Origin of the sequence: Streptomyces sp. NPDC021019 (genome assembly GCF_044333295.1) — a bacterium.
Taxonomy (GTDB): Bacteria; Actinomycetota; Actinomycetes; order Streptomycetales; family Streptomycetaceae; genus Streptomyces.
In genome coordinates this window covers 231,828-289,498 of the sequence record NZ_JBIRQR010000005.1, presented here as the reverse complement: position 1 = coordinate 289,498, position 57,671 = coordinate 231,828, and the positions used below count along the sequence as shown (strand labels likewise).

35 protein-coding genes and 1 pseudogene (1 of these 36 only partly in view) are annotated in these 57,671 nt (G+C 72.6%); 16 read left to right on the top strand and 20 right to left on the bottom strand.

The window, feature by feature from the left end; translation table 11 throughout:
• The 6 genes from ACH4RG_RS26310 to ACH4RG_RS26285 form a co-directional block, all read left to right on the top strand.
• Window positions 1-202: the 3' end of a FecCD family ABC transporter permease gene (locus ACH4RG_RS26310; RefSeq protein WP_397924671.1), read on the top strand. Its footprint begins 860 nt before the window's first position; 202 of the gene's 1,062 nt are visible here — the last part of the coding sequence; its start codon lies off the left edge, out of view; the stop codon is at window positions 200-202.
• 37 nt (window positions 203-239) lie between these two features.
• Window positions 240-1,109, top strand: coding sequence for an ABC transporter ATP-binding protein (locus tag ACH4RG_RS26305; RefSeq protein WP_397931757.1), 870 nt, complete (start codon window positions 240-242; stop codon window positions 1,107-1,109).
• 136 nt (window positions 1,110-1,245) lie between these two features.
• Window positions 1,246-2,298, top strand: a complete 1,053-nt coding sequence (locus ACH4RG_RS26300; RefSeq protein WP_397924675.1) for an iron-siderophore ABC transporter substrate-binding protein — start codon at window positions 1,246-1,248, stop codon at window positions 2,296-2,298.
• Window positions 2,299-2,344: 46 nt separating this feature from the next.
• Window positions 2,345-4,132, top strand: coding sequence for an ABC transporter ATP-binding protein (locus ACH4RG_RS26295; protein ID WP_398540352.1), 1,788 nt, complete (start codon window positions 2,345-2,347; stop codon window positions 4,130-4,132).
• A gap of 59 nt (window positions 4,133-4,191) precedes the next feature.
• Window positions 4,192-15,117, top strand: coding sequence for an amino acid adenylation domain-containing protein (locus tag ACH4RG_RS26290; RefSeq protein ID WP_398540351.1), 10,926 nt, complete (start codon window positions 4,192-4,194; stop codon window positions 15,115-15,117).
• A 5-nt stretch (window positions 15,118-15,122) separates the two neighbouring features.
• Window positions 15,123-16,823, top strand: coding sequence for an ABC transporter ATP-binding protein (locus ACH4RG_RS26285; protein WP_398540350.1), 1,701 nt, complete (start codon window positions 15,123-15,125; stop codon window positions 16,821-16,823).
• A gap of 48 nt (window positions 16,824-16,871) precedes the next feature.
• Here the strand turns inward: ACH4RG_RS26285 and ACH4RG_RS26280 are convergent, their stop codons facing one another.
• The 4 genes and pseudogenes from ACH4RG_RS26280 to ACH4RG_RS26265 all read right to left on the bottom strand — a co-directional run bounded on the left by ACH4RG_RS26280 (window position 16,872) and on the right by ACH4RG_RS26265 (window position 19,274).
• A complete protein-coding gene (locus ACH4RG_RS26280; RefSeq protein WP_397931764.1) occupies window positions 16,872-17,981 on the bottom strand; it encodes an alpha/beta hydrolase-fold protein in 1,110 nt (369 codons plus the stop codon).
• A 59-nt stretch (window positions 17,982-18,040) separates the two neighbouring features.
• A complete protein-coding gene (locus tag ACH4RG_RS26275; RefSeq protein ID WP_397931767.1) occupies window positions 18,041-18,622 on the bottom strand; it encodes a DinB family protein in 582 nt (193 codons plus the stop codon).
• A 61-nt stretch (window positions 18,623-18,683) separates the two neighbouring features.
• Window positions 18,684-18,809: pseudogene (locus tag ACH4RG_RS26270) on the bottom strand (IS5/IS1182 family transposase); the annotation flags it as partial.
• A 42-nt stretch (window positions 18,810-18,851) separates the two neighbouring features.
• Window positions 18,852-19,274 (bottom strand): MarR family winged helix-turn-helix transcriptional regulator, encoded by a 423-nt coding sequence (locus tag ACH4RG_RS26265; protein WP_397924687.1) that lies wholly within the window; start codon window positions 19,272-19,274, stop codon window positions 18,852-18,854.
• Between the two features lie 226 nt (window positions 19,275-19,500).
• Here ACH4RG_RS26265 and eno point away from each other — a divergent pair, with 226 nt between their 5' ends.
• Window positions 19,501-20,805, top strand: a complete 1,305-nt coding sequence (gene eno, locus ACH4RG_RS26260; protein WP_398540349.1) for a phosphopyruvate hydratase — start codon at window positions 19,501-19,503, stop codon at window positions 20,803-20,805.
• Window positions 20,806-21,062: 257 nt separating this feature from the next.
• Here eno and ACH4RG_RS26255 read toward each other — a convergent pair whose 3' ends face one another.
• Complete coding sequence (locus ACH4RG_RS26255) at window positions 21,063-22,019, bottom strand: DUF3048 domain-containing protein (protein ID WP_397931773.1); 957 nt, start codon at window positions 22,017-22,019, stop codon at window positions 21,063-21,065.
• A gap of 464 nt (window positions 22,020-22,483) precedes the next feature.
• Between ACH4RG_RS26255 and ACH4RG_RS26250 the strand changes: the two genes are divergently transcribed.
• Both ACH4RG_RS26250 and pgm read left to right on the top strand, forming a co-directional pair.
• Window positions 22,484-23,551, top strand: coding sequence for a chitinase (locus ACH4RG_RS26250; protein WP_397924692.1), 1,068 nt, complete (start codon window positions 22,484-22,486; stop codon window positions 23,549-23,551).
• Window positions 23,552-23,767: 216 nt separating this feature from the next.
• A complete protein-coding gene (gene pgm / locus ACH4RG_RS26245) occupies window positions 23,768-25,411 on the top strand; it encodes a phosphoglucomutase (alpha-D-glucose-1,6-bisphosphate-dependent) (protein ID WP_397924694.1) in 1,644 nt (547 codons plus the stop codon).
• Between the two features lie 56 nt (window positions 25,412-25,467).
• Here the strand turns inward: pgm and rho are convergent, their stop codons facing one another.
• From rho to ACH4RG_RS26215, 6 genes are all read right to left on the bottom strand, one after another.
• Window positions 25,468-26,607, bottom strand: a complete 1,140-nt coding sequence (gene rho, locus ACH4RG_RS26240; protein WP_398540348.1) for a transcription termination factor Rho — start codon at window positions 26,605-26,607, stop codon at window positions 25,468-25,470.
• Between the two features lie 385 nt (window positions 26,608-26,992).
• On the bottom strand, window positions 26,993-27,223 hold the full coding sequence (locus ACH4RG_RS26235; protein WP_397924698.1) for a phosphopantetheine-binding protein: 231 nt from the start codon (window positions 27,221-27,223) through the stop codon (window positions 26,993-26,995).
• A gap of 5 nt (window positions 27,224-27,228) precedes the next feature.
• Window positions 27,229-27,861, bottom strand: coding sequence for an isochorismatase family protein (locus ACH4RG_RS26230; protein ID WP_397924700.1), 633 nt, complete (start codon window positions 27,859-27,861; stop codon window positions 27,229-27,231).
• 28 nt (window positions 27,862-27,889) lie between these two features.
• A complete protein-coding gene (locus ACH4RG_RS26225) occupies window positions 27,890-29,527 on the bottom strand; it encodes a (2,3-dihydroxybenzoyl)adenylate synthase (protein ID WP_398540347.1) in 1,638 nt (545 codons plus the stop codon).
• Window positions 29,524-30,729, bottom strand: a complete 1,206-nt coding sequence (gene dhbC / locus ACH4RG_RS26220) for an isochorismate synthase DhbC (RefSeq protein ID WP_398540346.1) — start codon at window positions 30,727-30,729, stop codon at window positions 29,524-29,526. Before dhbC ends, ACH4RG_RS26225 begins: the two co-directional genes overlap by 4 nt.
• A gap of 90 nt (window positions 30,730-30,819) precedes the next feature.
• Window positions 30,820-31,650 carry a 2,3-dihydro-2,3-dihydroxybenzoate dehydrogenase gene (locus ACH4RG_RS26215; protein WP_398163292.1) on the bottom strand — a complete coding sequence of 277 codons (831 nt, stop codon included), beginning with the start codon at window positions 31,648-31,650 and terminating at the stop codon, window positions 30,820-30,822.
• Window positions 31,651-31,748: 98 nt separating this feature from the next.
• Here ACH4RG_RS26215 and fhuB point away from each other — a divergent pair, with 98 nt between their 5' ends.
• Window positions 31,749-34,109 (top strand): Fe(3+)-hydroxamate ABC transporter permease FhuB, encoded by a 2,361-nt coding sequence (gene fhuB / locus ACH4RG_RS26210; protein ID WP_398540345.1) that lies wholly within the window; start codon window positions 31,749-31,751, stop codon window positions 34,107-34,109.
• A 14-nt stretch (window positions 34,110-34,123) separates the two neighbouring features.
• On the top strand, window positions 34,124-35,407 hold the full coding sequence (gene fes, locus ACH4RG_RS26205) for an enterochelin esterase (protein WP_398540344.1): 1,284 nt from the start codon (window positions 34,124-34,126) through the stop codon (window positions 35,405-35,407).
• A 91-nt stretch (window positions 35,408-35,498) separates the two neighbouring features.
• On the opposite strand, the gene ACH4RG_RS26200 is transcribed toward fes, so the two are convergent.
• Genes ACH4RG_RS26200 through ACH4RG_RS26190 form a run of 3 tightly spaced genes read right to left on the bottom strand, consistent with a single transcriptional unit; the run spans window position 35,499 to window position 44,598 of the window.
• Window positions 35,499-36,965 (bottom strand): DHA2 family efflux MFS transporter permease subunit, encoded by a 1,467-nt coding sequence (locus ACH4RG_RS26200; RefSeq protein WP_397924712.1) that lies wholly within the window; start codon window positions 36,963-36,965, stop codon window positions 35,499-35,501.
• Window positions 36,962-37,165 carry an MbtH family protein gene (locus tag ACH4RG_RS26195; RefSeq protein ID WP_398540343.1) on the bottom strand — a complete coding sequence of 68 codons (204 nt, stop codon included), beginning with the start codon at window positions 37,163-37,165 and terminating at the stop codon, window positions 36,962-36,964. Before ACH4RG_RS26195 ends, ACH4RG_RS26200 begins: the two co-directional genes overlap by 4 nt.
• Before the next feature lie 5 nt (window positions 37,166-37,170).
• Window positions 37,171-44,598 (bottom strand): amino acid adenylation domain-containing protein, encoded by a 7,428-nt coding sequence (locus ACH4RG_RS26190; RefSeq protein ID WP_398540342.1) that lies wholly within the window; start codon window positions 44,596-44,598, stop codon window positions 37,171-37,173.
• Between the two features lie 135 nt (window positions 44,599-44,733).
• On the opposite strand from ACH4RG_RS26190, the gene ACH4RG_RS26185 reads away from it, so the two are divergent.
• Window positions 44,734-45,969, top strand: coding sequence for an amidohydrolase (locus ACH4RG_RS26185; protein ID WP_398540341.1), 1,236 nt, complete (start codon window positions 44,734-44,736; stop codon window positions 45,967-45,969).
• A gap of 83 nt (window positions 45,970-46,052) precedes the next feature.
• Here ACH4RG_RS26185 and ACH4RG_RS26180 read toward each other — a convergent pair whose 3' ends face one another.
• Window positions 46,053-47,060: an ABC transporter substrate-binding protein gene (locus ACH4RG_RS26180; protein ID WP_397924720.1), complete on the bottom strand. Its 1,008-nt coding sequence runs from the start codon at window positions 47,058-47,060 to the stop codon at window positions 46,053-46,055.
• 149 nt (window positions 47,061-47,209) lie between these two features.
• On the opposite strand from ACH4RG_RS26180, the gene ACH4RG_RS26175 reads away from it, so the two are divergent.
• On the top strand, window positions 47,210-48,001 hold the full coding sequence (locus tag ACH4RG_RS26175; RefSeq protein ID WP_397924722.1) for an ABC transporter ATP-binding protein: 792 nt from the start codon (window positions 47,210-47,212) through the stop codon (window positions 47,999-48,001).
• Window positions 48,002-48,007: 6 nt separating this feature from the next.
• On the opposite strand, the gene ACH4RG_RS26170 is transcribed toward ACH4RG_RS26175, so the two are convergent.
• Together ACH4RG_RS26170 and ACH4RG_RS26165 are read right to left on the bottom strand one after the other, a co-directional pair.
• Window positions 48,008-49,303, bottom strand: coding sequence for an MFS transporter (locus ACH4RG_RS26170; RefSeq protein WP_398540340.1), 1,296 nt, complete (start codon window positions 49,301-49,303; stop codon window positions 48,008-48,010).
• The gene (locus ACH4RG_RS26165) at window positions 49,300-49,788 is read right to left on the bottom strand and encodes a MarR family winged helix-turn-helix transcriptional regulator (protein ID WP_397924726.1); all 489 of its coding nucleotides are present in this window, start codon (window positions 49,786-49,788) and stop codon (window positions 49,300-49,302) included. The genes ACH4RG_RS26170 and ACH4RG_RS26165 overlap by 4 nt, the downstream gene beginning before the upstream one ends.
• Window positions 49,789-49,877: 89 nt before the next feature.
• Here ACH4RG_RS26165 and ACH4RG_RS26160 point away from each other — a divergent pair, with 89 nt between their 5' ends.
• A complete protein-coding gene (locus ACH4RG_RS26160) occupies window positions 49,878-50,537 on the top strand; it encodes an MSMEG_1061 family FMN-dependent PPOX-type flavoprotein (RefSeq protein ID WP_398163018.1) in 660 nt (219 codons plus the stop codon).
• A gap of 129 nt (window positions 50,538-50,666) precedes the next feature.
• Here the strand turns inward: ACH4RG_RS26160 and meaB are convergent, their stop codons facing one another.
• The 3 genes from meaB to ACH4RG_RS26145 are packed head-to-tail and all read right to left on the bottom strand — an operon-like array spanning window position 50,667 to window position 55,804.
• Window positions 50,667-51,704, bottom strand: coding sequence for a methylmalonyl Co-A mutase-associated GTPase MeaB (gene meaB, locus ACH4RG_RS26155; protein WP_397924730.1), 1,038 nt, complete (start codon window positions 51,702-51,704; stop codon window positions 50,667-50,669).
• Window positions 51,705-51,716: 12 nt separating this feature from the next.
• On the bottom strand, window positions 51,717-53,942 hold the full coding sequence (scpA, locus tag ACH4RG_RS26150) for a methylmalonyl-CoA mutase (RefSeq protein ID WP_397924732.1): 2,226 nt from the start codon (window positions 53,940-53,942) through the stop codon (window positions 51,717-51,719).
• Entirely contained in the window at window positions 53,942-55,804 is a 1,863-nt protein-coding gene (locus tag ACH4RG_RS26145; protein ID WP_397924734.1) for a methylmalonyl-CoA mutase family protein, read from the bottom strand. The genes scpA and ACH4RG_RS26145 overlap by 1 nt, the downstream gene beginning before the upstream one ends.
• Window positions 55,805-56,068: 264 nt before the next feature.
• Between ACH4RG_RS26145 and ACH4RG_RS26140 the strand changes: the two genes are divergently transcribed.
• Together ACH4RG_RS26140 and ACH4RG_RS26135 are read left to right on the top strand one after the other, a co-directional pair.
• On the top strand, window positions 56,069-56,596 hold the full coding sequence (locus ACH4RG_RS26140) for a DUF6325 family protein (RefSeq protein WP_398540339.1): 528 nt from the start codon (window positions 56,069-56,071) through the stop codon (window positions 56,594-56,596).
• A gap of 121 nt (window positions 56,597-56,717) precedes the next feature.
• On the top strand, window positions 56,718-57,515 hold the full coding sequence (locus ACH4RG_RS26135) for a tyrosine-protein phosphatase (RefSeq protein ID WP_398540338.1): 798 nt from the start codon (window positions 56,718-56,720) through the stop codon (window positions 57,513-57,515).
• Window positions 57,516-57,671 lie beyond the last annotated feature (156 nt).

Here is a 57,671-nt window from a genome sequence, read left to right as displayed (position 1 = left end):
GGCACCACAGGTGGCGATGCGTCTGGCGCGGTGGCCCGCGCCGCCGTTGATCGCCTCCGGGCTGGTGGGCGCGCTGTTGCTGATCGGCTCGGACCTGGTCGCCCGCGCGGCGCTGCCGATCGGTCTGCCGGTCGGAGTGGTCACCGCGGTGATCGGGGGACCGTTCCTCGTCTACCTGTTGGTACGGGCGAACCTCCGGTAGATGGTAGAAGTAAGGCTGACCTCAACAAGGGGGGCTTGTGGCCGCTCAGTTCACCGCCCGGACCGAAGCGGGCGTCGAGGACGTCCCACGGCTGGCAGCCAGGGGCATCACCGTCGGATACGGCGACCGCACGGTCATCGACAGGCTCGACGTAACCGTTCCCCCGGGGGTGATCACCACGATCATCGGCCCCAACGGGTGCGGAAAGTCCACCCTGCTGCGGACCCTGAGCCGACTGCTCAAACCGGCCGGCGGTTCCGTCGTGCTGGACGGCGAGGACATCGGCAGGCTCCGTACCAGGGACGTGGCGAAGAAGCTCGGGCTGCTGCCGCAGGCGCCGGTGGCGCCGGAAGGGCTGACCGTCGCCGACCTCGTCGCCCGCGGACGCCACCCGCACCAGAGCTGGCTGCGGCAGTGGTCGTCGGACGACGCCGACGTCGTGCGGCGGGCGCTGGCCATGACCGGGGTGGCGGACCTGGCCGACCGGCCCGTCGACTCGCTCTCCGGCGGCCAGCGCCAGCGCGTGTGGATATCGATGACGCTGGCCCAGGGCACCGACCTGCTGCTGCTGGACGAGCCGACCACCTACCTGGACCTGGCCCACGCGATCGACGTACTCGACCTGGTCGACGATCTGCACGAGTCGGGCCGCACCGTGGTCATGGTCCTGCACGACCTGAATCTGGCCACGCGCTACAGCGACAACCTCGTCGTCATGCGGGCGGGAGCCGTCCTGGCGCAGGGACACCCCCGGGACGTGATCACCGCCGAGCTGCTCCACGAGGCGTTCGGGCTGCGGGCCGAGGTGATCGACGACCCGGTGGGGGACCGGCCGCTCATCGTGCCGATCGGCCGCACACACGTCCGAAGCGAACCGTGGAACGGGCCCGCACCGCAAGGCAACTGACCACTTGACGGACCCAACTCGGCATGGCCGGTGCAAAGTTATCCAGTTAGGCTAGGCTGACCTCACTTGCTCGGGGTACAGTCTGGCTGCCCTCGTACCGGGGCGCAGTGGACAGTGCGACAGCAAGGGATTTCGGATGTCTCTCCATCGAACGACGCTTGTGAAGCCGTGGCAGCGGCTGGCCGCGGCCGTTTCCGCCACGACCCTCGGCGTCGGTCTCCTCGCGGGATGCGGTACCGATTCGGCGGACGAGAAGAAGAACGACGACGCCCCTGCCGCCGCCGGGGGCGCGTTCCCCGTCACGGTGGAGCACGCGTTCGGATCCACCGAGGTCAGCAAGGCTCCCCAGCGGGTCGTCACCGTCGGCTACACCGACGACCAGGCCGTCCTGGCGTTCGGCGTCAAGCCGGTCGGCATGGTCGACCAGTACCCGAACCCGGCCGGGCAGACGCCCGACATCAACACGCAGTGGCCCTGGGTGAAGGACCAGTGGGGCGACACCCGCCCCGAGGTCGTCATGAAGAACGGTGACGCGGGCCCCAACTTCGAGAAGATCGCCTCCCTGCGGCCGGACCTGATCATCGCGGTCTACTCCGAGGTCGACAAGGCAGCCTACGAGAAGCTCTCCAGGATCGCCCCGACCGTGGGCCGCACCAAGGGTGAGAAGGAGCTCTTCAGCGCCCCGTGGCAGGACAACGCGGTGCACATCGCCAAGGCGCTCGGCAAGGAGAAGGAGGGCGCCGAACTGGTCAAGGGCATCCAGACCAAGCTGGACGCGGCCAAGAAGGCGCACCCCGAGTTCGGCGGACAGAAGGCCGTCGCCCTGTCCTGGTACAAGGACTCGATCTCCGCGTTCACCTCCACGGACGTGCGGGGCCGGCTCATCACGGGCACCGGATTCGGCTACCAGACCGAGATCGACAAGATCGCGGACGGCAAATTCTCCACCGAACTCTCGCCCGAGCGCATCGACCTCATCGACGTCGACCGGATCTTCGTCATCAACGACAAGGCCGACACGGACGCGCTGAAGAAGTTCGAGCTGTTCAACAACCTCCCGGCCGTCAAGAACGGCAAGGTCTCCTACCTGCTGGACAGCGAGGGACCGGCGATCGGTGCGGCGATGTCCCAGGGCACCCTGCTCTCCCTGCCGTACGCGATCGACGAACTCGTCGCCTCGGTCAAGTAACCATGACGATCCGACGCCCCCTCCCTCGGCGAGAACCGGTCTCCGGGTGACTACCACCAACCCCCCCCTCGCCGGGACGACCCTGCGCACGGCCACCGGACGCCAGGCCACCCGCTGGGTGGCCGAGCACTGCCGGCGGGCACCGTGGCTGACCGCCTCCACCGTGCTCACCACGGTCGCCGGGGCCGCGTTGCAGGTGCTCCCGGTGCTGCTCCTCGGCCGGGTCGTCGACGGGGTGGTCGGCGGCGGCTCACGCTCGATACTGCTCACCGTCGGCGTGCTGATGGCGGGTGCGGCGCTCCTCGGCGCGGCGGCCTCCGCGGCCTCCACGTACCTGATCGGGAGGCTCGGCGCCGAACTGCTCGCACGGCTCCGTGAGGAAGCCGTGCGAGCGGTTCTGGGGATGCCGAGCGCGCGCGTCGAGCAGGTGGGGCGGGGGGACGTGCTGTCCCGCGTCGGCGACGACGTGGCCGTGCTCTCCAAGGGCATCCGTACGGCCATCCCCACCGTGTTCTCGGCCGGAGTCCTGGTGGCCATCGCGACGATCGGCATGTTCGGTCTCGACTGGCGGCTCGGCCTGGCGGGAGCCGGCGCCCTGCCCGCCTACGCCCTGGCGCTCCGCTGGTACCTGCCCCGCTCGGCGCCGCTCTACCGCGAGCAGCGGGTGGCCCAGGCCGATCGCGCCCAGGCCCTGATCAGTGGACTGAACGGCATCGACACGGTTCGCGCCTACCGTATGGAGGACTCCGTACGGGAGAAGGTCACCAGCGAGTCGTGGCGGGTGCGGAACCTGGGCGTCGAGGTGTTCCGCTTCTTCGGACGGTTCGTCGGCCGGGAGAACCGGGCCGAGTTCATCGGCCTCGTCCTGATCCTGGTCGTCGGGTACGCCCTGCTGGAGGCGGACGCCGCCACCCTGGGCGAGGTGTCGGCCGCCCCGCTGATGTTCCACCGCCTGTTCACCCCGCTCGGCGCCATCATGTTCACCTTCGACGAGGCGCAGAAGTCCGGCGCGAGCCTCACCCGGCTGGTCGGCGTGTTCTCGGAGCCCTCCGAGAAACGGCTGGTGGGCGACGGCTCGGTTGCCGCGGCCGACAACGCGCCCCACCCCGTCACCGTGCGGGACCTGACGTTCACCTATCCCGGGGCCGAGGACCCGGTCCTGCGGGGCGTGTCCCTGACCATCCCGGCCGGGGGCTCCCTCGCCCTGGTCGGGGCGACGGGTGCCGGCAAATCGACCCTGGCCGCGCTGGTCGCCGGCATCGGGAGGCCCCAGGCCGGGTCGGTGCGCATCGGGACGCACGACCTCGCGGGGACGGACGAGGCAGGCGCGCGCGCCCTGGTGAGCATCCTGACCCAGGAGACCCATGTGTTCTCCGGCCCGCTCGCCGACGACCTGCGGCTCGCCGCACCCGACGCGAGCGACGACGAGCTGAGGGGCGCGCTGCGCACGGTCGGCGCCGGGGGATGGCTCGACCTGCTCCCCGACGGTCTGGCCACCCCGGTCGGCGAGGGCGGCGAACGCCTGGACGTCACCAAGGTCGCCCAGATCGCCCTGGCCCGGCTGGTGCTCAGCCGGTCACCCGTGGTCGTGCTCGACGAGTCGACCGCGGAGGCGGGCAGTGAGGGCGCGGCCGAGCTGGAACGCGCCGTGCTGGCCGCCTGTTCCGGCCGGACCACGCTGTTCGTGGCCCACCGGCTGACCCAGGCGATGGCGGCGGACCGGATCGCCGTGCTGGACGCGGGGCGCGTGGTGGAGGAGGGAACGCACAGCGAACTGGTCGAGCTGGGCGGCCAGTACGCCCGGTTGTGGCGTGCTTGGCGAGAGGGCAGTTGAGCGCATTCCGGCCGGGGGCCGGGTCAATTCGCATACGTCGGAAGGGTGCTGAGACTTCGATGTCCGAACCGAACGGTTCCCGCCTGGAGCTTTCCCCCACTCGGCTGGCCGCCGTACGCCGACGGCTCGGTGACTACAGCGACCGGACCATCGTCGAAGCGTGCACCGTCGCCCTCGCGTACTGGGCGACCGGCATCGGCCCTGACGGCATGGAACTGACACCCGCCACGCCCTTTCCCGACGTCCTCGGACGGATCCAGGGCGGAACCGGCGGAGCCGATGGAACCGGCGGAACCGATGGAACCGGTGGTCGACCCGTCGACGTCGAGCGCCTCGCCGTCACCGTGCCGACCGGGGTCGACCCGGCCGACGCCCAGCAGGCACTCGACGACCTGGCCGACTTCCCCGACCGGCCTCTCGGCACCATGGGCCCGTCCGGTCCCCGTGCCCGGGCCGAGGAACTGGCCCGGTGGAACGACACCCGGGCGGACCGGGACCGCCCGACCCTCATGGAGTTGTTCCGCGAGCAGGCGCGCCTGAGGCCGGACGCCGTCGCGATCGTCGACGAGCACCGATCGCTGACGTACCGCGAAACGGCGCGGCTGTCCGCCCAGTTGGCGCACCACCTGATCGAACGGGGGCTTGGCGCGGAACAGGTCGTCGGAATCTCGCTCGGCCGCTCCGCGGAGATGGTCGTCGGCCTCCTCGCCGTGCTCCGGGCGGGAGGCGCGTTCGTCCCCCTCGACCCCCAGTGGCCCGCCACCCGCAGGAACGTCGTCGTCGAGGACGCCTCGGTCGTGCTGCAGCTCAACTCCACGGGCAAGACCGACGCGGGGGAACCGGACGCCGTCTCCGTCGACCTCGGCGACTGGAAGTACGGGGCCCACCCCGGGGACGCGCCCGACGTGAGCGTCCCCGGCGCCTCACTGGCCTATGTGATCTTCACGTCCGGATCCACCGGACGGCCCAAGGGCGCCATGATCCGCCACGAGGCGATCAGCGAACGCCTGTTGTGGCAGTCCGCCGAGATCCTTCACTTCGGCCATGACGACGCGTCGCTCTTCAAGGCCCCGCTCTCCTTCGACATCTCCGTCAACGAGATCTTCCTGCCGCTGGTCACCGGCGGCCGTCTCGTGATCCTGCGGCCCGGCGGCGAACGCGACCCGCACCACCTGCTCGCCGTCATCGCCGAGCAGCGCGTCACCTTCACCTACCTGGTCTCGTCCATGCTGGACGTCCTCCTGGAGATCGCGGGCGACTCCGGCCGCCTCGACTGCCTGCGGCACGTCTGGTGCGGCGGCGAGGTCCTCACCCCGGAGCTGTACGAGCGGTTCCGCGACCGCCTCGACATTCCCCTCTACCACGGCTACGGCCCCGCCGAGACGACCATCGGCGTCTCCCACGTCATCTACCGGGGAGCCGCGGAACGACTGTCGACCTCCATCGGCAGGGCCAACCCCAACACCCAGCTGTACGTGCTCGACGACGAGCTGCGGCCCGTGCCGGTCGGCGTCGGCGGCGAGCTGTACGTCGGAGGACTCCTCCTGGGGCGCGGATACGTGGGCGCGCCGGGCCTCACCGCCTCCCGCTTCGTGGCCAACCCCTTCGCCTCGGACGGTTCCCGGCTCTACCGGACGGGCGACCTGGCGCGGTACGCCCCCGACGGTTCGCTGGACTTCCTGGGCCGCGCCGACAACCAGGTCAAGATCCGCGGCATGCGGCTGGAGATCGAGGACGTCGAGGCATCCCTCGCCGAGCACCCCGGCGTACGGCACACCTGTGTCGTCGCGAGGAAGAACACGGTCGGCGGCACCTACCTGATCGGATACGTCATCCCGTCCGGCGGCCACCAGGGCCTGAGCGCGGACGACGTCAAGGAATGGGCCACGGCCAACATGGTCGAGTACATGGTGCCCGCCCACCTCGTCGTCCTGACGGAGTTCCCGCTCACCGCGAACGGCAAGCTCGACCGGAAGGCGCTGCCGGAACCCGCCGTGGGCGCCGGAGCCCCCGTGGCGCCCGCCACCGAGAACGAGCGCCTGGTCTGCGAGGCGGTCGCACGGGTGCTGCGGCTGGACAGCGTCGGCGCGGACGAGGACTTCTTCCAGCTCGGCGGAGACAGCATCCTGGCGATCTCCCTCCTCAGCGCCCTGCGCGAGGTCGGCCTCCACGTCAGCGCGCGACAGATCTTCACCAACACCGTCGTCGGGGCGCTGGCGGCAGTGGCGAGCGCCGAGTCCGTCGCCGCCGTCGACCACGCTGACGTCCCGACCGGCACCGTCGCCGGTTCGCCCATCGTGCGGTGGCTGGGCGAGACCACGGACGCGATCGACGGCTTCGTGCAGTCGGTCGTCCTCAACGCCCCGGAGGAGCTGACCGCCGACGCCCTCGACGACATCCTCGCCGCCGTGCTCGCCCGGCACGACATGCTCCGCGCCCGGCTCGTACGTGGCGAGCGCTGGAGCTTCGACATCCCGCCGGCCGGCAAGACCGCACCCTGCTGGGAGGAGAGCGACGCCCCGCCGGCGGAGTGCGTCGCCCTCGCCACCGACGCGCTAGACCCGGACAACGGCGTCATGCTCCGCGCCGTCTGGCGCCGCGAGGCACGCCAACTCGTGCTGGTCGCCCACCACGTGGTGATCGACGGAGTGTCCTGGCGCATTCTGATGGACGACCTGGCCACGGCCTGGCGTCAGCACTCCACCGGCGCACCCGTCGACCTGCCCCCGGTCGGCACGTCCTTCCGGCGCTGGACCCAGCTGCTGGGCCGCACGTCGTTCGACACCGACCGCGAGCACTACGCCACGCAGCTGCCCACCGCCGACGCGCCCATCGGCAGGCGGGCGCTCACCGAGGCCGACACCGTGGCACGGGAGCGGAGCCGAGCCGTCTCCGTCGGACCCGGGACCACGGCCGCACTGCTGGGCGAGATCCCCGCGAAGTTCCACGCCGGCGTCAACGACGTCCTGCTGACCGCCCTCGCCGTCGCCCTCGCCCGCCTGCGCCATGACCGGGGGCAGGACCAGACGTTCGCCCACATCGAGCTGGAAGGACACGGCCGCGAGGGGCGCTTCGTCGCGCCCACGGCCGGCTTCGAGCCCGAACTGTCGCGCACCGTAGGCTGGTTCACCACCCTTTACCCGGTCGTCGTGGATCCCGGAGCGGCGCCCGATCCCACCGCGCCCGCCTACCTCGCCGCGGCCCTCAAGGCGGTCAAGGAGGACCTCGCCCGCGTACCGAGCAACGGCGTCTCCTACGGCGCCCTGCGCCATCTCGCCGGCGCCGTCCCGGCCGGCCCCGCGCCGCAGGTGCTCTTCAACTACCTGGGCCGCTTCGACGCCGGTACCTCCGGCGACTGGCAACTCAGCAGCACCACAGAACAGTTGGGCGAGAAGCGCGACCCGTCGATGCGGCTGCCGCGCGCCCTGGAGTTCAACGCGATCGCCGAACCCGACGCGAGCGGCGCGTACGAACTGGTCACCACCATCTCCTGGCCCGAAGGCGTCTTCACCGAGGAGGACATCACCGCCCTCGGCGACCACTTCCGCTCCGCCCTCACCTCACTCGCCGCGCTGGAAGTCGGTGGTCACACGCCCAGCGACTTCCCGCTGGTGCCGCTGACCCAGGCCGACGTCGACGCACTGGACGGCCCGGCGCTCCACGACGTCCTGCCGCTGACCCCGCTGCAGGAGGGCCTCTACTTCCACACCGTCTACGACGACGACACCCCGGGCGCGTACGTCGAGCAGCAGGTGCTGACCCTGGACGGCGACGTGGACGCCGACCGCCTCGCCGCGGCCGCCACCCGGCTGCTCGCCCTCTATCCCAACCTGGCCGCCCGCTTCACGGCCCTCGCCGACGGCAGGGTCGTCTCCGTCGTCGAGCGTGGCAGGACCGCGCCCTTCGTCACCCTGGTCCGCCCCGACCTCACCGACGAGGAGATCCGCGACCTCGCCGAGCAGGACCGCAGGGCCGGGTTCGACCTCGCCGCCGGGCCGCTGATGCGGTACACGCTCATCCGCGCCGGCGCCCGGCGCCCCGTCCTGGTGCAGACCGTGCACCACATCATCGCCGACGGCTGGTCGGTGCCGCCGATGCTGCGCACCCTGCTGGCCGAGTACCACGCGCCGGGATCGGTGTACCCGACCGGCGGCTACCGCGACTACGTGGACTGGCTCTCCGGACGTGACCAGGGCGAGAGCGACCGGGTGTGGCGCGAGGAGCTCGCCGGACTGCCGGGCCCCTGCCTGGTCGCCGAGGGGCACTCCCCCTCCCAGCGGTTCGCCGACGTCTCGGCCGAACCCGCCGACGACATCGACGCGGCCGCACGCTCGGCCGGAGTGCCCCTGAGCGTGGCCGTGCACAGCGCCTGGGCGGTGACCCTCGGAACCGTCCTGCACAGCAGGGACGTCGTCTTCGGCTCCACCGTCTCCGGACGCGACGCCGAGCTCCCCGGCATCCGGGACATGGTCGGCCTCTTCATCAACACCATTCCCGTGCGTGCCCGTTGGGCCCCGAACGACACGGCGTACGACCTGCTCGACGCGGTGAAGCGGCATCAGGGCGTCGTCCTGGCACACCAGCACGTCTCCCTCGCCCGGATCGGCCGGCTGAACGGCGCGGGCTCGCTCTTCGACACCCTGGTCGTCTTCGACATCGCGACCGACGTGGCCGACCTGCGCCGACCGGACGACACCCTCACCATCGCCGCCGTCGTCAACGAGGGAGCGCCGCACTACCCGTTGACACTCGTCGTCGAACGCGCACCGGACGGCCGCTCGCGCTTCAACCTGATCTACGACGGCGATCTCCTGCGCCCCGATGGCGCCGGGGCGATCCTGGCCGCCTTCACCCGGAACCTCACCGAACTGCTCGGCCGCCCGGACGACCCGGTCGACCTGCTGGTCACCACGCCCGGCAGTGCCCCGGCCCGCGCGGCGGCGACGACCCTGGTCGAGATGTTCGACGCCGCCGCCCTCGGAGACCCGGCGGCCACCGCCGTCACCCAGTGCGCGCTGGACGGTGCCACCCGCTCCCTCACCTACGGCGAACTCGCCTTCGGCAAAAACGAGTTGGCCGCCGCACTGCGCGCGGCCGGGGTCGGGCCGGGGCACCGGGTCGCCGTCGCCGTTCCGCGATCGCTGGAACAGGTCATCGCCCTGGTCGCCGTCGTCACCGCCGGAGGGGCCTACGTACCTCTGGACCTGGCCTATCCGGACGAGCGGCTGGAGTACATCCTCGCCGACGCCGCCCCGCAGGTCGTCCTCGTGGACCGGGAGCAGCAGGGCCGCTTCACCCGGTTGCTGGACCGGGCGGGCGTGCGGGCCCGGGTGCTCGTCCAGGGCGACGAGCACCCCCTGGACACCGACCTCCCGGCCGTCGCTCCCCAGGACCCCGCCTATGTCATCTACACCTCCGGCTCGACCGGGCGGCCCAAGGGCGTCGTCGTCCCGCACCGCGCGGTGACGACACTCCTCGCCAACACCTGCCCGGACATGGGCTTCGGACCCCACGACGTGTGGGTCCAGTTCCACTCCTTCTCCTTCGACTTCGCCGTCTGGGAGCTGTGGGGCGCACTCGCCCACGGCGGCGAACTGCTGGTCCCGGAGTACGCGCTGACCCGCTCGCCGGTCGACTTCCACCGGCTGGTCCGGCAACGCGGTGTGACCGTGCTCAACCAGACGCCGTCCGCCTTCTACCGGTTCATCGAGGCCGACCTGCACGCGGAGGAGCCGGTCACGACGGTGCGCCGCATCGTCTTCGGCGGCGAGGCGCTCGACCTCGCGCGGCTGCGCGGCTGGGTCGAGCGGCACGGTACGGGTTCGCCCGAGCTGGTCAACATGTACGGCATCACCGAGACCACCGTCCATGTCACCCACCGGGTGCTGACGGACGAGGACTTCACCCCGGGCGCCGACGTCAGCCCCATCGGCGCGCCGATCCCCGGACTGACCACCCACCTGCTCGACGACCGGCTTCGGCCGGTGCCGCCGGGCCGGGTCGGCGCCATCTACGTCGCGGGCGACCAGGTGTCCCTCGGCTATCTGGGGCGCCCCGGGCTCACCGCCGCGCGGTTCGTGGCCAACCCGTTCGCCTCCGACGGCTCCCGCATGTACCACACGGGTGACCTGGCCCGCCGGACGCTCGACGGCGAGCTGGAGTTCGCCGGACGCGCCGACGAGCAGGTGCAGGTGAAGGGGTTCCGGATCGAGCCGGGCGAAGTGGAGGGCGCGATCCGGGAGCTCGACGGCGTCGTCGACGTGGCCGTCACCGTGGCGGACGACGGCGACCACCTGGTCGCCCATGTCGTCGGCGAGCCGCCCGCGGACCTCACCGGCCTGCTCGCCGCCAAGCTGCCCGCGCACATGGTGCCGGGCCTGGTGCTGCCGGTGGACGCGTTGCCGCTGACCGTCAACGGCAAGCTGGACCGCAAGGCGCTGACCGAACGGGCCGCACAGCAGCCCGCCCCGCCGCGGGAGGCCCCGCGGACCACCGGCGACCGTGCGCTCAGCGCCCTGACCGGCATCTTCGCCGAGGCGCTCCCCGGTGCGACCGTGGACGCCGACACCGACTTCTTCGGCGCCGGGGGCGACAGCATCGTCGCCATCACCGTGATCAACCGGGCCCGGGCGCTCGGCCTGTCGATCGCCCCCCGGGACGTCTTCCTCTTCAGGACGCCCCGCGCCCTCGCCGGCCACCTGGCCGAGCGCACCCCGCGGGCCGTGCCGTCGCCGACTTCCCGCCGCGAGGACGGACCGCTGCCGCTCACGCCGATCATCCTGCGCCGGCGGGAGCTGGCCGCGCCGCTCTCCGGCTTCGCCCAGGCCCGGTCGGTGGCCGTCCCCGAAGACATCCGCCTCGACGACATCCGGCGCGCCGCGAACGCCCTCGTCGCCGCACACCCGGCCCTGCGCCTGCGGCTGCGCGTCGAGCACGGCGTGTGGGCCCTGCGCACCGAACCCGCCCGCGAGATCGGCGTCGGCACCCCGGACGCCCTCGACGCCACGACCGCGGCGAACGAGGCCGCCGGCCGGCTCGACCCGGAGACCGGGGACGTCGTCGCGTTCTCCTGGCTCGCGGCGAGCCGCACCCTGGTCGTCACCGTCCACCACATCGCCGTGGACACGGTGTCCTGGCTGATCCTCCTCGACGACCTGGCCACCGCCCTGACCGGGGCGGACCTGCCGGAGCCGACCACCTCCTACGCCGCCTACGCCGAAGCGCTCGCCGTGCGGGCCGCCGAGCAGACCGACGACGTCGGCCACTGGATCACCGCCCTCCGGGCCCCGGCCCTGCTGCCCACGGTCCAGGGCCTTCGCGCAAGGACGGCCGTCCTCCCGTCCGGAGCGAGCGACCGGGTGACCCGCGGTGCACCCGGCGCGCTCGGTATCGAGCTCACCGAGCTGCTGGTCGGAGCCCTGCGCGCCGCGCTGACCCGGATCCAGACCGTGCCCACCGACCTCGCCGTCGAGCTGGAGCGACACGGCCGGGTCCCGGCCGCGGAACACCACGACTACTCCCGTACGGTCGGCTGGTTCACCTCCATCGCCCCCGTACGCCTCACCGCCCACACCGATCCCGTCGCCTCCGCCCGCGAGATCGCCGAACGCCGCCCCGACGAGGACGGGCACGTCGCCTACGGCCGTCTCAGGTACCTCAACCCGCAGACGGCCACGCTCCTCACCGCGCAGCCGCAGGTCCTCTTCAACTACCTCGGCCGGGGCAACGAGTCGGACGCCCTGCGGATCACCGCGGGCGACCTGAACAGCCCGTACGCCGTCGAGGTCAACGCCTGGACGGACGAGGTCACCGGCTGCCTCCACGCGGCCTTCATCCTCGCCGATGGCATACCGGACGCGATCACCGAGCACTGGCTCGCCGCCCTGGAACAGATCGCGAACGCGTCCGAGAGCGCCGAGCGCACCGCACCGGTCACCCCGCTCCAGCGGGGCCTGTACTTCCAGGCCCAGATGGCGGGCGCGGCGGGGCACTACGTCGCCCAGAGCTACTTCACCTTCGACCGGCGCCTGGACACCGACGCGCTGGCCGAGGCGATGGCCTACGTGATCGGGCGCCACCCCGTCGTCGGCGCCGGTTTCACCACCGACGACGACGGAAGTCCGGTCCAGGTCCTCAAGGCGGGCCGACGGGTCGCCGTCCGCGCCGTCGCGCTGACGACGGAGGCCGAGGTCGAGGCCCTGCGCACCCGGGACCGCGCGCAGGGCTTCGACCCGGGGGAGCCACCGCTCGTCCGGATGACCGTCGTGCGGATGCCCGACGACCGCGACGGCCTGCTGCTCAGCTACCACCTCCTGCTCTGGGACGGCTGGTCCCGCGAGATCCTGCTGCGCGACCTGTTCGACGCGTACGAGGCCGTGGTGGCGGGCCGGCCGTGGGACGCGACGCCGGCCGTGCCGGGCTTCGAGGAGTACGCCCGGACGCTCGCCGCGAAGGACCCGGCCGTCTCGGAGCGCTTCTGGACCGAGCACCTGGCAGGACTGCCGGGACCGACGCTGCTCGCCGGACCGGACCCGCAGCTCGTCGAGGAGCTGCCGCAGCCGCTCGTGCACACCCTGACCGACGAGTTGTCGGAGCTGCTGCGCGAAACGGCGCGGACCCGGGGCGTCACACTGAACTCGGTGCTGACCGGCGCCTTCGGCCTCTTCCTCGGAGCCCGTACGGGCCGCGGCGACGCCGTCTTCGGCGTGACCGTCTCGGGCCGCGAGGGCGAGGGACACGGCGACATCGTCGGCGTCCTGCTCAACACCGTCCCTCTGTGGACCCGGGCCCGGCCCGGCGATTCGGTCGACGCGTATCTCTCGTCCGTGCAGGCGGCGCGCGTGGCGGCGATGGACCACGAGCACCTGGGGCTCGGCGAGATCCAGCGGGCCGGCGGGCACGACACCCTGTTCGACAACCTGTTCGTGCTCCAGAACTTCCTGGACCTGGACGCCTTCGCGGAGATGAACACCCGCCACGGCATCACCTCGGTCCGGGCGGACGACTCCACGCACTACCCGTACACCTGGGTCGTCACGCCCGGCGACCGGCTCACGGTCAAGCTGGAGCACCGCCACGGAGACACCGACAGCGCCCGCCGTCTCCTGGAGGACTACCTGCGCGTCCTGGAGGACATCGCGCGGGCCACCGGACCGGTGGGCGCGCTGCGCGGCCCGGGCCCGGCCCCCGAACCCGCCGGGCGCACCGAGGTCGGCACGGACACCGTCGTCGACCGCTTCGACCTGGCGGCCGGGCGCGATCCGGAGCGCATCGCGCTCGTGGCCGACGGCACCACGATGACCTTCGCCGAACTCCGGGAGCGCAGCCGGGCCGTGGCCGGCGTCCTCGCCCGGCGCGGCATCGGACCCGAGACGACCGTGGGCCTGGCGATCCCGCGCTCCCTCGACTGGATCGCGGCACTGTTCGCGGTGCTGCGCGTCGGGGCCGCGTACGTGCCGCTGGAGCTGGACCACCCGGACGAGCGGATCGCGGCCATCGTCGAGGATGCCCGCCCCGAGGTGATCCTCACCGTGAGCGCGGTCGCGCCCCGGCTGGACGGCGAACTGATCGAACTGGACCGCCCGTTGCCGGAGGCCGAGCCGTACACGACGTTCGCGCCGGACGATCCGGACCGCCTGCGCCACCCCGCGTACACGATCTACACCTCCGGCTCGACCGGGAAGCCCAAGGGCGTCGTGACCGAATACGCCGGCCTCACCAACATGCTGATCAACCATCAGCGCCGGATCTTCGAGCCCGTGCTCGCCGAACACGATCACCGGGTCTTCCGCATCGCACACACGGTGTCCTTCGCGTTCGACATGTCGTGGGAGGAGCTGCTGTGGCTCGCCGACGGCCACGAAGTCCACATCTGTGACGAGGAGTTGCGTCGTGACGCCCCCCGACTGGTCGCGTACTGCGTCGAGCACGGCATCGACGTCGTCAACGTGACCCCCACCTATGCCCAGCAGTTGGTCGCCGAGGGGCTGCTGGAGGACCCGGAGAGGCGGCCCGCCCTGGTGCTGCTGGGCGGTGAGGCCGTCACCCCGACGCTGTGGCGACGGCTCGCGGAGACCGAGGGCACGGTCGGCTACAACCTGTACGGGCCCACCGAATACACCATCAACACCCTCGGCGTCGGCACCTTCGAATGCCAGGACCCGGTGGTCGGCGTGGCCATCGACAACACCGACGTCTACGTCCTGGACCCGTGGCTGCGCCCGCTGCCCGCCGGAGTGCCCGGCGAGCTGTACGTGGCGGGCATCGGCATCGCCCGCGGCTACCTGGGGCAGAGCGCCCAGACCGCACACCGCTTCGTCGCCTGCCCCTTCGGCCGCCCGGGGGAGCGCATGTACCGCACCGGGGACCTGGTGGTCCGCCGGTCCGACGGGAACATCTCCTACCTGGGCCGCACCGACCAGCAGGTCAAGATCCGCGGCCACCGGGTCGAACTCGGCGAGGTCGAGGCCGTGTTCGCGGCCCACCCGGCGGTACGCTTCGTCGCGGCCCTCGCCCAGCCCGACCCGCAGGTGGACGGCGCCCACCGGCTGGCCGCCTATCTGGTCCTCGCCGACTCCGCGGACCTGGCGCAGGTCGCCGACGAGGTGGGTGCCCGGCTGCCCGACTTCCTGCGCCCCACGCACTTCGCCGAGGTCGACCGCATCCCGCTCACGGTGAACGGGAAGGCCGACACCAAGGCGCTGCCGGAGGCCAGGCCCCTGGGCGCGCTGACCACGGCGGGGGAGCGCGGCCCGGAGACCGGGACGGAGAGCACCGTCTGCGAGTTCTTCGCCGAGGCGCTCGACCTCGACGACGACGAGGTCAGCGCGGTCAGCGACTTCGTCTCCCTCGGCGGGCACTCCATGCTGGCGGTGCGGCTGATCGGGCTCCTCCGCCGCGAGTACGGTCCTGTCATCACCATCCGCGACCTGTTCACCCTGCGAACCCCGGAAGGGATCGCCCGCCACCTCGATGAGAACTCCTGAACCTGATGAAGACTTCTGACACCGAACGCCCCCGCCCGGGCAGCGCCATCCTCCGGACGGCGCTGCGCCGCAACATCGGCGCCATGGTCGCGGGCACCGTCCTCATGGGCCTGTACCAGGCCGCCGAGACCGCGTTCCCCATCGCTCTCGGACTGATCGTCGAGCACACGATGCAGGACCGCAGCCTCGGGTCGCTCGGCGTCTCGGTCGGCTCGCTGGCCGTGATCATCACGACGGTTTCCCTGTCGTGGCGGTTCGGCATGCGCGTGTTGCAGAAGGCCAACACCACCGAGGCACACCGCTGGCGGGTACGGGTGGCCGCCTGCGGACTCCAGCCGGTGGCCAGGGACGTGGACCTCAAGTCCGGCGAGATCCTGACCATCGCCACGGAGGACGCCGACCAGACCGCCGACATCATCGAGGTGGTGCCCCTGCTGATCAGCTCCCTGGTCGCCGTCGCGGTCGCCGCGGTCGCCCTGAGCCTGGCGGACCTCCGGCTGGGGCTGCTGGTGATCGTGGGGACCGTCACGATCCTGTCGGTCCTCGCCGTGATGTCCAGGCGGATCGGCGCCAGTACGCGGGAACAGCAGGCCCGGGTGGCCCGGGCGGGCGCCAAGGTCGCCGACCTCATCATCGGGCTGCGCCCGCTCCACGGCTTCGGCGGCAACCACGCCGCCTTCGGCTCCTACCGCAGGGTCAGCACCGACGCGAAACGCCAGGCGATCACCGTCGCCCGGGTGAACGGCGTCTACGCCGGCACCGCGCTCGCCCTCAACGCGGTCCTCGCCGCGGCCGTCTCGCTGACGGCGGGCTGGCTGGCCTTCGAGGGCCGGATCACCATCGGAGAACTCGTCATGGCCGTGGGCCTCGCGCAGTTCATCATGGAACCGCTGAAGATGTTCTCCGAGATGCCCAAGTACGTCATGATCGCCCGTGCCTCGGCCGAGCGCATGGCCCTGGTGCTGACCGCGCCACCCGTGACGGCACCGGGTCCCGAACGCCCGCAACCCGGCGGAGACCTTGAGGTCGACGGCCTGCGCCACGGCACCCTCCGGGGGGTCGATTTCACCGTCTCGGCAGGAGAGTTCGTGGCGATCGCGGCATACCAGCCGCGCGCGGCGGCCGACCTGGCCGCCGTCCTCTCGGTGAACGTCGCCCCCCAAGCGTACGGGGGAGTGGTGCGGGTCGGCGGCCGGGAGATCGCGGACCTGTCGATCGAGGCGGTCCGCGAGCACCTGCTGGTGAATCCCTACGACGCAGAGATCTTCGCCGGCACGCTCCGGACGAACATCGACCCGTCGGGCACAGGTCGGACGATCGAGGCGGCCGTCGAAGCCTCCATGCTCACCGATGTCGTCGCCCTCCACCGCGAGGGGCTCGACTACGCGATCCGCGACCGGGGCGCGAACCTCTCCGGAGGTCAGCGGCAACGGCTCTCGCTGGCCCGCGCGTTGGCCGCCGACACCGACGCACTGGTCCTGCACGATCCGACGACGGCCGTCGACGCGGTGACGGAGCAGCTCATCGCGCGCAACGTGGCGAAGCTGCGCAGGGGCCGGACCACGCTCGTGCTCACCAGCAGTCCGGCGCTCCTGGACGCCGCGGACCGGGTGCTCGTCCTGGACGAGGGCGTCATCACCGCCGAGGACACCCACCGCGGTCTCCTCGCCGGCGACGAGGCCTACTGCCGGGCCGTCGCCAGGTGAACCACCGGGCGGTTCCCGGGGTGCGCCCGCGCACGCTCCGGGAACCTCTCAGCCGAGAGCCCAGGCCACGTCCCTGAGCAGGGCGTGCCGCCAGCCCGACCGGTCGTGCCCGGACGCCGAACGCGACACCCGGACCGTGGCGCCGGCCCGCTCGGTCAGCTTCTCGGTCAGCTCGCAGTGCGGCAGCATCGGGTGCTCGTGCTCGCCCACGTCGAAAGCGCACCGCAGCCCCGACAGGTCGGCACCCCGGCGCAGTCGCTCGGCGACGGCTCCGCCGAGGGCCCCTCCCAGCGGATCCGGCAACCCCTCCGTGCCGGGCGCCCACCAGAAGGACCCCGACTGGCAGGCGACCCGCGAGACCAGCTCCGGGAACTCCAGCGCCGCGTACAGCGCGCTCAGCCCGCCCAGGCTCTGCCCGGCGACCACCAGCCGCTCCGGGTCGGCCGGAACGCCCGACTCGGCGACCAGCGGCAGCAGTTCGTCCCGGACGGCCTCCCACAGCTCGGGGCGGCAGGCGAACTCGGCCTCGCGGTCCTTGGCCGGCAGGAACACGAGGGTCACCGGAGGCATGTCACCCGCGGCGACGGCCGCGTCGAAGGCGGTCACGGCCGGGTGCAGGTACAGCCAGTCGTCCCCGTCGAGCAGCATCACCACCGGACCGCCTCCGCCCGCCGGGTGGACGCGCACGGTCCGCCGTCCGCCGAGCCGGTCGCTGCTCCAGCGGATCCGGGCGCGGGGGAGAGGGAGCACGTCGTCCGCGCCGAGAGCGGGCCAGTGCGGCTGGGCAGGGGCGTCCGGAGTCGCGGCGACGGAACGGTCCGCCCCGGCGCCGACCGGGTTGAACGGGTCGGCGTGGGCCGCGCCCCCGGCGATGAAGCGGTAGGTCACCCGTAGCCGTGCGGGCATCCGCACTTCGGCGTACCAGCAATCCGTACCGCCCCAGCGGCGCAACGGCACGGGCGGCGACCAGCTCTCGAAGTCGAGCACGGACCCGTCGCCGCGCACCTCCTCGGAACCACGCCACAGGAAGAGTGTCCGCCACCCGCCGTCGGCGGGGATCGACGCGGGCGTGCGGGCCGCCGCCCAGAACGCGTCGCTGCCCGGGCTGCCCGGGAGACCGAAGGCGGCGAACGGATTCTCGTCGGTCACCGGACGCATGTGCGTCTCCTTGTGAGAACGGAAGAGGCGAGGCTGGGCTCCTCCTGGATGAGGTGAGCCTAACCCGGCGTCCCCGAAGGGGCGTTGGCGATGCGGTCCCCGAAGGCCGACGGTCGGCCGGAGGAGGCCGCGCGCACCATCCGGAGCTGCCCGATCTCCGCGACGTTCTTCATCAGCTCGGCGTTCACCCATGCGGCCAGGTGCGCCATGGTGTAGTCCGGCCCCTGTCCCCAGGGAGACGGCGCGACGGCGTCGAGAGCCGCGTCGTCCAGTCCGTCCAGCACCCCCAGCCAGGCCTCCCGGAGCCCACGCAGCCAGCCGATCGCCCTCTCGGCGTCGCCCGGCCACACGACGTCCTCGCGGTCCCGGGGCTCGCGGCCCAGGGAGTGGTCGATCGTCGTGCTCCACCACCAGCCGATGTGCCAGCTGAGCCAGCCGATCGTCGGCACCGGAACGGGGTCCGGCTCCGTCTCCTCCCAGTCCGCCGTCCACCGGCCGTCGGCCCGCAGGCGCACTGTCCAGCACAACGGCGTCGGCTCCCAGAGGAAGTCCTCGGTGTCGAGCCGCTCCAGGTGGTACTCGAACAGCGACCAGGTCAGATCGAACTGGCGCCGCAGAAGGTCACATCGCGAAGCGTTCACCGGGCGACCCTGACACACCCGTACGCCCCCGGCACGCGCTTTTCCCGCCGTACCGGCCGACGGGACGACCGCCACCGGGCCCGTCCCCGCCCCGCTCACACACGACCTTCACCAGGTGCTCGAACGGCCGCATCCGCAACCCTGTGAACGTCTCCCCCCACGACGGCTCAGCCCTCACGCCGCACACAGGCGAGGGGAATGCCCGCTTCGCAGCCTTCCGCAACACGCTTCAGTACGCGGCGAGCCGTTCCATCAGGGCGGCGCCGCGCGCGAGCGTCTCCTGCTCGTCCTCGTCGAGTTCGAGGTCGATGGCCCGGGCGAGCCAGTCGGCACGGCGGTCGCGCTCAGCCTCCAGCGCCGCCCGCCCCACGTCGGAGAGGTCGACGAGGGATTTGCGTCCGTCCGTGGGGTGCGCCCGGCGGACGACGAGGCCCTGGTCCATGAGGAGTCCGACGGCGCGGGCCATCGACTGGGGGCGCACGCGCTGGTCCGCCGCGAGGTCGCTGGTGGTCATGGCCCCGTCCCGGTCGAGGACGCCCAGAACGGCGACCTGACCGTGCGGGATCCGGTCCTCCTGCTTCACGCGCCGCGCGAGTCTGCCCATGGCGACGCGCAGATCGGCGGCGACGGTGGCGGGTTCCGGGGTCGGCATAGGGCACTTTAACCCGTGATCGGCAGTGGGTCCCCACGGGCGGCCCGGGGAGCGGAACCGGTCAGCGCAACGGAACGGCTGGACCAAGCAGTCCATCTGAGCAGCACAGCTGAACAGCTCATCTGAACAGTGCATCTGAACAGTCTTGCTGTAGAGTTGCGTCGTCGCGGCTCGCGCCGGCGTTGTCGCAAGAGTGCCGCGGCGTGTGACTTCGGAAGGACCTCGCATGGCCCCCAAGGCAGTTGAGCCCACCGTCATCCAGTCCGTCACCGCTCGCAGGATCATCGACAGTCGGGGCAACCCCACCGTCGAGGCCGACGTCCGCCTCGCCGACGGGTCCCTCGGCCGCGCCGCCGTCCCGTCCGGCGCGTCCACCGGCGCGCGGGAGGCCCTGGAGCTGCGCGACGGGGACGCCGGGCAGTGGCACGGCAAGGGCGTCGACCGTGCGGTCGCCCACGTCAACGACGAGATCGCCGCCGCGGTCGTGGGCCGCGACGCGGACGACCAGGCAGGCCTGGACGCCGCGCTCGTCGCGCTCGACGGAACCCCTGACAAGTCCCGGCTCGGAGCGAACGCGATCCTCGGGGTCTCCCTCGCCGCCGCGAAGGCCGCCGCGGCGGCCCACCGCCAGCCGCTCTACCGTTACCTCGGCGGCGCCGACGCCCGTCTTCTCCCGCTGCCGATGATGAACATCATCAACGGCGGCGCGCACGCCGACAACCCGCTGGACTTCCAGGAGTTCATGATCGCGCCGGTGGGCGCGCAGACCTTCGCGGAAGCCGTCCGCACGGGCTCCGAGATCTTCCACACCCTGCGACGCGACCTGCTCGCCGCCGGACACGCCACCGGCGTCGGCGACGAAGGCGGCTTCGCGCCCGCGCTGCGCACGGCGGAGGAGGCGCTCGACTTCGTGATGAGCGCCGTCGAGCGCACCGGGTACCGTCCCGGTGCGGACATCGGCCTGATCATGGACCCGGCCTCGTCGGAGTTCTTCCGCGACGGTGCGTACGTGTACGCGGGCGAGGGCGTGCGCCGCACCCCTTCCGAACAGGTCGACTACCTGGTCAAGCTGATCGACGCGTACCCGGTCGTCTCCATCGAGGACCCGATGGCCGAGGACGACATGGACGGCTGGCGCGAGCTGACCACCCGCGTCGGAGACCGCTGCCAGCTCACCGGTGACGACGTGTTCTGCACCGACGAGGCGCAGGTGCGCGAGGGAATCCGGACCGGCGTCGGCAACTCGGTCCTGGTGAAGGTCAACCAGATCGGCACCCTGACCGAAGCCCTCGCCACGGTCGCCACCGCGCACCGTGCGGGCTGGAGCGCCGTGATGTCCCACCGCTCCGGCGAGACGGAGGACACCACGATCGCGGACCTGGCGGTCGCGACCGGCTGTGGCCAGATCAAGACCGGCTCGCTGTCCCGCTCCGACCGCACGGCCAAGTACAACCAACTCATCAGGATCGAAGAGGAGTTGGGGCAGTCGGCCCAGTACGCGGGCGGGGCGCTGCTGTCCCGCTCCCGATAGCAGGGCGGGGAGCCCCCCGGTCCTGAAAGCGCGACAGGCAGTCGACGGGCGTCGGGACGGAGGTCCGCCCCTTGGTCGCGTGAACCAGCCACGTCGAAAGGCCTGACGGTTCGCCCGGAGCCCGCCGGTCTCCCCACTGCGAAGGAACCTCTCTAGGCCTCAGCCCTCAAGGCCTGGCAGGAGGAGACCGGGCGCCCCGGGCCGGGGCCGACCCCGCCGCCAGGGGCGCCTCAGCGGGTGCTTCGGCATGCCGCCGCTCAGGCGCCCCCGCGCGGTGCGTACAGGATCCACAGTGGCCCTTCGGCGAGATCGACGCGCTGTCCGTCGGGGGTGGTGTACACGGTGTCCGCGTCGGCCGCGCTCCGCGCCCATCGGGCTTCGTACGCCCGGCCGTCCCGCAGGACGACCGCGTCTCCCGAGCCCACGGTCTCGGTGAACGGGCTGGTGTTCCCGGACCGGTCGCGGAAGTCCGACGGGCGCACCGTCACGTCCTGGACGACGACCGTCCCGGCTCCGAGCCGGTCGTCCGCGGTGGTGCGGGCGGGGGAGCCGTCCAGGGAGACGAGCCACCGCTCGCGTTCGGCGGACCAGGTGAACGTCACGGACGCGGACGGATAGCGAACCGTGCGGCTGTCCACCCGCTCCCCGCCGGGAGGCGGCGCGCCGGGCTCCAGCCCCAGTTCCCCGACGGCGTTGACCTCGGAGGCCTCGAACGGGATCCGCTGCGGCCGCAGATAGAGATTGTGCGGCGCGGGCCGGTCCGGATCCCGGAAGTACGCCCCCGGCGCCTTCGAGGGCGGCACGGGGTCCAGCGGCGCTCGGTCGACGAACGGCAGCAGCCTGCTCTGGGCCCCCGAGAAGGCCAGCGCCGGCCGGTCGAACTGCCGCAGCAGCTCGAGATCGGTCTCCCGCGCGCTGCGCACCGGGCCGATGACCGGCGGCAGAGCGGAGGAGTACACGGCGAGGATCCGGCTCAGGCCGGCCTCCACCTGCTCGACGTAGACGATGTCGGCCCGCTCCAGACCGGTGTGGGGGCGTGCGGGCGCCACATTGTCGATCTTCACGGCGAGTACGGCGGCCCGGCCCGGCCCGGAGGAGGAGCTGCTGCGCGGCGAGGGTGAGGAACCCTCCCCGCCCGAGCACGCGGCCGTGACGGCCAGCACGAGCGTGGTGAACAGTACTGCGGCCGAGGGCCTGATTCCCCCTGCGGACATGGCGACCGCCCTTCCGGGGCGTCGGCCGGCGGTGTCGGCGCAACGCCGTCGTGTCGCGGCCCCTCATCCATCATCACGCATCCGGGGTCGGGATGGTTGCGGGACCGCCGGCCCCGAGCGGAACCGGCCCCGAACGGCCCGAACGGCCCGAACGGCCCGAACGGCGTCACGGCGCGTCAGCGCCCCTCGCGCGGGCCGGGCCGACCCGGGCGGGCATCCCCCGTGCCGCGCCCCTGATGCAGGCACACCGGGCACCGGTCCTTGCCGTCCCGGGCGTGCCACCCGAAGGGCGCGGGCGAGAACGGCCGGTCCTTCCGCGGCTCCCGGGCGGCGCGGGCCCGGCGGGCGCTCTTGACCGAAGGTCTGGACCATTCTACGGTTTGGCAGGGTCACGACATGGGGCGGGGCGGGGCGAACCTTTCGTCCCGTCGGCGGCGGACCCGGGCTGGAAGGACGTACGGATCATGGGGCGTACATCACGACTGCTGGGCCTCGGCCTGGCCGCGGCACTCGTCGTACCGATGCTGGTCGGAGCCGCGCCGCCGAAGTCCGCGGCGACGAACGTCGCGGCCGCCGAGACCTGCGCGGTCAAGTCGAGGCCCACGGGCAAGGTGCTCCAGGGGTACTGGGAGAACTGGGACGGGGCGGCCAACGGAGTGCACCCGCCGCTCGGCTGGATCCCGATCACCGACTCCCGCATCACCCAGCACGGCTACAACGTCATCAACGCGGCCTTCCCCGTCATCCGCTCCGACGGCACCGTCCTCTGGGAGGACGGTATGGACAACACCGTCAAGGTCGCCACCCCCGCCGAGATGTGTCAGGCCAAGGCCTCCGGCCTCACCACCCTCATGTCGATCGGCGGAGCCGCGGCGGGGATCGATCTCAGCTCCAGCAAGGTGGCCGACCGGTTCGTCCAGACGATCGTCCCGATCCTGAAGAAGTACAACTTCGACGGCATCGACATCGACATCGAGACCGGCCTCGTCGGCAGCGGCAACATCAACCAGCTGTCCGCGTCGCAGTCCAACCTCATCCGCATCATCGACGGCGTCCTCGCCGCGATGCCGCCGAACTTCGGTCTCACCATGGCCCCCGAGACGGCGTACGTCACCGGCGGCAGCGTCGTCTACGGCTCGATCTGGGGCTCGTACCTGCCCATCATCAAGAAGTACGCCGACAACGGCCGCCTGTGGTGGCTGAACATGCAGTACTACAACGGCAGCATGTACGGCTGCTCCGGCGATTCCTACTCCGCCGGCACCGTCGCGGGCTTCACCGCCCAGACCGACTGCCTGAACAAGGGGCTGGTCATCCAGGGCACCACCATCAAGGTGCCCTACGACAAGCAGGTCCCCGGCCTCCCCGCCCAGCCCGGCGCCGGCGGCGGCCACATGTCCACCGGGCTGGTCTCGCAGGCATGGAACCACTACAACGGCTCCCTGAAGGGGCTGATGACCTGGTCCCTGAACTGGGACGGCTCCAGGGGCTGGACCTTCGGCGACAACGTGAGGTCCCTCCAGGGCCGTTGATCCCCCACGTGTACGCTTCCGCGCCCCCGGTCCGCTCCGGACCGGGGGCGCGGCGCCGCTCCGGCCGGGTGGCGACACGAGGAAGGCGTGAACCGGTCGCGCACCGGAGCGGTCGGGAGAGCAGAATCGGGTACGGACCGGGGTGATCGTTTCCCCGGTGCGCCGGGCCCGTCTCCCCACGGGCCGGCCGACGACGAAGACGTACGAGGAGCCCCGATGGTGCACGAACGGGCCGGTCACCCGGCGCAGTCCGCAGACCTGGTCGACGTGGCACGGCTGGTGACGGCCTATTACGCCCTCCATCCCGATTCCGCCGAGCCCGCCCAGCGGGTGGCCTTCGGTACCTCCGGCCACCGCGGCTCCGCGTTCGCCGCCGCGTTCAACGAGGACCACATCGCCGCGACCACGCAGGCGATCTGCGACTACCGTGCCCGCCAGGGCACCGACGGCCCCCTGTTCCTCGGCGCGGACACCCACGCGCTGTCCGAACCCGCCCGGGTCACCGCCCTGGAGGTGCTCGCCGCCAACGGGGCCACCGTCCTCATCGACAGCGAGGACGGCTACACCCCCACCCCCGCCGTCTCGCACGCCATCCTCACGTACAACCAGGGCCGCACCGAGCACCTGGCCGACGGAATCGTGGTCACCCCTTCGCACAACCCGCCCGCCGACGGCGGCTTCAAGTACAACCCGCCGAACGGGGGACCGGCCGCCTCCGACGCCACCTCCTGGATCCAGGACCGGGCCAACGCCCTGATCGAGGCGGGACTCGGAGTGGTCCGCCGGATGCCCTACGCCCAGGCCCTGGCCGCCGACACCACCCACCGGTACGACTTCCTGACCGCGTACGTCGACGACCTGCCCTCCGCCCTCGACCTCGACGCCGTACGGGACGCGGGCATCCGCATCGGCGCCGACCCCCTCGGCGGCGCGTCCGTCGCCTACTGGGGGCGCATCGCGGAACGCCACCGGATCGACCTCACCGTCGTCAACCCGCTCGCCGACCCCACCTGGCGGTTCATGACGCTGGACTGGGACGGCAGGATCCGCATGGACTGCTCGTCCCCGCACGCCATGGCCTCGCTGATCGCCCAGCGCGACGCGTACGCCATCGCCACCGGGAACGACGCCGACGCCGACCGGCACGGCATCGTCACCCCCGACGGCGGCCTGATGAACCCCAACCACTATCTGGCTGTCGCCATCGACTACCTCTACACCCACCGCGACGGCTGGGCGGCCGGGACGGGCATCGGCAAGACGCTGGTCTCCTCGTCCATGATCGACCGGGTCGCCCACGACCTCGGCCGCACCCTGGTGGAGGTCCCGGTGGGCTTCAAGTGGTTCGTCGACGGCCTCTACGACGGCAGTCTCGGCTTCGGCGGCGAGGAGTCCGCCGGGGCCTCCTTCCTGCGCCGCGACGGCCGGGTCTGGACCACGGACAAGGACGGCATCCTGCTGGCCCTCCTCGCCTCCGAGATCACCGCAGTCACAGGTTCCACCCCCTCCGAGCACTACGCGCGGCTCACCGGCCGCTTCGGCGACCCGGCGTACGCACGCGTCGACGCACCCGCCACCCGCGAGGAGAAGGCCGTCCTGGCCCGGCTCTCCCCGCAGCAGGTCAAGGCCGACACCCTGGCCGGAGAGCCCGTCACCGCCGTCCTCACCGAGGCCCCCGGCAACGGGGCGGCGATCGGCGGCCTCAAGGTCTGCACCGACAGCGCCTGGTTCGCCGCCCGCCCCTCGGGCACCGAGGACGTCTACAAGGTGTACGCGGAGAGCTTCCAGGGACCCGGCCACCTCGCCCGGGTCCAGGAGGAGGCCAGGGCCCTGGTTTCCGAAGCACTCGGCGACGCCTGAGTCCTGTCGTCGGCATCCGGCATCCGGCATCCGGCACGCCGACCGGTGCCCGGCGCTCAGGCGCCCGGCACCGTCGGCCGCACCTGCCGCAGGAAGGCCGCGTTGTCCGGGGTGCGCCGGACCCTGTCGAGCAGCACCTGAAGGGCGCCCTGGCCGTCCCGCGTGCTCAGGGCGCGACGCAGGGCCCTCACGGCGGCCAACTCGCCCTGGCAATAGAGCAGTTCCTCGCGGCGGGTGCCGGAGCGGGTGACGTCGACGGCCGGGAAGATCCGCGCTTCGGCGGCGGAGCGGTCCAGGTGCAGCTCCATGTTGCCGGTGCCCTTCAGCTCCTCGAAGAAGAAGTCGTCGGCCCGCGAACCCGTCTCCACGAGGGCCGTCGCCAGGATGGTCAGCGAACCGCCCTCCTCGGCACAACGGGCCGCGCCGAACAGCTTCTTGGGGCCGGCCAGGGCCGCTGCGTCGACGCCACCACTGAGGGTCCGGCCGCCCGCGCGGGCCGCGTTGTTGTGGGCCCGGCACAGCCGGGTGAGGGAGTCCAGCAGGATCACCACGTCCCGGCCCTGCTCGACGAGGCGCCGACCGCGTTCGACGGCGAGTTCGGCCAGGGCGATGTGCTCCCGCGCGGGCCGGTCGAAGGTCGACGCGTACACCTCGCCGCGTACGGAGCGGCGCATGTCGGTGACCTCCTCGGGCCGCTCGTCGAGCAGCACCACCATGAGGTGGGCCTCGGGATGGTTGGTGGCGACGGAGGCGGCCACCTGCTGCAACAGCACCGTCTTGCCCGTCCGGGGCGGTGCGACGATGAGGCCGCGCTGGCCCTTGCCGACGGGGGAGACGAGATCGACGACGCGCGGGGCGGGCCCGCCGCGCGGGGTTTCCAGGCGCAGCCGCTCGCGGGGGTGGACCGGCGTCAAATCGCGGAAGCGGGCACGGCCCCGCAGGTCCTCCGGGGCGAGTCCGTTCACACGGTCTGCCGAGGACAGGACACGGGGCCGGTCGCAGCCGCCCTCGACGGCGTCGCCATTGCGCAGCCCGAGGCGGCGGATGAGGGCGGACGACACCTGGATGTCGCCGGGGGAGGGGTGGCCGCCGTGTACACGGAGCATGCCGTGGCCGTCGTCGACGGTGTCGAGGAGGCCGGCGCCCCGGACGGGGCGCTGCTCCCCGGTCACGGGGCGTTCGAGTGCGGTGGTCATGGGAGTGGGTCCTTTCGCGGACAGGCGAATGAGGGGACCGGCACACGGAGGGGCGGTGGACATCACGCCACGCACCGGGGGCGGGGAAGCCCTGGGCCGGGGAGACAGCGAAAACGCTGGGAAGAAGCTGGATCGCCGGTCGGAAAGGCCGGGCGCGTCAGCGATGGAGAGGAATCAGCACCGGTGCCCGCCGAAAAGGGGCATACACGCGTGCTCATCGCACTCTACCACTGTGCGCCGGGAGCGCGATGGAACATCCGTCGGTACATCCGTCGGATCGTCCGTCGGGCGCGTGTCGTGCGAGCGCCCGACACGCGTCGAGGGTGGTGAGAACTCCGGTGTTCGGGTTCCCACCACCCTCGGTGGCGGCGGCAGGGCAGCAGCGTCAGCCGGTCACACCCAGCAGCGGGGCCCAGGACTCCAGCGCGGGCTGCTCGGCGAGGTCGGCGAAGTCCACCTCGATGCCGTGGTCGCGGCGCCAGGCGGCGGCCAGTGACATGAGGCGGACGGAGTCGAGGCCGTAGTCGACGAGGTTCTCGTCGAGGGGGATCTCCTCCGGGTCCTCGCCCAGGACATCGGCGACATCGGCACGGAGCTGTTCGAGAGTGAGCGCCATGGCGGTCACTTCCCTTCGAAGACGGTCCGGGCGGTCGTGACGACGGCACATCTGCCCGCGGCCCAGCGCAACGCCATCGCGTGTTCCTCGGCCGAGAAGTCCGCCACCGCGTCGGCCACCACGAACGCCTGAATGTCCTGCATCCAGGCGTCGCACGCGGTCATGAGCACGCCGATGTGGGCGTAGACGCCGGTGATGACGATCTGGTCGCGGCCCTGCTCGCGCAGGCGCTCCAGCAGGTCCGTGCGGACGAAACCGCTGTACTTCCACTTGGTGAGCACGGTGTCGCCCGCGTCGGGTGCGACCTCGTCCGCGATGGCAGCCAGGTACTCGTCGGCCGGGAGTCCGGGGCCCCAGAAGTCCTGCTGGAGACCGCGCTCCTCCGCGCTCTGGCCGCCGGGCTGCGCGGTGTAGAGGACCGGCACGCCGAGCCGCGTCGCGTTCTTCTTCAACTCGGCCACGTGGGAGAGGAGGTCGGGCACCGGTTCGGCCCGGCGGTCGTAGGCCGACAGGAAGTGGTTCTGCAGGTCGTGGACGAGGAGCACCGCACGCGCGGGATCGACGGTCCAGTCGACCCGGTTGGCGGGCAGTTCGCCGACGGCCGGCATGGGGTAGGGGGCGATGGCGGGCAGAGCCATGGTGGAGAGGGTTCCGTTCGGGAGTCGTTCAGCGGGACGGGGAGGGAGAAGTGGTGCGGGCCGCGGCCTTGCGCAGGTCCTTCTTGGAGACCTTGCCCACGCCGGTCTGCGGGAAGGCGTCGACGAACTCGACCCGGTCCGGCACCTTGTAGGCGGCCAGGCCCCGTTCGCGTACGAACCGCTTGACGGCCACCGCCTTGAGCGGGCCCGCGCCCGAGCGCAGGATCACGTAGGCGCAGACGCGTTCGCCCAGATACGGGTCGGGCTCGGCCACCACGTTGGCGTCGTGCACGGCCGGGTGGGCGAGGATGTGGTTCTCGACCTCCTCGGCGGCGATCTTCTCGCCGCCCCGGTTGATCTGGTCCTTGGCCCGCCCCTCGACGACGATGTGCCCGGTGTCGGCGACCCGCACGATGTCGCCGGTGCGGTAGAAACCGTCCTCCGTGAAGGAACGGGCGTTGTGCTCGGGGGCGTTCCAGTAGCCGCGGATGGTGTAGGGCCCCCGGGTCAGCAGATGACCCGTCCCGCCCGGGGGCACCTCCTGATCGTCGTCGTCGACGACGAGGATCTCGTCGTCGGGCGAGATGGGCCGCCCCTGCGTGGTGACGATGGTCTCGACGGGGTCGTCCAGCCGGGTGTAGTTGACCAGCCCCTCGGCCATGCCGAAGACCTGCTGGAGCGTGCAGCCGAGAGCGGGACGGACCCGGCGGGCCGCCTCCTCGCTGAACTTGGCACCCCCGACGAGCAGGACGTCCAGGCTGCCGAGGTCGTGCGCGGTGCCCGGCGCGGCCTCCGTCCACAGCAGGGCCAGCGGTGGCACGAGCCCGGTGATGGTGACGCCCTCACGCTCGATCAGCGGGAACGCCACCTCGGGCGAGGGCCCCGGGCACAGCACCACACGGCCGCCGGCGTACAGCGTGCCGAGCGAACCGGGCGATGACAGGGGGAAGTTGTGGGCCGCCGGCAGCACGCACAGGTACACGCTCCGTTCGTCGACGGCGCAGACCTCGTTGGATCCCCGAAGCGAGTAGATGTAGTCGTCGTGGGTGCGCGGGATCAGCTTCGGTACGCCGGTGCTGCCGCCGGAGAGCTGAAGGAAGGCCAGGTCGCCCGGGTGCGGTCCGCCGTAGCCGACCGGCTCCTCGGCGACCTCGGCCAGCGCCTCGAACTCGCCGGGGTCCCCCTGGGCGACGAAGACATGACGCAGGGTGTCCACGTTGGCGCGGGCCTTCGACGCCAGCTCACGGTAGTCGTAGCCGCCGTGCTCGGCCGCGATGACGTACGCCACCGCCTCGGTGAACTCGCAGAAGTAGGTGATCTCGCTCTCGCGGTGCGCGGGCAGCGCGAAGACGGGCAGCGCGCCGATCCGGAACAGCGCGAAGATCACCTCGAAGAACTCGGCGATGTTGGGGAGTTGCACCACCACCCTGTCGCCCTTGGCGATGTCGCGGGCGAGGAACCCCGCCGCCAGCCGGTCGGCGCGCCGGTCGAGATCGGCGTACGTCCACCGGCTTCCCGCCGCGGGATCGACGATGGCGACCCGGTCCGGGTGGTCCTCGGCGCGCTGCCTCAGCATCTCCCCGAAGGTCTCCCCGCGCCACCAGCCGGCCGCCCGGTACTTCTCCGCGAACCCGGCGGGCCAGGTGGGCACCACGTCCGTACTCACAGCTCGGCTCCCACGGCGCTCAGGAAGGTGCGGAACTTGGCCGCCGTCTCGGCGGCCTCCGCCTCGGGCTCGGAGGCGGCGACGATTCCGGCTCCGGCGTACAGCCGCAGCGTCCGTTCCTCGGCGTCGGCGCAGCGGATCGTGACGACCCACTCGCCGTCGCCCTCGGCGTCACCCCAGCCGACCACGCCGGTGAAGAACCCGCGGTCGAACGGTTCGGTCTGCGCGATGACCTGACGGGCCGTCGACGTCGGTGTGCCGCAGACGGCGGGTGTCGGGTGCAGCGCGCAGGCCAGCTCCAGTGCCGAGGCGCCGGGGGAGGCGAGGGTGCCGGTGACCGTGGTGGACAGATGCCACATGGTGGCGGTGCGGACGAGGGTCGGCCGGGCCGGGACGGTCAGCTCCGTGCAGTGCGGGGCGAGCGCCTGGTGGACGGCGTCGACGACGACGGCGTGCTCGTGGAGGTCCTTGACGGATTCCAGCAGGGTGGCCGCCCGGCGCACGTCCTCGGCGAGGTCGGCGCTGCGGGGGGTCGACCCGGCGAGCGGATTGGCGACGACCTGCTTGCCGTGGCGGGAGACGAGCAGTTCGGGGCTGGCGCCGATGAGGGTGCGCCCGGGGCCGGTCGGCAGGGCGAAGGTGTAGCCGGAGGGGTCGCGGCGGGCGAGGCGCTGGAGCATCGCGGGCAGGTCGAGCGGGGCCTCGGAGGTGAGTTCGAGGGTGCGGGCCAGCACGACCTTGCTGAACTCACCGCGCCACATGCGCTCCACGGCCGCTGCGACGCCCTTGCCGTAGATCTCCGGTTCGGGCACCGGGCGTATCCGCCAGTCGCCCGCGGCGGGCGCGCCCGCGGGCAGGGCGATGAGCGGGTCGGAGGTGAGCGGCGGCGCGCACCGCACCGACTCCGGGACGCTCAGGGCGGCCGGGGCGGCGTGGTCGAAGGGGATGGCGCCCATGACCACCGGCGATTCCTGACCGGCGGCGACCGCCGCGGCGAGCGTGGCGCCCACCCGCGCCGTCAACGGTCTCCCGTCATGGGGGACGTGGCGTCCAGGGCCCCGTGCGAGCAGGGTGCGTCCGGGGGTGGCGAGAAAGCGGTCGCCCGGTGCGTAGGCGTCCAGCAGCGAAGTGGCCGCTCCTACGGCCGGATGGGCCGGATCGGCCGGGGCGGTGGGCGTGGCGACCTGGGATGCCGTCGACACGGGGACTCCATTCTCGATGGTCCCGTCAGCGGGGCCGGATGCGGGCGCTGGACGGGAGGTGAGGGAAAGGGCGAGGGGCGGTCGGGCCGGTCAGCGCAGGGTCGCGCCGCCGTCGACGTACAGCTCCTGCATGGTGATGTGGCGGGCACGGTCCGAGGCGAGGAAGGCCACGGTCTCCGCGATGTCCCCGGGGTCGGCGATCCGGCCGAGCGGGATGCCGGTGCGGTAGGTCGATGGGTCCCCGTCGATGACGCGCTGTTCGGCCCCCGGACCGGCCCACAGCGCGCGTTGCATCGGCGTATCGGTGGAGCCGGGTGCGACGACGTTGCAGCGAACGCCGCTGCGGGCGAGTTCGAGCCCCAGGCATTTGGTGAACATGGCGGCGGCCGCCTTGGAAGCGGCGTAGGCGGCCATGCCGGTGCGGGGGACGCCGGCTGCGTTGGAGCCGACGGTGACGACCGCGCCGGATCCGCGGGCTGCCATGAGCGGGGCGACGGCCTGGGAGACGTGGAAGACGCCGGTGGCGTTCACCGCGAACGTCTCCGCCCAGTCCTGCGCGGAGAGCACCGCGGCCGGGCCGGTGCGCAGGATGCCCGCCACGTTCACCAGGACGTCGACCGGGCCGAGTTGGCGCTCGACCCGGGCCACGGTGCTCTCCACCGAACCGCGGTCGGTGACGTCCATCACGTACGGGGTCAGGCTGCCTCCCGACCGTTCGCCGTCGGGCAGTTTCTCCTGCGTCAGGGCCCACTCGGCGGCCGGTGCCTCGACGCCCGGCCGGGCGCGATCGGTGGCGGCCACGCGGGCGCCGAGGGTGGCGAGCAGGTCGGCGACTGCCGCGCCGATGCCTTGTGCGGCACCGGTGACCAGAGCAGTGCGGCCGATGAACTCGCCGCTTCTGCCCGGTATGTGCTCGGGCATGAGCAACCTCCTCCGAATGTTAGGTAAGGGTAACCTAATTAAATCGACCACCCCGGGCGTGTCGGGTCGTCGATGTTTACTTAGGCTAGCCTCACCTTATGCATACGCCGCACATGGGGACCACGGCCTCGGCTCCCGAACATGACTCCTCGACCGTTCAGTTGGATGGAGGCGAGACCGGCCGGACGGTGGAGACCGTGCCCGCCGGACGCGAGGCGGCATCCCGGGGAACCGAGATCAAAACGACCTCGAACACCGGACGACCCGCCGCCGTGACCGGGGACCCCCGTTCCACAGCCGACCCGCGAGGGCGGACCGTGGCGGCGGCCGTCGGCGGACTGGCCCTCGCCGTCCTGCTGTTGGCGGCGCTCTCCCTCTCGATCGGCGCGGGCGAGGTCGGCCCCGACGGCGTCCTCGACTACCTGCTGGGCCGGGACGGTGCGCGCGACAACGCCCGGCTCTCCCTCGTCGTCGGAGACCTGCGCCTCCCACGTACCTTCACCGCGCTGCTCGTCGGAGCGGCCCTGGGCGTCGCCGGGTGCCTCCTCCAGGCGGTCACCCGCAACCCGCTGGCCGAGACCGGACTGCTCGGCGTCAACGCCGGCGCCTCACTCGGCGTCGTCGCCGGCATCGCACTCCTCGGTTTCGATTCCGGTTACGCCTACCTCGTCTGCGCGTTCGTCGGCGCGGTGGTCGCCAGCGGCCTCGTTCTCCTCATCTCCGGAAGACGCGGCGGCGGCTCTCCCATGCGTCTGGTCCTGGCCGGAGCGGCCCTCGGCGCTACCTTCGGCGGGCTCACCAGCGTCATCGTCGTCAACTCCGCGGAGACCTACGACAGATTCCGCTTCTGGGTCCTCGGCTCCCTCGCCGGCGTCGAGGGCTTCGGCGAACTCGGCCGCCTCGCCCCGGTGCTCGCCCTCGGCTTCCTCGTCGCCCTCCTGGTCGCCCGCCCGCTCTCCGCCCTCGCCCTCGGCGACGACCTGGCCCGCAGCCTCGGCCACCGGCCACCCGTGATCCGTACGGTCGTCGCCGCGGGCGTCACCCTCCTGACCGCCGCCGCCGTTGCGCTCGCCGGCCCCATCTCCTTCCTCGGCCTGCTCGCCGGATTCCTCGCCCGCGCCCTGGCCGGCACCCGGCTCGCGGCCCGGCTGCTGCTCGCCGGGCTCATCGGCGCCTGCGTCCTCACGGTCTCCGACATCGCCGCCCGCGTGGTCTCCCGGCCCTTCGAGGCGCCCGTCTCCGTCATCGTCGCCCTCATCGGAGCCCCCGTCCTCATCGCCATCGTGCGCTCCAAGCAGCTGGCCTCGATGGGCATGACGGAACCGGCCACCGAGGAGCGCGCCCCCGACCGCCCCCGCCGTTTCCGGATCGCCCTGCCCCGCCCCGCCCTCCGCACACCGAAGACCAGGACGCTCCGGGTCCGTCCGGCCGACACCCTCGTCCTGCGGCGCGGACCGCTGTCCCTGCTCGTCACCCGGCGCGCCGCGCTCGCCGCCCTCGCCCTCACCGGGGCCCTCCTGCTCGCCGTCGTCCTCTCCGCGTACGCGGGCCAGAGCGACATGGGCGTCGGCCGCACCTTCCGCGCGGTGCTCGGCCAGGGCGACCGCTTCGACGTCCTGCTCGTGCAGAAGTTCCGGCTCGGCCGCATCGTCGCCGGACTCACCGCGGGCGCCGCCCTCGGCCTCGCGGGCTGCCTCACCCAGACCCTGGCCCGCAACCGCCTGGCCACCCCCGAACTCCTCGGTGTCAACGACGGGGCGACCGCCGCCGTCCTGCTCTCCGTCACCCTCAGCGCCACCGGCTCCTTCGGCGCCTGGTGGGCCGGACCGCTCGGCGCACTCGCCGCCGTCATCGTCGTCACCACCGTCTCCGGCGGCCTCGGCCAACGCGGCTACCGCGTCCTCGTCGTCGGCCTCGCCATGTCCGCGCTGGCCTCGGCGATCACCCAGGTCGTCCTGTCCCGCAGGTCCCTCTCCTCCGCGAGTTCGCTGTACGTATGGACCTCCGGGAGCCTCAACGGACGCAGCTACTCCGTCGCCGTCCCCGTCCTCATCGGCCTCGCGCTGTTGGTCCCGGTCGCCCTCGTCGTCGCCCGCCATCTCGGCGTCCTGCGCTTCGACGACGCGACCGCCTCCTCGCTCGGCTCCGCCCCCGGCCGGGTCCGGGCCCTCTCGCTGCTGCTGGCCGTCGCGCTCGCGGGCCTCGCGGTCGGCATCTGCGGCCCCGTCGGCTTCGTGGCGCTGGCCTCCCCGGTCATCGCCTCCCGGCTCGCCGGCCCCCTGCGCGTACCGCTCGTCGGCTCGATGCTCACCGGAGCCGTCCTCGTGGTCGCCGCCGACACCCTCGGCCGCATCGCCTTCGACGGAGTCGAACTCCCCGTCGGCATCGTCACCACCGTCCTGGGCGGCCCGTTCCTGCTGTGGGTGCTCCTCGGCCGCTCCGCCGCCACCCGCGTCTGAAAGGAGGCCCGCACATGACCAGCCCACAGCACCGCAACCAGCCCGCCCCTCCCGCACTCGCGGGACCGACCGGAACCGAGGCGCACACCGTGCGAAGTCCCCTCCTGCGCACGCTCGTCGAGAACCTGACCACGGGCGGCCCCGACGCCGAGGAGGCGTTCTGGCGGTACGTGAGCGCCACCGGCGCCCCGCTCGTCGAGCCCGACCCCGAGGGCGACCCCGGCCACCGGCTCGTCACCTTCGTCCGCCGTGAGGACCCCGAGCGCCCCGCCACCCATGTCCTGGCCCTCGTCCACACGGTCACCGACAAGGACCGGCACGCGGGCGACCTCGCCCCGCACCTGATGGAACGCGTCGCAGGCACCGGCGTCTGGGCGATCAGCCACCGGCTGCGGGCCGACCACCGTGCCTCGTACCAGTTCCACGCCACCGACGGAACCCGCGAGGACGCGCTGCGCGCCGACCGGGCCGCCTGGCTCCAGGTCCTCGACCACGCCGAACCCGACCCGCTCAACGGCCGTGCCCCGCTGCCCTCCCGGGACGGCCGCAACCCCGCCTCCGTACTCGAACTTCCCGAAGCCCCCGTCCAGTCACGTATCGGGCGGCGCGACGACGTGGTCCGGGGGCGGACGCATGACGCCGAGGTGGACGGCCGCCGGCTCACGGTCCACCTGCCGCCCGGCCACCGCCCGGACGGCGGCCCCTACGCCCTCGCCGTCCTCCTCGACGGCGAGATGTGGGGCTCGGTGCTCGGCGTCGGCGACATCCTCGACAACCTGCACGCCGACGGGGACCTGCCCCCCACCGTGACGGTCCTGGTCGACACCATGGGCCGGCGCATGGAGGACCTGGCCTGCAGCGCGCCGTTCGTCGACTGGCTGGCCGACATCCTGCTGCCCTGGGCCGGACGGGAGTACGGGGCCGGGGCCGACGCCGCACGGACCGTCGTCGCCGGACAGAGCGCGGGCGGCCTCACCGCCGCTTTCGCCTCCTTCCGACGCCCCGACCGCTTCGGCCTCGCGCTCTCCCAGTCCGGCTCCTTCTGGTTTCCCGACGACGAACGCGGCAGCGAATGGCTCACCGGGCAGTACGCCCGGGCGGAACGCAGACCGGTGACGCTCCACCTGGAGGTCGGCCTCCAGGAATGGATGCTCCTGGCGGAGAATCGCAGACTCCGCAACGTGCTGCGCGCCCGCGGATACGACGTCCGCTACCGGGAGTTCAACGGTGGCCACGACTACGCCTGCTGGCGAGGCGGTCTCGCGGACGGCCTGGCGGAGCTGCTCGGCGGTCGCTGAGCGGTTCCACCGCGCCGCTGCCCCGACAGGCAAGGGGGCGGGGCAGCACCCCCCTCCGGGTGCCGCCCCGCCCCTTACTCTCCTCGGGCTCTCACCTTCTGACGGCCGGAGACTCGGTCGCCGCCAGGCCCTCGCCGGGTCCGGGCCGCCCCTCCTCCTCCTCGTCGAACGGCGGCGGCTGCGGGGCCTCGCGGGGCAGCCGCAGCGCGATCAGCGCCCCGGCCGCGACGAGCGCCGCCGTCACCCAGACCGCCGTACGGTACGGGTCCGGATCCACGGCCTCCGTCGCATGACCGCCGCCGATCACCGCCGCACATGCGGCGATGCCCACCGCGCCGCCCAGCGTGCGGACGATCTGGAACAGGCCCATCGCCTGCCCCAGGTCGGGCGGCGCGATCGACTCGAACCCGGAGATCTGCACGGTCAGCACCGCCGTGCCGAGCACCAGGCCGATCAGGAACATCAGCCCGCGCACGCTCCACGCGTTCTCCGCTACTCCGGGCACGGCGAGCGTCGCGAAGACCGCGGCGGCCACCACCAGCGCCGGCACGGTCAGCAGCCGGGGGCCGAGCCGCGGCAGCAGCCGGTCCACCACCTGCGAGGCGAGCATCAGCCCGACCGCCTCCGGGAACACGCTCAGTCCGGCATCCAGCGCCGACGCCCCCAGGCTCGCCTGGTAGAGCAGCGGGAAGACGAACAGCACGCCCATCAGCCCGGCGGCCGTCACCCCGGCCAGCGCGGCGGCCGACCCGTACACCCGGTCGGCGAGCAGCCGCAGTCTCAGCAACGGTGTCCCCGCACGCACCTGGTGCAGGACGGCGGCCACCAACAGGACGGACCCCAGGGCCGCGCTCACGGCGACGGCCGGCCGGGTCCAGCCCTGCGAGGGGCCAAAGCCGAGCGCGTACGTCAGCAGCCCCAGCGCCGGAGTGGCCAGCCAGAAGCCCACCGTGTCGAAAGCGCCCTCAGGGCCCTCCACATGCTCACGCAGACCGAGGACGCCCAGCAGTACGGCGGCCGCCCCGATGGGCACGTTCACGAAGAACAGCCAGTGCCAGGAGAGGTGTTCGGTGAGCAGGCCGCCCAGCGGCGGACCGAGCGCCGGCATCAGCGCCGTCGGCACGATCAGCACCCTGGCCAGCTTCATCCGCTCGTGCGGCGGGAACGCCCGGAACAGCAGCGTCATCCCGACCGGCGTCAACAACCCGCCCGCCAGGCCCTGCACAGCCCGCGCCACCACCAGCGTCGTCAGATCGGGGGCGAGACCGCAGACGGCCGAAGCGATCGTGAACGCGGTCAGCGCGCCGAGGAACACGCGCTTCGTCCCGAACCGGTCACCCAGCCACCCCGCCACCGGCAGCCCCACCGCGAGCGCGACCAGGAAGGCCGTCTCCACGGTGTTCGCCGCCGACAGCGGACGCCCGAAGTCACCCGCGATCGTGTAGAGCGCCGGGTTCACGATCGTCGAGTCCAGGCCGTTCATGCACATCGCGGCCGTGTAGACGAGGACGACCGCGACCCGGGGACGTATCCGGGGCCGGATCAGCAGCCCGCTCACCGCGCGGAGACGGGGGCGGGACCGGCCCAGTGCGCGGTGATCCAGTCCAGCGCGTCCTGGCGTGCGCACGGGCCGTGAGCCGTCGACCAGCCCTCGGGCACCGCGGCGAACAGCGGCCACAGCGAGTGCTGCCCCTCCGCGTTGGTCAGGACGAAGAACTCCCCGTCCGCGTCGAAGGGGTTGGCGGATGCGTCGCTCATCGGTGTCACTTCTCCAGCTCGGTCAGTCGGGCGGCGACCACGCGTGCGATGTGCGCGATCGGCTCGGGCAGGGTCATGTCCTTGTGGGAGCAGGCGACGTTCGTGTTGTCGACGCACCCGCTCACGTACGGGGCCCAGGTGTCCGGCGTCAGGGTGTCGTCGATGGTGTCCACCGTGGCCCGGAAGAAGAGCACATCGCCCCGGAACACCCGGTGGTCGTAAGCCCGTACGAGGTCGTTGGTGTTGAGGTACACCTCGCCGAGCGCCTCGATCCTCGCGGCGGACAGCATGGCCAGCGGGGAGCCCTCACGGCGCAGCACCTCTACGACGTTCGCCGTGTTCAGTTCCTTGTCGCCGAGGCTCTCGGGGCCGTAGCCGCCCATGGTGAGCAGCGATTCGAGGGCCTCGGCCCGGTCGGGAACCGGCAGGCCGCGGAAGCCCTCGGCGGGGTACGCGTCCAGGATCGCCAGCAGCTCCACCTCCTGCCCCGCCTCCTGGAGGACCGCCGCGATCGCGTGCGCGATGATGCCGCCGGTCGACCAGCCGAGCAGTCGGTACGGGCCCTCCGGCTGGACCTCGCGGATCCGGGAGGCGTAGTGCGCGGCCAGCTCCTCCAGCGTGGTCGGCAGCGGATCGTCCGCCGTCGCCCCGCCGACCCCCTGCGCCTGGAGCCCGTAGATCGGCACATCGGCCGGCAGGTGGCGGATCAGGCCCGCGTAGCACCAGCTCAGACCGCCCGCCGGGTGCACACAGTGGACCGGCGCGCGGTCGCCGGGACGGGCGGGCCGCAGCGGCAGCAGCACGTCGAGCGGGTCCTCCTCGCGCGAGACGTCCAGCGCCGCGTCCAGCGCGGCGGGCGTCGGGGCCTGGAACACCGTGCCGATCGACACCTCGATGCCGAACGCCGACCTGATCCGACCGGCTAGGCGCACCGCGAGCAGCGAATGGCCGCCCAGGTCGAAGAAGTTGTCCTCCACCCCGGCGGACGGCAGCCCCAGCACCTCCGCGAAGACCGCGCAGAGCTGCTCCTCGCGCACCGTGCGCGGCGCGCGTCCACCGGCGCCCACCGGAGCGCCCGGCGCGGGCAGCGCCTTGCGGTCCAGCTTGCCGTTGCCGGTCAGCGGCAGCCGCTCCAGGACCACCACCGCCGAGGGCGCCATGTGCACCGGCAGCGTGGCGGCGGCGTGCTCGCGCAGGGCCGCCGGTACCGGGTCGCAGCCGGGCGCGGGGACGACGTAGCCGACCAGTCGCTTGTCGCCGGGCATGTCCTCGCGGACCACGACCGCTACGTCCGCGACCTCCGGATGCGCGGCCAGCACCGCCTCGACCTCACCGAGTTCGATGCGGAACCCGCGGATCTTGACCTGCTGGTCGCCCCGGCCGAAGTACTCCAGCGTGCCGTCCACGCGCCGTCGGGCAAGGTCGCCCGAGCGGTACATCCGCCTGCCGCTCTCCCCGAAGAGATGCGCGAACGGGTCGGCGACGAAGCGCCCGGCCGTCAGGTCCGGGCGGCCCAGATAGCCGAGCGCCACCCCCTCACCGGCGACGTACATCTCGCCGGTCACACCCGGCGGCGCCGGCTGGAGCCGGTCGTCCAGCACATAGACGCGCAGGTCGGGAATGTTCACGCCGATGGTGCTGGAGACCGCGGACGCGGCGGTCGCCCGGTCCAGCGCCTGATACGAGACATGGACCGTCGTCTCGGTGATGCCGTACATGTTGACCAGCGTCGGCGCGTTCTCCGCGTGGCGCGTGTACCAGTCCGCGAGCCGCCCCAGCTCCAGCGCCTCGCCGCCGAACACCACGTACCGCAGAGCCAGTTCCTGTCCCGGAGCCTCCCGGTCGGCGGCGGCCAGCTGGTAGAAGGCGGACGGCGTCTGGTTGAGGACGGTCACCCGCTCGACCGCCAGCAGCCGCAGGAACGCGTGCGGGTCACGGCTGGTCGCGTACGGGACGACGACGACCCGGCCGCCGTACAGCAGCGCGCCCCACAGCTCCCACACCGAGAAGTCGAACGCGTAGGAGTGGAACAGCGTCCACACGTCGTCCGGCCCGAACGAGAACCAGTGCTCGGTCGCCGTCAGCAGCCGCGTCACGTTGTGCTGGGTGACCACGACTCCCTTCGGGCGGCCGGTGGACCCGGAGGTGTAGATGACGTACGCCGGGTCCCCGGGGCTCAGCGGCCGGGTGCGGTCGGCCTGGCCGAGGGGTCCGTCCGGGAAACCGGCGGCCTCGTCGACCGTGATCAGCGGCAGGCCGTGCGCGGGCAGCCGCCCGGCCGTCGCGGCGTCCGTCACCAGCGCCGCCGGACGGGCGTCGTCCAGCATGTACGCGAGCCGGTCCGCCGGGTAGTCCGGGTCCATCGGCAGATACGCGGCCCCCGCCAGCGACACCGCGAGCAGCCCGGCCACCAGGTCCGTGGAGCGCGGCAGCGCGAGCGCCACGATCGAACCGGGACCGATCCCCCGGCCGGCCAGCAGCCGTGCCAGGGACCGGGCCCTGGAGGACAGTTCGGCGTACGTCAGCGACGCGCCCTCGCAGCTCACCGCTGTGCGATCCGGGTGCCGGCGCGCCGCCACCTCGTAGACCTCGGCCAGTGTGAGCGGCACCGGCCGGTCGTGGTCGAAGCCGTTGGCCTCGACCACGGCACGGTGGATTCCGGCCCCGTCGAGGACCGGCAGCAGGCCGACCGGGGTCCCGGGCCGCTCGGCCGCCGCGGTGAGGAGCCGGGACAGCCGGTCCGCGAGGGCCTGGGCGGTCGATCGGTCGAAGAGGTCGGTGCGGAACTCCAGAAAGCCCCCGATACCGCCGCCGGGCAGTTCTCCCGCGTTCAGGGTCAGGTCGAACTTGGCGGTGCCGGACGGGACGGCGGTCAGCCGCGCCGTGGTGTCGGGACCGAGGGAGACGGGCCCGTCCGCGAGTGACTGCCAAGCCAGCATGGTCTGGAACAGCGGATGCCGGGCCAGCGAACGCGGCGGGTTCAGCGCCTCGACGAGGTGGTCGAAGGGCAGGGCGTCGTGCTCGTACGCGGCGAGCGTGGCCGCCCGCACCCGGTCCAGCAGATCGCCGAAGGAGGGATCGCCGGAGGTGTCGGTGCGCAGGACCACGGTGTTGGTGAAGAAGCCGACCAGCCCGGCCGTGGCATCGTCGTCGCGGCCCGCCACGGGGGTGCCGATGGGGATGTCGGTGCCGCAGCCGTGCCGGGTCAGCAGGGCCGCGAGTCCCGCCTGCACGGTCATGAACACGGTCGCCCCGTGCACCCGTGCGAGCCGGCGCAGCGCCTCGTGCGCGGTGGCGTCCAGGGCGAAGGGCACGGTGTCGCCCGCCGAGGTGGCCACGGGCGGCCGGGGCCGGTCGGTGGGCAGCTCCAGCTGGTCCGGTAGCCCGGCGAGCGCGTCGCGCCAGTGCGCGAGCTGGGTCTCGGCGAGCGGGGTCGGCTCGGAGGGGGTGCCCAGGAGCCGCTGGAGCCGGGCCGCGTGGTCCACGTACTGGCCGCTCAGCGGCGTGAAGTGCGGTGCGCGGCCCTCGGCGCGGGCGGTGTAGGCGGCGGCCAGGTCCTGCGCGAGGGGAGTGGTGGAGGCTCCGTCACCCGCAATGTGGTGCAGCAGGAGAAGCAGGGTGTGGCGGTCGGGCGACGCGCTGAACAGGACCGTGCGCAGAGGCGGTTCGGTGGCGAGGTCGAAGCGGTGGCGCACGGCCTCGGTGAGATCGCTGCCCGGCTCCGCCAGGTGCAGCACCGGGCGGGCGGCCGGGTCGTCGGCGGCGAGGATCCGCTGGTGGGGGACGCAGTCCGAGGCGCCCGAGCCCACGCCGTCGAGGGCGCCGGCGGTGGCGTTGCCAGTGGGCGGGTATACCGTCCGTAGTGTCTCGTGACGCTCCGCCAGGTCGTACAGGGCGAGCTGGAGCGCGTCCCGGTCGACCGGACCGTCGACGTTCAGGACGAGCGGGATGTTGTAGGTGGGGCTGGGGCCTTCGAGGCGGTCGAGGAACCACAGCCGCTGCTGGGCCGGGGACAGGGGGAGGGGACCGGTGCGCGGCACGGGGGAGAGCGGGACGGACGCGATGGCCGCGCCGCCACGGGTGCGGACCAGTGCCGCCAGAGCGGCGGGCGTGGTGTGGCGGAACACGTCGGCGATGCCCATCGGCACGCCGAAGTGCTCCCGGAGGCGGGCGGCCAGCCGGGCGGCGAGCAGGGAGTGCCCGCCGAGGTCGAGGAAGCCCGCGTCGGCGGCAGGGGGTTCGGCGATACCGAGCACATCGGCGAAGAGCCCGCGCACGATCTCGGTGTGCGGCCCGCCGACGGTGCTGTCCGGGCCGCCTCCCGCGATGGAGAGCGGTTCGGGGTCGGGCAGGGCGCGGTGGTCGAGCTTGTCGTTGGCGGTGCGGGGCAGCGCCTCCAGGAGCGTCACGGTCGCGGGGACCATGTGTCCGGGCAGTGCGGCGGCCAAGTGCTGGTGGAGTTCGGCGGGGGTGGGCGGCGCCGAGTCGGCGGCCGGGGCGGCGCCCTCGGGCCGCGCCGGAAGGACGTTCCCCTCCTTCACCGGGACCGCGTAGGCCAGCAGCCGCTTGCCGTGACCGGTATCGCGCGCGACGACCGCGGCCGCCGCGACTCGTGGGTGCGCGGCCAGCCGGGCCTGGATCTCACCGAGTTCGATCCGGAAGCCGCGGATCTTCACCTGGTCGTCGCTGCGCCCCAGGAACTCCAACGTGTGGTCCTCGCGGCGGCGGACCAGGTCCCCGGTGCGGTACATCCGGCCCCCGGGAGCGCCGTTCGGCGCGCCGAACGGGTCGGCGACGAACCGCTCGGCCGTCAGGTCGGGGCGGCCCAGGTAGCCGAGGGCCAGGCAGGCCCCCGCGACGTACAGCTCACCCGTCACGCCGGCGGGCACGGGACGGAGGGAGGAGTCCAGGACGTAGACGCGTGAGCCGCGCACGGGGCGGCCGTCCGACCGGACGGCCGAGGTTCCGGGCAGCCAGTAGTAGGCGTCGACGGTCGTCTCGGTCGGGCCGTAGAGGTTGACCGGATGCACGGCCTTGGCCTGGGTCAGCCGCTCCCACAGGGGCGCGGGTACGGCCTCCCCGCCGACCACCAGATGGGCCGGGTGGTGGCGACCCTCGTCCAGCAGGCCCTCGGCGATGAGCGCTTCGGCGTAGGAGGGAGTGACGTCGAGACAGTCGACCAGGTGCGCGCCGACGTACGCGGTGAGCGCCGCGGGATCCCGGTAGAGGGCGTCGTCCAGCAGGTGCAGCTCGTGCCCGTGGACCATCCACAGCAGCGGGTCCCAGGACGCGTCGAAGGCGAACGAGGCGCTGTGCGCGACCCGGAGGCGGTCCCGGCCGGTCCGGGCGACGGCCGGGGCGATGTGATCCGTGCCGTGCCCGGCGCAGAGGTTGGCGAGGGAGGCGTGACCGACGAGGACGCCCTTGGGGCGGCCCGTGGAACCGGAGGTGTGGATGAGGTAAGCGGGGTCCGCGAGCGACGGCCCGGTGCGCAGCGGTCCCTCGGGGCAGCTGGCGAGGGCGTCGGCCGTGGCGGGAGCGTCGAGCGCGACGTACGGCAGCCCGTGGCCGGGCAGCGAGGCGAGCGTCGCGGCCGTGCCGATCACGCACAGCGGCCGCGCGTCCTCCAGGACGGCCAGGGTCCGGGCGGCGGGGTGGCCGAGGTCCAGCGGCTGGCAGACCAGCCCCGCCTTGAGCACGGCCAGTAGCGCGACGACCATGTCGGCGGTCCGGGGCAGCGCCAGCGCCACGGTGCCGCGCCCCCCTTCGCCCGCGGCGCGGGCGCCGATGCCGGCCAGCAGGTGGGCCAGTCGGTCGGAGGCGGCGTCCAGCTCGGCGAAGGTGAGCCGGGCACCGGGCCCGGCGGCCGTGTCTGTGCTCGTGGCCGTGCCCGCAGATGTGCCCGCAGATGTATCCGTATCGGATATCGCCCCCCGGAAGGTGCCCGCCACCGTGGAGCGCACGGCGACGGCGTCGGGTGTCCGGGCCGCCTGTGCGGTGAACGACCGGGGAAGGGCGAGCGGGGCGGCGGGCTCGGAGCGGCCGTATGTCACGGCCTCGCGCACCTGGTCGCCGGTGAGTAGGTCCAGGGTGCCGATCGGGCGTTCCGGGTCGGTCAGCAGCAGTTCGGTCAGGCCGTCCAGATAGTGCAGCCAGGTGTCCTCGTGGGCGGAGAGGTCCTCCGGCCCGTACGCCGCGGGGTCGGCGTCCAGGGTGAGCCGCAGGCCGCCGCCCGGGCCGGGGGCCGCGCCGACCGCGAGACCTTCCACCGGTCCGGCGGCGAGATTGCGCACGGTGCCCGTGGCCCCGGCGAAGTCCAGCTCGCCGTCGAACGGCCTGACGTTGACCATCGGGCCGGTCAGCGGGACGTCGGCCGACTCCAGGGCCAGGTCGCGACGCAGGTCGGCCTGCGGATAGCGCTGGTGTCGGCGGACCTCGCGGATCTCCAGCACCACACGGCGCAGCAGTTCGGCTCCGGTGTCGCCCGGGCGCACGCTGATCCGCAGCGGCAGCACGTTCACGGTCATGGCCGGGGTCCGCAGGGCCGAGGGCCCCCGCCGGTTGGTCAACGGCAGGCCCAGAACGATGTCCTCGGCACCGGTGAGCCGGTGCAGATGACCGGCGGTCGCGGCCACGACCAGCTCGGCCCACGTCGCCTTCGCCACGCGCGCCGCCCCGGACATGCGCTGCAGGGTCTCGGCGGGGAGGTCGGTGGTCCGGTGGAGCGGGCCGTCGCCCGGTGTGTCCGAGGGGCCGGGGGAGCGGGGGAGCGCGGTGACGGACGAGCCCGCCGTGCGCGCGGCCCAGAAGGCCCGGTCCGCCGCGTACTCCTCCCCGGCCAGATAGGCGGCCTCCTGCTCGGTCAGCTCGCTCAGGGGGGCGAACCGGCTCTCGGGCAGCGGGTGTCCGGCCACCAGGGCCCGGTAGAGCTCGGCGACGCGCTGCCCGATGAGGGACAGCGCGTAGGCGTCCACGGCTATGTGGTGCACGCGCTGGTACCACCTGTGGCGCCCCTCGCCGATCCGGATCAGGGCCTGCGTCATCAGCGCGCCGTCGGCGGCGAGGTCCACCGGCCGGGCCAGGTCCTCCCGCATCCACGCTTCGGCCCGGTCCTCCGTCAACTCCATTCGCCGCACCACGGGTCGGGCGGCGGGTGCGACCCGCTGCACCGGTACGCCGTCGGCCTCGGACACGCGCAGGGCAAGGGTCTCCGCCTCACCGACCGTCCGTCTCAGCGCCTCCACGAACAGGTCCTCGTCCAGCGGCCCGTCGATCTCCACACAGTCCGCCGTGTTCAGCTCGGTGCCGAGAGGGGCCAGCTGGTGCGCGTAGTAGATGCCCGACTGGGCGGTCAGGAGGGGGAGTCCGGGGGAGGGCGCGCCGCCGGAGTGCGCTGCCGAAGAGCTGGTCGGGCGGTTCGGACGCTCATGCATGTGTGTGACGACTCCCCTGAAGGACAACGGACACCGGGCCAACAGGCTCGGCGCACACTTAGGTAAGGCTAAGTTAACCTATCTTCGACTGTGCAGGCGACCGCCCCGGGGCGGTCCGGAACGCAAGGAGATCCCATGACCGTCCCCGCAGCCCCGTGCCCGGAGACGCGCCCCGAGACGCGCCCCGAGACGCGCCCCGGGACACGGGCCGACGACTCGGCCGACCAGCGGATCCGTGCCCTGAGGACCGCCGTGCGGGAGGCGGTCCGCGGCAGCGCCCCAGCTCTGATCGACCTGAGCCGACGTCTGCACGCCGAACCCGAGACCGCGTTCGAGGAGCACAAGGCCGCCGCCCTCTGCCATGAACTCCTCGCCTCGCGCGGCTTCGAGGTCACCGCACCCGCCCACGGTCTGGACACGGCGTTCCGCGCCACGATCGGCTCCGGTCCCGTCACCGTGGCCATCGCCTGCGAGTACGACGCCCTGCCGGGACTGGGGCATGCCTGCGGGCACAACCTCATCGCCGCGGCCGGAGTGGGCGCGGCCCTGGGCCTCGCTCCGTACGCGGACGAACTCGGCCTGACCGTAAGGGTCATCGGCACTCCCGCCGAGGAGCGGGGCGCGGGCAAGGCGCTGCTGCTGGAGGCAGGCGCGTTCGACGGGGCCGACGCCGCGATGATGGTGCACCCCTGCCCCTTCGAGATGGCCGACTTCCGCTCCTTCGCGCTCGGCACCCTCGACGTCGTCTACACCGGCCGCGCCGCGCACCCCAGCCTCAATCCCCACGAGGGCCGCAACGCCGCCGACGCGCTGACCGTCGCCCAGGTGGCCCTGGGACTCCTGCGCCAGCAACTGCCCCCGCAGTGGCGGGTGCACGGCATCACCACCGCCGCCGGGACCGCGCCCAACGCGATACCCGACCGGGCCACCGCCACGTACGAGATACGGGCACTGGCCGCCGAGGACCTGCGCGAACTGCGGCAGCGGGTCGAGGACTGCTTCCGTGCCGGGGCGCTCGCCACCGGCTGCGAAGTGACCCTGGAGCGGCCCGAGCCCGACTATCTCGACTTCCGGGGCGACCCGGAGCTGATCCGGCTCTGGACCGCCAACGCCCGCGAGCTGGGCCGCGCCGAACCGGTCGAGCGCCCGCCGTTCGCCTGCACCGACATGGGCAACGTCTCGCACGTGGTGCCGTCCATCCACCCGGTGCTCGACATCAGCGGGGGGGCCTGCGGCCCGCACGAGGCGGCGTTCGCCGAGGCGGCGGTCTCCCCGGCGGCCGAACAGGCCCTGCTCGACGGAGCGGTGGGCATGGCGTGGACCGCCGCCGACTTCGCGGCCTCCAGGGTCACGGGCCGGCCGTCCGCCTGACGGGCGGGCCGGGGCCCGGCAGGCGTGCGGCCCGGACCGGCAGTTCCCGGTCCGGGCCGCACGGCGCGGAAGTCACCCGTAGGTCACTTGGCCGAGAGCGCCTTGACGTAGTCGTCGAGGACGACGTCCGCCGCGAGCGGGCCGCCTCGGGTGGACCATACCGAGCCGTCGACGGTCACCGCGTGGTCGTTCTTGACGGCGCCCAGCTCCTTGTAGGCGGGCTTGGACTGGACGTCCTTGAGCGCCTTTTCGCCGTCCGAGGTCAGCGTGGACAGGAACAGCCAGTCACCGTCGATCTCGTTGATCTTCTCCAGGCTCAGCGACGGCGTGTGCGCGTTGCCGTCCTTGTTCTGGGACGCGGGCCGCTTCAGCCCCATCTCCAGGGCGACGCCGCTGGCGAACTGCTTGTTCTCCATCCAGCTCGGTCCGTCCGGGTTCCAGCGGACGATGGAGACCTCGGCGCCCTTGTTCGCGCCGAGCTTCGCACCGGCGGCCTTGGCGGCGGCCTCGTGGCCGGAGATGAACTTGTTGGCGTCGTCCAGCTTGTTGAGCGCGTTGCCGACGCCCCGGAAGAACAGCTTCCAGTCGTCGGTCGGCGCCATCGTCACCAGCGTGGCCGGGGTGATCTCCCGCAACTGCTTGAGTACCTGTTCGTCCTGCATGTCACCGGCGAGGATCAGGTCGGGCTTCGCGGCGACGACCTTGTCCATGACCGGCTGGAGCAGGTTGCCCACGACGTCGATGCCCTCGACCCGGTCGGCGAGGTAGGCCGGCGGCTTGTCGAGGCCCTGCCCGTTGGTGATGCCGACCGGCTTCACGTCCAACGCCAGTACCGCGTCCAGGTCTTCCTGAGTCAGGGTGACGACGCGCTTCGGCTCCGCCGGTATCTCGACCGCCCTGCCGGTGGCGTCCTTGACCGTGCGGGTCGCGGAGGAAGCGGTGTCCGCCTTGCCGGCCTTGCCCCCGGAGGACGTGCCCGAGTCGGAGTCCGTTCCACAGGCCGTCAGGAGCAGGGCGGCCGCGCCGAGCGCGGCGACGGCGCGCGCCGCTCTTCGGGCGGCGGTGCGGGTGGGGTGGTGGTGCAGGATCATCAAGGGCTCCGGGTTCAGCGGGACATGAAGCGGGGACGGCCGCACGGTCACGCGGATGCGGCCGTCGGCTCGTGAGCAAGTTAAGGTTAGCCTTACTTTAGTGGCATCGGGCAAGGTGATTGCCCTGTCCTTCGGAAAGGGCGGTCCCCGTGGACATCCGTGTCGAACAGCTCGTCGCTGGATACGCCGGTCATACGGCCGTGGACCAGGTCGATCTGACGGTGCCCTCCGGGCAGGTCGTCGCGATCGTCGGCCCCAACGGCTGTGGCAAATCAACTCTTCTGCGCTCCATGGCCCGGCTCCACCAGCCCCGCTCCGGACGGGTGTTCGTCGGCGACGCCGACGTCTGGCAGCTGCGTCAGCGCGACGCCGCCCACCGCATCGCCCTGCTGCCCCAGGCCCCGCAGGCACCGGAGGCGGTCACCGTCGCCGGACTCGTACGGTACGGACGCCACCCGCACCAGGGGCTGTTCCGCCAGTGGTCGCGGGAGGACGAGAACGCGGTCACCCATGCCCTGGAGGCCACCGGTACGGCCGTCCTGGCCGACCGTCGGCTCGACCAGCTCTCCGGCGGCCAGCGTCAGCGCTGCTGGCTCGCCATGTCCCTCGCCCAGGAGACCCCTGTCGTCCTGCTCGACGAGCCCACCAGCGCCCTCGACATCGGCCACGCCGTGGAGGTCCTGGACCTGGTCCGTGAAGTCGCCGCGCAGGGCCGCACCATCGTCATGGTGCTCCACGACCTCGCCGCGGCCGCGCGGTACGCCGACCTCCTGGTCGCCATGCGCGACGGGCGGATCGTCGCCTGCGGGCCGCCCCGCGAGACCGTGGACGCCGCACTGGTCCAGGAGCTCTACGGCATCGAGGCGGAAATCCTCACCGCGGCCTCCGACGGGGCGCCCGTCGTCGTACCGGCCGTCCGCGTGCCGACGCTCGGCGTCTGAGCCGGCCTAACCGGTCGGCGCTTCCGCCGGGGCGAGAGCCGTGGGGGCCGACGGCTTCTCGACGACGGTCGGTGTGCGGTAGGCGCGAAGGGGCTTGTTGGTCGCGTACACGACGGCGATCGCGAGGACGGCGGACAGCCCTCCGGAGACCAGCGAGAAGGAGGCCGAGGTGGCCGAGGCCACCAGGCCGCCGCGGAAGTTGCCGAGTTCGGGGCCCGCGACGCCGATGACGTGCTCCACCGAGGAGACCCGCCCCCGGCAGGCGTCCGGGGTCTCCAGCTGGATCAGCGCACTCCGGGTGACGACGGAAACGGTGTCGGCGGCGCCCGCCACCGCCAGACAGCCGAGCGCCAGCCACAGAGGCCCCGCCAGGCCGAAACAGGCCAGCGCCAGTCCCCACGTCCCTGCCGCGTACAGCTGCGCGAGACCGGCGCGGCGCCGGCGCGTCACCGTGCCGGAGAGCAGGCCGGCCGTGATCCCTCCGACCGCGACGGCGGAGAGGAACAGGCCGAGGGTCCGCGGGTCTCCGCCGAAACGGATCTCGTTGACCAGGGGGAAGAGCGCGATGGGCATGGCCAGCAGCGTCGCGGACAGATCGGTGGCCATCGAGCCCCAGAGCGTCGGGCGGCGCAGCGCGACCAGCCAGCCGCCCCGCTCGGTCCGGGGCCCGCCGCCTGACGCGTCGGCGCCCTCGGGCCGCATCGCGGGCAGGCGGAACACCGCGAACAACGCGACCGTCACCGCCACGGCCTGGGTAGCGTAGGCGGCGGAGAAGCCCCAGCCGGCGATGATCAGCCCCGCCAGCGCGGGGCCGGCCAGCATCGCCGTCTGGAAGGAGACGTTGGTCAACGCGAGCCCGGCCGCCACCTGGTCGCCCGGCAGGAGCCGGACCGGGAAGGTGCGCCGGGCGGGTGCTCCGAGAGCGCCGCAACTCGTTCCCACGGCAACCAGGGCGAGCAGCAGCACCACGCTGCGGTTGTCCGCCAGGGCCTGGGCGCAGAGCCCCACGGCGGCCAGTACCTGTCCCGCGGTGGTGGCCCGTACCACCGTACGGCGGTCACAGGCGTCGGCCAGGGACCCGCCTACCAGGCCGAACAGCACCATCGGCAGGCCGGTGGCGAGCCCGATGGCACCCGTGCCCACCGGGCTGCCCGTCAACTCCCAGACCTGGGCCAGCACCGCCACGTTGGCGGTCTGGCCGCCGAGTTGGGAGGCGGAGGTGCCGATCCACAGGTCGCGGAACGGCTGATTGCCCCGGAGCGGGCGGGTGTCGAGGAACAGGCCGCCGGCACGCGGTTTCATCGGGGTGGCTCGCTCAGGTGGTGGAGGACCCGCTGCCGCATCGACCTGCGCTCCAGGGCCCGCCGCACGTCGTCGACGACAGCGGTCATCGCGTAGGGAACCTCGCCGTCCAGCTCGGCGACCGTGCTGTGGGTGGCGCGCCACTCCGCCTCCAGGAACGGCACCAGCGACCGGCCGCGGTCCGTGAGGTCGATCCGTCGGGTGCGGGCGTCGGGCCCGGGATCGGAGGTGACGAGCCCCGCGTCGCGCATGGCGGCGACGGTCTGGCTGATCGCGGAGTGCGAGCGTCCCAGGGAGTTCGCGAGCTCGCGGATGGTCAACGGTCCGGTGTGCGCGAGCCGGATCAACGGATAGACGAATCGGGGCCGTACGCCCTCGATGCCCTGCTCGATGTAGACCTGCTCGATCTCGGCGTCCATGGCTGCCAGAAGTTCGTGGAGGGAGTGCCAGGGGTCGGGGAGCGCGGTGGGATCGGAATGTGTCACAGCGCTAATATAACAGCGCTGTGACAATGTTCGCGCCCTCCTGTCCACCGGCCGGGAGTGATCGTGGGCCGGGTCGCTAGGGTCGGGGTATGACGACATCACTGGCCGGCAGTGCCTTCGACTCACTCCGCTCCGACGCGGTTGCGGACCAGGAGGCGTTGCGCCGGGCGTACGGGCTCCCCGGCGACGCGGCCATACGCAAGCAGATGGCCGAACTCACCGATCAGACCCGGCGGTTGATCGGCTGCTCGTCACTGGTTCTGATTTCCAGCGCGGATGGCGAGGGAAACTGTGACGTCTCGCCGCGCGGCGGCCCCACCGGGTTCGTCAGCGTCCTGGACTCCCGGACGGTGGCGATTCCGGACGCGACCGGCAACAAGCGCCTGGACACCCTGCGGAACGTCATCGCCACCGGGCGGGCCGGGCTGCTGTTCCTCGTCCCTGGGCGGACGACGACACTCAGGGTGAACGGCCGGGCCTGCGTCTCCACCCGCCCGGAGCTCCTGTCCCAGCTCACCGCCGTGGGGAAAGCGCCGGTCAGCGCGCTGGTGGTGGGCATCGAGGAGGTCTACCCGCACTGTCCCAAGTCGCTGATGCGCAGCGGGGCCTGGAAGCCGGAGCAATGGCTGTCCGCAGACGCCCAGCCGACCTCGGCCGAGGTGACGCTGGCCCAACTGCGGATGCCGCAGCTGACGATCGCCGACATCGAGCAGACCGAGGCGGAGTCGCTGAAGTACCGGTACGAGTAGGAGCCCGGCCGGCTGCATGGGGCCGGGATCCCTCGCCCGCCGACGTCGGAAATGCCGACGACCACGGGAACCGAAGTCCGTCACGGGGCCATCGGTGCGCACCCGCCCCGGCGGGCGACGGCCACACCTTCAGCCGGACACTCCCGCGCCGCCCTCGCGGCGCGCTCCGGCCTCACGGAACTCGCCCCCGCGGAACACCGCGAGGATCTCCTCGGCGGCCAGCGTCGCCGTCAACGTGCCCTGCCGGACCCGCTGTTCCAGCTCCGGGGCGAGCTTCCGCACCACCGGGTGGCTGTGCAGGCTGTCCAGCAACTCGTCGCGGACCATCGTCCACGTCCAGTCCACCTGCTGGTCGCGGCGCTTGGCCGCCAGCCGACCGGTCGACTCCAGGAGCGTCCGGTGCTGTTCCAGCCGCTCCCACAGGGTGTCGAGGCCGCTGGACTCACGGGCGCTGCACGTGAGCACCGGGGGTGTCCAGGCCGCGTCCGCCGGATGCATCAGCCTCAGCGCGCCCGCCAGTTCGCGCGCGGCCGAGCGGGCGTCACGCTCGTGCGGGCCGTCGGCCTTGTTGACCGCGATGGCGTCCGCCAGTTCCAGGACGCCCTTCTTGATGCCCTGCAACTGGTCGCCGGTACGGGCCAGCGTCAGCAGCAGGAAGGTGTCGACCATGTTGGCCACCGCCGTCTCCGACTGTCCGACGCCCACCGTCTCCACCAGCACCACGTCGTAACCCGCCGCCTCCATCACCACGATGGACTCCCGGGTCGCCTTGGCCACCCCACCCAGCGTGCCCGCCGTGGGGGAGGGACGGACGAAGGCGGCCGGGTCCACCGCGAGGCGCTCCATCCGGGTCTTGTCGCCCAGGATGGAGCCGCCCGTACGGCTGGAGGACGGGTCGACCGCCAGCACCGCCACCCGGTGCCCGAGCCCCGTGAGCATCGTGCCGAGCGCGTCGATGAACGTGGACTTGCCCACGCCAGGCACCCCGCTGACCCCGATCCGCCGGGCCGCCCCCGCGTGCGGCAGCAGCCGGCCCAGCAACTGCTGGGCCAGCACCCGGTGTTCGGCGCGCGTCGACTCGACGAGCGTGATCGCGCGCGCCACGGACGCCCGCTTCCCGTCGAGGACTCCCCGCACATAACCGTCGATGTCGATCCTGGTAGCCATCCGGTCAGCGGCTCACAGCTCGTGGCCGAGCGCGGCGCCGAGCCGCGTGACCAGGTCGTGGGCCGCGTCCGGGATCACCGTCCCCGGCGGGAAGACGGCGGCGGCGCCCGCCTCGTGCAGCGTCTCGATGTCCTGCGGCGGAATCACCCCGCCCACCACGATCATGATGTCCTCGCGCCCCTCGGCGGCCAGCTCCTCGCGCAGCGCGGGCACGAGCGTGAGGTGTCCGGCCGCCAGCGAGGAGACGCCCACGATGTGCACGTCGGCCTCGACGGCCTGCCGCGCCACCTCGCCGGGCGTCTGGAACAGCGGGCCGACGTCCACGTCGAAGCCCAGGTCGGCGAAGGCCGTGGCGATCACCTTCTGGCCCCGGTCGTGCCCGTCCTGCCCCATCTTGGCGACGAGGATGCGCGGACGGCGGCCCTCCGCCTCCTCGAAAGCCTCGACCAGTGCGCGGGTGCGGTCCACCGAGGGGGACTCTCCTGCCTCTTTGCGGTACACACCGGAGATCGTACGGATCTGTCCGGCGTGCCGGCCGTACGCCTTCTCCAGCGCGTCCGAGATCTCCCCGACCGTGGCCATCGCCCGCGCCGCGTCGACCGCCAGCGCCAGCAGGTTGCCCTCCAGTCCCGGGCCAGGGTCACGCTCGGCGGCGGCCGTCAGCGCGCGCAGCGCCTCCTGACACGCCACCTCGTCGCGCTCCTCGCGCAGCCGGCGCAGTTTCTCGATCTGCTGGGTGCGCACCGAGGAGTTGTCGACCTTGAGGACGTCGATCTTCTCGTCGGTCTCCACCCGGTACTTGTTCACGCCGATCACCGGCTGCCGCCCGGAGTCGATCCGTGCCTGCGTGCGCGCGGCGGCCTCCTCCACCCGGAGCTTGGGGATGCCCGCGTCGATGGCCTTCGCCATGCCGCCGGCCGCCTCGACCTCCTCGATGTGCTGCCAGGCCCGGTCCGCCAGGTCCCGCGTCAGCTTCTCCACGTACGCGCTGCCGCCCCACGGGTCGATGACCCGGCAGGTGCCGGACTCCTGCTGGAGCAGGAGCTGCGTGTTGCGGGCGATCCGCGCCGAGAAGTCGGTGGGCAGCGCCAACGCCTCGTCCAGCGCGTTGGTGTGCAGCGACTGGGTGTGCCCCTGCGTCGCGGCCATCGCCTCCACGCACGTACGCGTCACATTGTTGAACACGTCCTGCGCGGTCAGCGACCAGCCGGACGTCTGCGAATGGGTGCGCAGGGAGAGGGACTTGGGGTTCTTCGGGTCGAACTGCTTCACCAGACGCGCCCACAGGAGCCGGGCCGCCCGCAGCTTCGCGACCTCCATGAAGAAGTTCATGCCGATCGCCCAGAAGAACGACAGGCGCGGCGCGAACGCGTCGACGTCCAGACCGGCCTCACGTCCGGCCCGCAGATACTCCACCCCGTCGGCCAGCGTGTACGCCAGCTCCAGATCGGCCGTCGCCCCGGCCTCCTGGATGTGGTACCCGGAGATCGAGATGGAGTTGTAGCGCGGCATCTTCCGTGAGGTGAAGGCGAAGATGTCGGAGATGATCCGCATCGAGGGCGACGGCGGATAGATGTAGGTGTTGCGGACCATGAACTCCTTCAGAATGTCGTTCTGAATGGTCCCGGCCAGCTTCTCGGGCGGCACGCCCTGTTCCTCGGCGGCCACGATGTACAGCGCCAGAACCGGGAGCACCGCGCCGTTCATCGTCATCGACACCGACATCCGGTCCAGCGGAATGCCGTCGAACAACTGGCGCATGTCGTAGATCGAGTCGATCGCCACCCCGGCCATGCCGACGTCTCCGGTCACCCGGGGGTGGTCGCTGTCGTAGCCCCGGTGGGTGGGCAGGTCGAAGGCGACCGACAGACCCTTCTGGCCGGCCGCGAGGTTGCGCCGGTAGAAGGCGTTGGACTCCTCGGCCGTGGAGAAACCGGCGTACTGACGGATCGTCCAGGGCTGGTTGACGTACATCGTCGGGTAGGGCCCGCGGAGATACGGGGCGATCCCCGGGTACGAGTGCAGCGCGTCCAGGCCCTCCAGGTCCTCACCGGTGTAGAGCGGCTTGACCGTGATCCCCTCGGGCGTCTCCCAGAGCGGGGCCTCGGAACCGCCGGCGGCCTTCGTCACGGCCGCCCGCCACTCCTCGGCGGAACCGGCGGGCGGCGCGGCGGACGTGAGCGGCACGTCGGAGAAGTCGGGAACGGAGGATTTCCGATCCGTGGGCGATGTCGGCATCACGCCACTCCCATGCGGTCGAGTACGGAGGTGAGAACGGCGACCGCGTCGCAGCCGGCGAAGACATAGGCATCGACATCGGCGTAGTCGCCGGGGCGTCCCGCGAGGAACACCCGCGCCGCTCCCGCCGACTTCAGCGCGGCGGCCACCTGCTCCGCCCGCTCGGCGTACAGCGCGTCCGACGAACACAGAACGGCGACCGTCGCCCCGGAGGCGGTCAGCGCGCCCGCGGCGGTGTCCGCATCCACCGACACCGGATCGTGGACCGCCTCGATCCCGCCCGCCCCGAAGAGGTTGACGGCGAAGGAGACCCGTGCGGTGTGCGCGGAGGCCGGACCGAGCGCTGCGACGAACACTTTCGGACGGCTCCCGGTCGCCGCGAGGTGCGCGTCGGAGCGGGCGCGCAGCGCCTCGAACGCCTCGTCGCGCCGGACCCGGGGCAACCCGCCCGGAGTACCCGCGTACGCGTCGGGCGCGGGCTCGCGCTCCACCGGGCGCTCGCCCGGCTGCGGGAACTCGCTCACTCCGGTGATCGGCTCCTTGCGACGGGCCAGCTTCGCACTGCGCGCGGCCCAGGTGGCGGCGAGCCGCTCCGCGACCGCCCCGGAGCGCAGGGCGGCGGGCAGACCGCCCGCCCGCTCGGTCTCCTGGAAGAACGCCCAGGCGGCAGAGGCGAGTTCGTCGGTCAGCCGCTCCACGTACCAGGAGCCGCCCGCCGGGTCGATGACCCGTGCCAGGTGCGACTCCTCCATGAGGATCGTCGAGGTGTTACGGGCGATCCGCCGCGCGAACGCGTCGGGCAGACCCAGGGCGTGATCGAACGGCAGCACGGTCACGGAGTCCGCGCCGCCCACCCCCGCGGCCAGCGTGGCCAGCGTGGTGCGCAGCATGTTCACCCACGGATCGCGGCGCGTCATCATCACCGGCGAGCTGACGGCGTGCTGCCGCTGGGATCCGGCGCCAGGGGCTCCGGAGACCTCGGCGACCCGCGCCCACAGCCGGCGTGCCGCGCGCAGCTTGGCGATGGTCAGGAACTGGTCGGCGGTGGCCGCGTAGCGGAACTCCAGCTGCCCGCAGGCCGCTTCCACGCTCATCCCGGCACCGGTCAGGGCTCGCAGGTAGGCGACGCCGGCGGCCAGGGAGAGCCCCAGCTCCTCGCCGGCCGAACCGCCGGCCTCGTGGTAGGGGAGCGCGTCCACGGCGATGGCCCGGATCTCCGGGTACTCCGCGTCGCACACCCGCGCCCAGCGCACGGCGGCGGTCAGGTCCGCCTCGATGCCCGTCCGGGCCTCGTGGCCGAGCGGATCGGCCCCCAGGGTGCCGCGCGCCTCGCTCTTCGCGACACCGCGTTCCCCGTACAGCCGCAGCAGCTCCGTCGCCGCGGCGTCCAGGTCGGCCGGGGCGTCGAGGGCGATGGGCGCGAGATCGAGGTAGACGCCCTCCAGGGCCCGGGCGAGCCCGTCGACGGGTACGCCCACCGGGCCGCCCACGGTCAGCCAGAGGGAGGTGGCGCCGTTCTCCAGATCGCCGAGCACGGCCTCGTTGAGCCGGACGGGGTCGGACAGGGTGTGGCGTTGGCGCACGCCCCAGCCGCCTGCCGCGTTCCCCTCGGCCCTGCTGCCCCGGGTGAACGGGGCGAAGCCGGGAAAGCCGGTGTCCGGCGTCTCGTCTTGCGCGGTGTAGAGGGGACGGGTGGTGAGCCCGTCCTCCAGTGTGGTGGACAGCGCTTCCTCGGCGGCCGAGCCCGAGACTTCCTTGCCCGACTTGCGCAGTACGCCCTCCACGAGGGTCTGCCACTGGTCATGGGAAGGGTCGGGGAACGCGGTGGCCGAAGAGAGCCCGTCAGCAGGCTGGACCGTCATGCTCAGATGCTAGGCCAGTGCGCCGAACCAGCAGCAGGGGCACATGTGTGACCTTGCCCTCGCGACGATGTATCTGATCCTTTACATACAGTCACGTAACGGACAGGTGGGCGGACGGTGGCAACACGGCGGTTCTTCGACATCGGATGAATCAGTACAGAGATGCATATTATGTGTGAAGTTTCCTGATTCTTATGCCATCCCTGGAATGCCGTATCCACCCCGGCGCCCCTGTGGCCGCCGGGATACGGAGAGGACGCGACCGTGGCCGTCGGACCTGTGGAGTACCTCGTCATCGCCTTCCCCGGCAGTCGTTTCACCGGGGCGGTCGCCCCCGCGCTCGCCGAGGCCGTGTCGTCCGGAGACCTACGGGCGGGCGACCTGGCCTTCGTACGCAGGGCCGAGGGCGGCGCGCCGGCCCCGGTGGAACTGCGGGAGCTGGACCCCGAGGGGGTGGTTCCCGCCGATACGGGGGAGGGCGGGGCGGCGGCGGTCCTGGGCGCGGAGGACGCCGAAAGGCTCGGCCGGGACGTGCCCGCGGGCGATGTCGTGGCGATCGTCGTCCGGGAGGACCTGTGGACCACGCGGCTCGCCCGCGCGACCCGCGAGGCCGGCGGAGTGTTCGTCGCGCACGAGCGCCTGGGGCCCCGTGAGTCCGGTGAATCCGGCGAGCAGGAGGTCGCTGGGGACGACATCATCACCCGGTTGGAGCGGCTCGCCGAACTGTGGAAGCGGGACGTCCTCACCGATGCCGAGTTCGCGGAGCAGAAGAAGAAGCTCCTGTCGGACTGAGGTCCGGCCGACGCCCCGAGGTGCTCCCCGGAGCTCTTCGGCGGCGCTTTTCTCGCCGCATACGACGTTGATCCTGATATGTGGAATTCCTGGAATTCGTCAGGGAAAGAGGCAGTTCATCGTGCAGACCGCCCGGACCGTTCCGGCCGCCACCGTTGTCAATCTGCGCGACCTGGGCGGTGTCGCCCTGGGCCGTGACCGCCGCGTGCGGCAGGGCGTCCTGTTCCGCTCGGGTCAGCTGAGCGAGCTCGACCCGGCGACCGACCGGGCGGTGTCCGCGCTCGGCATCCGCACCGTAGTGGACCTGCGCACCGCCGACGAACGCCAGTGGGCCCCGGACCGGCTGCCGGACCGGGCCAGGCTCTTCGTCGCCGATGTACTGGGCGACCACCCGGGTGTGGCGCCCGCCCGGCTGCGGTCCCTGCTCGCCGACCCGGTGGAGGCGGAACGGACGCTCGGGGGCGGCAGGGCGGAGGAACTGTTCGCCGAGACCTACCGGAAGATGGTCCTCTCACCGGGTGCCGCGGCCGCCTACCGGGCCTTTCTGGAGACGGCCGCCGACCCCGGCGCGCGCCCGGTGCTCTTCCACTGCACGGCGGGCAAGGACCGTACCGGCTGGGCGGCAGCCGTCCTGCTGATGCTCCTGGGGGCGGCCCGCGCGACGGTGCGGTCGGACTTCCTCGCGGTCAATCCCGCCGTACGTGCTGCCTACGCCCCGTACGTGGCGAAGTTCCTGGACGGTGGCGGCGACCCCGCCGTCGCCGCGGCGATCATCGAGGTCCGCCCCCGGTACCTGGACGTGGCGTTCGACGCCATGGACGAACGCTGGGGCGGCCTCGACGGCTACGTGCGCGACGGGCTGCGCCTACCCGACGCCGCACTGGAGCGGCTGCGCGACGGCCTGGTGATCCGGGGCTGAACCGGCCGCGGCGCGGAGCCGACGCAAGGGCACAGGGACGCGGAAGGGGGGGGGGGGGCCCCCGCGCGGCCGGGGGGGGGGGGGGCCCGCCGGGGGGGGGGGGGCCCGCCCCCGCCACCCGGGGGGGGGGGGGGGGGCGGGCGCGCGCCCGCGGTG

Bases quoted from the DNA above. Each gene is read 5' to 3' on its own strand.
- eno (WP_398540349.1), top strand. From the start codon at position 19,501: ATGGCCCCCAAGGCAGTTGAGCCCACCGTCATCCAGTCCGTCACCGCT.
- rho (WP_398540348.1), bottom strand. From the start codon at position 26,607: ATGACCACCGCACTCGAACGCCCCGTGACCGGGGAGCAGCGCCCCGTC.
- ACH4RG_RS26180 (WP_397924720.1), bottom strand. From the start codon at position 47,060: ATGATCCTGCACCACCACCCCACCCGCACCGCCGCCCGAAGAGCGGCG.
- ACH4RG_RS26285 (WP_398540350.1), top strand. From the start codon at position 15,123: ATGAAGACTTCTGACACCGAACGCCCCCGCCCGGGCAGCGCCATCCTC.
- scpA (WP_397924732.1), bottom strand. From the start codon at position 53,942: ATGCCGACATCGCCCACGGATCGGAAATCCTCCGTTCCCGACTTCTCC.
- ACH4RG_RS26195 (WP_398540343.1), bottom strand. From the start codon at position 37,165: ATGAGCGACGCATCCGCCAACCCCTTCGACGCGGACGGGGAGTTCTTC.
- ACH4RG_RS26170 (WP_398540340.1), bottom strand. From the start codon at position 49,303: ATGAAACCGCGTGCCGGCGGCCTGTTCCTCGACACCCGCCCGCTCCGG.
- pgm (WP_397924694.1), top strand. From the start codon at position 23,768: ATGGTGCACGAACGGGCCGGTCACCCGGCGCAGTCCGCAGACCTGGTC.
- ACH4RG_RS26160 (WP_398163018.1), top strand. From the start codon at position 49,878: ATGACGACATCACTGGCCGGCAGTGCCTTCGACTCACTCCGCTCCGAC.
- fes (WP_398540344.1), top strand. From the start codon at position 34,124: ATGACCAGCCCACAGCACCGCAACCAGCCCGCCCCTCCCGCACTCGCG.
- ACH4RG_RS26280 (WP_397931764.1), bottom strand. From the start codon at position 17,981: ATGCGTCCGGTGACCGACGAGAATCCGTTCGCCGCCTTCGGTCTCCCG.
- ACH4RG_RS26255 (WP_397931773.1), bottom strand. From the start codon at position 22,019: ATGTCCGCAGGGGGAATCAGGCCCTCGGCCGCAGTACTGTTCACCACG.
- ACH4RG_RS26235 (WP_397924698.1), bottom strand. From the start codon at position 27,223: ATGGCGCTCACTCTCGAACAGCTCCGTGCCGATGTCGCCGATGTCCTG.
- ACH4RG_RS26230 (WP_397924700.1), bottom strand. From the start codon at position 27,861: ATGGCTCTGCCCGCCATCGCCCCCTACCCCATGCCGGCCGTCGGCGAA.
- ACH4RG_RS26215 (WP_398163292.1), bottom strand. From the start codon at position 31,650: ATGCCCGAGCACATACCGGGCAGAAGCGGCGAGTTCATCGGCCGCACT.
- fhuB (WP_398540345.1), top strand. From the start codon at position 31,749: ATGCATACGCCGCACATGGGGACCACGGCCTCGGCTCCCGAACATGAC.
- ACH4RG_RS26290 (WP_398540351.1), top strand. From the start codon at position 4,192: ATGTCCGAACCGAACGGTTCCCGCCTGGAGCTTTCCCCCACTCGGCTG.
- ACH4RG_RS26190 (WP_398540342.1), bottom strand. From the start codon at position 44,598: ATGCATGAGCGTCCGAACCGCCCGACCAGCTCTTCGGCAGCGCACTCC.
- ACH4RG_RS26265 (WP_397924687.1), bottom strand. From the start codon at position 19,274: ATGCCGACCCCGGAACCCGCCACCGTCGCCGCCGATCTGCGCGTCGCC.
- meaB (WP_397924730.1), bottom strand. From the start codon at position 51,704: ATGGCTACCAGGATCGACATCGACGGTTATGTGCGGGGAGTCCTCGAC.
- ACH4RG_RS26185 (WP_398540341.1), top strand. From the start codon at position 44,734: ATGACCGTCCCCGCAGCCCCGTGCCCGGAGACGCGCCCCGAGACGCGC.
- ACH4RG_RS26145 (WP_397924734.1), bottom strand. From the start codon at position 55,804: ATGACGGTCCAGCCTGCTGACGGGCTCTCTTCGGCCACCGCGTTCCCC.
- ACH4RG_RS26250 (WP_397924692.1), top strand. From the start codon at position 22,484: ATGGGGCGTACATCACGACTGCTGGGCCTCGGCCTGGCCGCGGCACTC.
- ACH4RG_RS26300 (WP_397924675.1), top strand. From the start codon at position 1,246: ATGTCTCTCCATCGAACGACGCTTGTGAAGCCGTGGCAGCGGCTGGCC.